Genomic DNA, 57,671 nt, shown 5'->3' on the forward strand with positions numbered 1-57,671 from the left:
CTTATCACTGGAGGTACCAATCTCGCGTTATCAAATCAGTCAGCGTGCTTATCCTGAGACATTGCCTGCAATAGAATATGATGAAGGGCTGGTGGTGAGAAAGGTTCAAATGAATGGACACATCTGTCTCTATGGTAAGAGATATTTGGTCAGCAATGCATTCTGGGGATATCCGGTCCTGGTAAAAGAAACCGCTGATGAGTATGAAAGAGATATCTATTTTACTCACCAGCGTATTGCCAAAATTGACTTACGTAGGCCATTGGATTAGAAATAATGTGTAACCCATGTCTCCGAACACCTGTTACCTATGTCTATAATCCATACACGAACGCCCCCTACACCCCCCGCCTTACGCACCGGAATTTAGGTCGCTGCGCGACTACCCTCCTCTCTCAATAAGGTTTAACGCACCGGCGTAGACCCGCTCCCGGCGGCGCTACGCCTCTCACCGCATCCTTGCGGTTCGTGCTACCTTATTTCCATCGTCGGCTAAATTCAGTGCTCATATGAAAAGATAGGATCAACTGCCATCATGATTTTGACTTTCCCATGTCCTTTAAAACGAGCGCTGAAACCCGCTAACGACTGAACGAGGGTAGCATGAGCAGCAGGGATGCTGCGAAAGGGATAGCGCCGTCGGGAGCGGGTCTATCCCGCTGCGTAAGCCCGAATGAAGGAGGAAGGTAGTCGGCCAACGGCGACCTGAATTCCTGCGCGAAGGCGTGGGATTGTAAAGGGCGTACGTCTCAACGTCCTCTACTCGCCGCGTGCACAATGCTCAAATTATACGGTGAACTAGTGGCGGCGAAACCACCACCAATCCAATTTTAAATATTACTTCTCGTGCGGAAACACCAAATTCAACACAATAGCGGTAATCCCGCCGGCGGCGATACCTGAAGAAAGCAGGGTTTTTAACCACTCAGGGGCAAACTGTAAAATCTGTGGTTGTTGGGAAACACCAAGGCCAACTGCCAAAGACAGCGCCATAATCATGATGGCTCGGCGATTTAGGGTTTCACGAGAAACGATACGCACGCCGGAAGCGGCAATCGTACCAAACATCACAATAGTTGCACCGCCCAGCACCGGTTCAGGGATACTGAGCACAAAGCTACTGACTACCGGGAACAGACCCAATACCACCAGCATCAATGCAACAACATAACCCACATAGCGGCTGGCTACGCCCGTTAGCTGAATAACGCCGTTATTTTGCCCGAAGCAGGAGTTAGGGAAGGTATTAAATACCGCAGACAGCATGGAGTTCAGACCGTTAGCCAGCACGCCACCTTTCAGGCGTTTCATATAGACTGGCCCAGCCACAGGCTGCTCAGATACGTCAGACGTGGCGGTAATATCACCGATGGTTTCCAGCGAGGTAATCATAAACACCAGCATCAGAGGGATCAGCAATGTCCAGTCAATCCCCAGACCATAATAGAGAGGGGTTGGTATCATGATCAGTTCGTTATCGACCTTGGCCGGTTCCGGCAGCATATCTAACGCCCAGGCCAGAAAATAACCGATAGCCATAGCAATCACCAGAGATGAAACTCGTAGGTAAGGATTACGTTGGCGGTTAAGTAGAATAATGGTTGCCAGCACAACTCCAGCCAATAGCAGGTTGCTCGGTGAGCCAAAGGTATTATTGGTTTCAGACATGGCGCTGTAGCCACCACCAATTGAAATTAGCCCAACCTGAATCAGCGACAGACCAATAATCATCACCACAATGCCGGAAACCAGCGGAGTGATGACCCGTTGTGCCAGATGTAGAACCCGCGACAGAAAGATTTCCGTACAGGATGCCAGCATTAGCGTACCAAACAACGTAGCCATCATGGTTGGCACATCGGCCCCGCCGTTCTTGAGTGCAGTACCGCCCATAATCAGCGGTGCAACAAAGTTAAAGCTAGTGCCCTGAATCGACAAAAGTCCGGAGCCAACCGGCCCCCAGGTACGAATTTGCAGTAGCGATGCCAGACCGGAAGCAAACAGCGACATGCTAATCACATGTTGGGTATCTTGGGCTGGTAGGCCGAGCGCCTGACAAATTAGCATTGCCGGGGTGATAACGGCCACGAACATGGCCAACAGATGCTGTAACGCAGCAAATAGGGTTTGTGGTAGCGGAGGGCGATCTTCAAGATGATAAATCAGTTCACTGCTGGATTTTTTATCGCCGATTTTGGGGGTACTGACCGCATCAGAAGCGGGATGTGAGCTGCTAGCCATAATTAAAATACAAAACCTCTAAAGCCACAAAGAGCGCATTTTAATGATATTTCTCTCGATAGCAATCGTTTGCTTGTTTTATTTTTTTCTACTCCTGCCGATTTATAGCTGAAATCAACCGCTAGCGTATTTACGCGGTTTGTCCGTTTTCTTTTCTCCTCATTCTGTGATCTGTTGCTCAAATGTAATCATAATTTTGCAGTTGTTACGATTCAGTTAAATTTGAGCTTGACGAATTATTAACCACTCCTATAGTTTGAGTATTAAATAAGAAACAGAGTTTCGTATATGAAACAACTTATTAGAGGAATTGAGCAATGAGTTGGATAGATGTATGTGAACCGTCTCAGGTTAAAGAAGATTTCCCGTTTTCCGCAAAGATCGATGACAAAGAAATCGGTGTTTATTTGGTCGATGGCGAATATTACGCGCTGGAAGATGTTTGCCCTCACGCCTATGCCTTATTGAGTCAGGGATTTGTTGAAGATGGGTTGGTTGAATGCCCGTTACACGCCGCGGTTTTTAACATTAAAACCGGTCGCTGCGAAGGTGGACCCGGGCAGGATATCCATAAATATCCCGTGCGCATATTTGAAAACAAGATCCAAATAACTTTTCTCTCGGAGGAATAAGTATGGAACAGATTAAGGACTTCAACCCCTCGCTCCCGGATACCAAGCAAGTCATTCCTACTAAAGAAGGCGGCAACGGACAGATTCATGTGCCGGGCCGATATCAAAACGTTATTTGGCAAAACCGTTCACGGGTGCCGGATAACTTTGAAATAGCGTTAGTTGCTGCATTAGAAGAGATATTCGATCGAGGGACTGAAGAGCTTGGGCAGATTATTGCTCAGCTTAACGAACGACGCCTGTTCGATCGCAGCGGTGATGTATGGACAGAAAAAACGTTCTGTCATTTTCTTAAGGTAAACGGTTTCTGATCGGAGCGAGGATAAATAATGACTGACAATACTCAAGACTCAGCTAAGCAGATACAAAATTATTTAGATCGGGGCGTCCGGGGCGTTTGGTATCCGGTTCTCGCCAGTTGGGAAGTGGCCAGCAATCCGGTTGGCATCACCCGTTTGGAACAACAAATTGTGTTATGGCGTGACGCTAAGGGCGAAATTAACGCGCTGGAAGATCGCTGTCCCCACCGTGGCGCTCGCCTCTCAATGGGGTGGAATTTGGGCGATCGTATCGCTTGTTGGTATCACGGTGTCGAGGTTGGCGGTGATGGCGAAGTAAAAGATGTACCGGCTATCGATCGTTGTCCGTTGGTGGGGCAAAAATGCCTGAAAAGTTACCCGGCCAAAGAAGCCTATGGCGCGATTTTTCTTTATTTCGCGGTAGCAGACGAAGCGCCACCAGAATTGACGTTTCCTAAAGAACTGGCCGACGCCGAGTCCTATAGCAATTTCTTGTGTACTGCCAGTTGGAACTGTAACTACCAGTACGCATTAGAAAACGTCATGGATCCTATGCATGGCACTTACCTGCACTCCTCATCCCACTCAATGGCTGAGGGTGATCGCAAAGCCGATATGGTTCTTGAGCCAACGGACAGCGGTTTTATCTTTAAAAAGAGCGGGCAGAGCGGTGTGAATTTCGACTGGGTAGAGTTTGCCGAAACGGGATCTTTCTGGATGCGTCTTTCTATTCCTTATAAGCGTCGTTTTGGACCGGGCGGTCACTTCTGGATTATCGGTATGGTGGTTCCGGAAGATAAAGATCACTGTCGCGTCTTTTTCTGGCGTATTCGTCAGGTTAAAGACTGGCAGCGTGACATCTGGCGCTTTATGTACCGTAACCGTCTGGAGCAACTGCATTGGGACGTACTGGAACAAGATCGCATCGTCTTAGAGAACATGGCACCCAATGCCCGCGATCAGGAATACCTCTATCAGCACGATGTTGGCGTTTCCCGCTTGCGTCGTATCTTACAAAGGCAGGCCAAAAAGCACCTGGATATTCTGACCAAAGCTACAGAGGCCTCAGCATGAATACGCTATTGAAAGGTCAGCGAGTGGTGGTCACCGGTGCTGCCCGTGGGTTAGGAAAAAGCTTTGCCGCCTCCATTGCTCAGGCCGGTGCCAGCGTGGTGATGTGTGACGTACTTGAACAGGAACTGATGGCAAGTGCCGACGAGCTGAAACAAACCGGAGCAACGGTAGAGGCGCTGACCATCGACTTGTCATCACCAACATCCATTGAACATACCTTCAAGCAAATAGCTAAAGGTGGCTCGATTGATGGACTGGTGAATAACGCGGCAATGGCTACCGGCGTGGGTGGCAAGACCATGATGGAGTATGACATTGACCTTTGGGATCGGGTGATGTCGGTTAACGTACGCGGAACATGGTTGGTCAGTCAGGCTGCCGTGCCGCTGCTGAAACCGAACGGCCACGGCAAAATCGTTAATGTGGCTTCAGATACTGCTCTTTGGGGCGCTCCACGTCTGATGGCTTACGTCGCCAGTAAGGGCGCGATTATCTCGATGACCCGTTCAATGGCGCGTGAACTGGGCGTTGACGGAATTTGTGTCAATGCCATTGCGCCGGGACTAACTCGAGTGGAAGCCACGGAATATGTACCAGCGGAGCGCCATCAGTTGTATGAGCAAGGCCGTGCTTTGCCTGGTGCTCAACATCCGGATGACGTGACCGGCAGCGTGTTATATCTGCTGTCACCGCTGGCTAACTTCGTTACCGGACAGCTGATTCCGATTAACGGTGGCTTTGTTTTTAACTAATAGACGGTCCCGATACCAACAACACCCCCGGAGGGTTAGACGATGCCAAGCGATCAAGAAAGTAAATATTTGGTGCCCGGACTGGTGAAGGGGTTGGAAGTTTTGTTGGTATTGGGTCAACAGAACAAAGAACTAACTTTTACGGAATTGCACCGGTTGGCAAAAATGCCAAAGGCAACGGCTTACCGTGCAGTTCAGACGCTGGAGCATATGGGATTCATCATCCGTAACTCCCGTACCAATACTTTTTCTATTGGTAGCAAAGTGCTATTGCTCGGTTTTCAGTATATCGCCTCTCTGGACGTGGCCCAGATTGGTCAGCCGATTATCGAAAAGCTGCGGGATACCAGTCTCTGCAATAGCCATCTGGCGATTCGTGACGGTCTGGACGTGATCTATATTGCTCGGGTGAGTTCACCGACATCACAGATTAACCACGTCACGGTGGGAACCCGGCTGCCGGTTCATCGTACGTCTCTTGGCCGGATGCTGTTAACCAGCAGTACCCGGGAGGAGTTCGAACAGCTTTTTCCACATAGCGCATTACCCGATAACTCACCGGGCTCACCGAGCGATCGCGAACAACTATGGCAAATGATCCAACAGGATAAAGCCCGCGGCTATGTTATTGGCGAGTCCTATTTCAGATATGGCATCTCCTCCATTGTTTATCCGGTATTCAATCATGAAAAACGGGTCAAAGCGGTGGTCAGCATTATGGTGCCTTCCCATGAAATACCTAAAGGCGATCGTCAGCGTTTACAGGATGTCGTCCGTGAGGCCGCCGAGGAAATGTCCGATTTGTTAGGGGCGCTGCCCGCACGTTAATACCAGAGCGAAGCACCGAGGTATTGGTTACTACTTAATTCTTGTGAGGCAAAATAATGAGCGTAATTGGCATAGAAAAGATGGAGTTTGGCGTAGAAGATCTGTCAACCTGTGAAAAATTCATGACTGATTTTGGTCTGACACCCGCCGGGCAGGATAGCCTTCATCATACCCGCACCTTTAACACTCTCAGCGGAGCAAACGTGGTGCTCCATCCTCACGATAGCGCTGAATTACCCGCGGCTTTTGAAAGTGGCTCGACGCTGCGTCGTATGACTTGGGGCGTAAAGTCAAAGGTTGAACTGGCGGAACTGCGTCAAAAACTGGCGGGCACGCCCGGATTTAAAGCTATCAGCGATGGTGAAATTGAATGCCGGGATCCTAATGGCATGACGCTGCGCTTTATTGAACAACAGCAGAAGAAAGTGGTTTTACCGATCTCGCCGATAAATCAGTGGGGAGATGTCCGTCGGGTCGATGAGGCCAGTCCGGTCTACGACAAGGCAAGCCCGATTAATATCGGTCACGTAGTATTTTTTGTGCAGGAACTGGAAGCCACCGAGCGCTTCTATTGTGAGGTGCTAGGATTTCAAGTTTCTGACCGCTATACCGGCCGGGCAGTATTTCTGCGGGCTGAGGTTCGCGGGGTGCATCACAATTTGTTTCTACTGAAAATTCCTAATCGCAAGCCGGGCCTCAACCACGTCGCGTTTACCGTACGTGATATTCATGAGGTGATTGGCGGTGGTCTGGCAATGAACCGTCACCATTGGAGCACGTTTATTGGCCCGGGTCGCCACCCGATCTCTTCCGCCTATTTCTGGTACGTCAATAGTCCAACCGGCGGTGCATTTGAGTATTACACCAATGATGATTATCTGACTGAAAACTGGCGACCGCGTGAAATGGAACATTCGGTTACCACTTTTACTGAATGGGCAGTTGAAGGCGGAATTGATTATGACACCCGGCGCCAGATTAAAAAGTCGGAGACAGTATGAGCCAGAATCAGAATCAACAAAATGATGCCGGCATTGTCATCATCGGCGGTGGACAGGCCGGTGGATGGGCAGCCAAAACCCTGAGGGATAGTGGCTATAACGGTAAATTATCGGTGATCAGCGATGAACCTCACGACTTTTATGAGCGGCCACCGCTGTCTAAAGCGGTATTGCTTGATCAGGACGGCCAGCTTGGTCTGACTCGTCTGTTCACTGAAGAGGCAGTGGCGGCGCTGGATATTGATTGGCACCGTCCGCTTAGAGCCGAAGCTATTTTGCCAGCAGACAAAACGGTCGTGCTGAATAACGGTGAAACGCTGCCGTATCGTCAACTATTGATTGCCACCGGGGGGCGTCCGCGTCGTCCTGAAGGCTTATGGCAAAGCCACCCTAAAGTTTTAACGCTGCGTTCGTGGAACGATGCGGTTCAGTTAAGAACCCAGTTGGCACAGGCTAAAACGCTGGCAATCGTGGGTGGTGGATGGATAGGTCTGGAAATCGCTGCCTCAGCGCGCAAGATGGGCGTTGCCGTCACAGTATTCGAACGCCAGAGCGCTTTGTGCTTGCGCAGTATCGGTGCTGAAGTATCTCAGGCTTTACTTGAGTTACATCAGAATCAGGGCGTCGAGGTGATCTGTGGCTGCGGTGAGATAACGTTGAATGATGATAACGGACGCCCGCAGCTGAAAAGCGAACTGACCGAAAGCCAAACTTTCGATCTGGTAGTGGTCGGCATTGGCGTGATACTCAATCTGGAGCTGGCCGAGCAGGCCGGGCTGACAGTACGCAACGGTGGCATTGTAGTGGACGATCAGGGCCGCACCAGCGATCCATCGATCTTTGCCGTGGGCGATGTGGCGTTACATTCACAGCTAGGCGTTTGTTTACAGTCCTGGGCTTATGCTCAGAATCAAGCGGTGACAACCGCCCGTAGCATGCTTGATGCCGGTCAACCGGGTTATCAGGAAGACGCATGGCTATGGTCAGATCAATATTCAGAGAATATTCAGATATTGGGTATTCCTGCCAGCGGTTCACATTGCATTACCCGAGAAGATGACCACTCGAAGGTCTACTTTTACCTTAATGCTGACAACCAATTGGTACAGATGGTGGCCTTTAATGACGCCCGTACCATTAAGCTGGGTAAGCGTTGGTTAGCCGCTCAAAGGGTACTTGACCCGGCGCAGTTATCCGATCCCTCTTTTTCATTGATGGCGCTGAAATAGCGGGCTTTGGCTCCGGCTATTTTCGGGTAACGCTCCGGCATAGGGTATCACTATGACAACGCAACAGATTGAAACTGCAAACTCACAGGCTTATATCCCAGCTGCTTCGGTAGAGGATGAGATGCCGGTTCGCTGGTCGATTCCACTGGCACTGTTTGCCTGCGTACTGCTGGCTTTTTTCGACAAGATCAGCATTGCTGCACTATTTTCAGACACGCAATTTCAGCAAGCATTAGGCCTGTCGTTCGATCCAACGCTGTTAGGCTTATTAATGACCGCCTTCCTGCTTTCGTACGGTGTCTCATCCATTTTCTTAAGCAGCATTGGCGATTTTATTGAACCTAAAAAACTGCTGATATGGATGATGTGCATATGGTCGGTGCTGATGTTTTGTATGGGGTTTGCTAACTCTTACAACAGCATGATGGTTCTCCGAATCATGCTGGGTATTGCGGAAGGCCCACTGTTTTCGCTGGCTTTTGCCATCGTGCGGCACTCCTTTCCTCAGCGGCTACAGGCCAGAGCGACCATGCTGTGGCTGTTAGGGACGCCGATTGGTGCGGCGATAGGTTTTCCTGCGACGCTGTTTATTCTGCATCACTTCGGTTGGAGCTGGACCTTCTTCGCCATGTCGGCGCTGACCATTCCAGTGATTTTCTTCGTCATCTATGGCTTGCGCCATGTCAATGTAACGCCGGCGCTCAAAGCGGCTCAGTTAGCCAAGTCAACGCCGGCTAATCCGGTGCTGACTCGCAAGCAGGAGCGTAAAGAGCTGTATAGAAGCTGGCAGTTTTGGCTGATCTGTATTTTTAACATCGCTTTTCTGACTTACCTGTGGGGCATCAATGGCTGGCTACCAAGCTACCTGATTAAGGGCAAAGGCATTGATTTGCAACAGGCTGGTTACCTCTCTTCCTTGCCGTTTATTGCCATGCTGCTGGGGGAAGGTATTGGTGCCTATGTATCAGACCGTTTAGACCGCCGGGCCATGTCATGTTTTATCTCGCTGCTCGGTGCCAGTGCCGGCCTATCGATGGTGCTCTACGTTCAGGGAACCTATCCGGTGATCGCGGCCATGGCATTCAGCACGTTTATGTGGGGTATCGGTGCACCTAACGTCTTTGCTCTGTTGGCCAAAGTCACCAGTAGTCGGGTGAGTGCCACTGCCGGCGGCATTTTCAACGGCCTGGGTAACTTTGCTGGTGCTTTAGCGCCGGTCGTCATGGGCGTCCTGATTGCCGCATCAGGCAATATGGACGTTGGTTTACTGTTTTTAGTAATCGTCGCTGTTACCGGGTGTGTGGTTCTGCTACCGCTGGTGAAGCGCTATTGATCGATTAAATAGACCTGAGGAAGGAGTTATACCATGTCACAAGCTCAAGTTTCACCAAACAACAATGGCATTAAACCTGAAGGCATTTCGATGGCAGATTGGCTGGAATCACGGATTGCCCGTTTTGAAGGTCGTAAGTATGACTGGGATGCGCTGAAGTTTCAGGCTGATTTTGACCCTAAATACCGTCGAGCCCAAATGCGCTATATCGGTACCGGCGCCACTGGCGTTGCCAACGATGTAAATACCGTACCGGCGGAGAATTTCACTTTTTCTACCATGGTGCTACCGGCTAAGTGTGAGGGCCCACTGCATCTACATTCTGACGTGGAAGAAGTGTTCTTTATGCTTAAAGGCTGCATCACGTTATTTATCCGCGACGGCGATCAGGAACATCAAACCATTCTGCGCGAACGGGATCTGATTTCAGTACCGGCCGGAATCTACCGTGGCCTGTTAAATCACGGTGAAGAGGAAGCGCTAATGTGCGTCATGTTGGGCACGCCAAAACCGGCTATCCCGACTTATCCATCAGATCACCCGCTGTCTAAAGTGAAGCGTGGCTAACCCTCAGCTTAACCATATAAAGGAACCGTTATGAATGCCGTGATGTTATCTGATGAGCATACCCGTCCCGTAGAACAATGCGCCGAGTTATCCGGTCATCGTCTGAGTTGGAGAACCGCCGGAACGGGGCAGCCGGTGATACTGCTTCACGGCATCAGTTCCGGTTCTCTGTCATGGGGTAAGCAACTGACCTGTAGCAAACTGACTCAACACAGTCATTTGTTAGCCTGGGATGCGCCGGGGTATGGCAACAGTGAGCGTTTAGAGGCCAGTGAGCCAACTGCGGCGCTTTATGCTGACCGGTTAATGCAGTTGATTGACCAGCAACAGCTGGAACGTCCAGTGCTGGTCGGCCATTCGTTAGGGGCGCTGATCGCCAGCGCGTTTGCTGCGAAGTATCCGCAACATTTATCTGGATTGGTTTTAGCTAATCCGGCACAGGGATACGCCAGCGCACCGTATGAAAAACGGCAGCAGATGTTCACACAGCGGAAAACCATGATTGATACTCTGGGCGTCGATGGCTATGCCGAACAGCGTGGTGCGGCGTTACTTCGCCCTGGTGCATCACCAGAAGACATTCAGCGAGTGCAGCAAAATATGCGTCGCCTACATCCTGAGGGGTTTCTGCAAGCCGCATGGATGCTGGCCAACGATGATATTTACGTTTATCTGGAGCGCTATAGCGGATCGGTTGAGGTGTGGTGCGGAGATTGCGACACCATTACGCCGCCAGCGGGTGCCGAAGCGCTGGCACAGCGGATCGGTGCCGCTTACCGGTCGATCGCCGATGCCGGTCATGCCAGCTATATCGATGCACCAGAACAATTTAATCAACTGTTAAGCCAGTTTGTCGCCCTTCAGGGGGCATCAGCGAAAGGCGAGGCTGCGATATGAATTTACAGATTGAAGGACGAGTCGCGGTAGTGACCGGTGGTTCATCAGGTATTGGTTTTGAAACGCTGCGTTTACTGTTGGCTGAAGGGGCTAATGTGGCGTTTTGCGGACGCAGTGCCGAGAAGTTGTCCGCCGCTGAAGCCACGCTGAAACAGGATTTTCCGTCAGAACGGATACTGGCTCACCGCTGCGACGTGCTGAAACCTGAGCAGGTCGCTGATTTTGCCCGTGAGGTTGAACAGCGGTTTGGGGCGGTAGATATGTTAATTAATAATGCCGGTCAGGGATTTGTCGCCCATTTTGATGAAACCCCTCAGGAGGCTTGGTTAAACGAAGCCCAACTGAAACTGTTCGGCGTTATCAATCCGCTTCAGGCTTTTTTACCGATGTTGGAGCGCTCGGATATTGCCTCTGTTACCTGCGTTAACTCACTGCTGGCGCTACAGCCTGAAGAACATATGATCGCCACTTCTGCTGCCCGCGCTGCGCTGCTCAATATGACGCTAACGCTGTCAAAACAGCTGATTGATAAAGGTATCCGGGTGAACTCCATTTTGCTAGGTATGGTGGAATCCGGCCAGTGGCGTCGCCGCTTTGCTGAGCGCAGCGATACCAGCCAAAGTTGGGAGCAGTGGACCGGTGCGATTGCTGAGCACCGCGGCATTCCAATGAAGCGTTTGGGTAAACCGCAGGAACCGGCTCAAGCGCTACTGTTTTTAGCTTCGCCGTTGGCATCATTTACTACCGGCGCAGCACTGGACGTTTCTGGCGGCTTTAACCGCCATCTGTAATGGTTTTAGGTTCGACAAGAGAAGAAGAACATGAAAAAAATTATGATGATCGGTTTTGGTGCAATGGCGAAGGAAGTGATCAAACGGTTACCTGAAGGCGTTTCCGTCGGCTGGGTCGTGGCGCGACCGCCACATCATCAAGATATTCAGCAGACGCTGGGTAACGAGGTTCAGGCGATTGAACATCCATCGCTTGCTCAGGGGAGTCCAGATTTAGTGCTGGAATGTGCCAGTCAGAAAGCGGTGCATGAATTTGGGGAATGGGTTTTAAATCGCGGTTGGAAGCTGGCGTTGATATCCACCGGCGCGTTAGCGGATGAATCATTGTTCAGTCGTTTACAGCAGGCGGAGCGCACCCATCAGGGTGAACTGATTGTCCTCTCTGGGGCGGTCGCCGGTATGGATGGATTGGCCTCAGCCCGAGAAGGAGGGCTGGACAGCGTGACTTATACCTCGAATAAAAGCCCAGCCAGTTGGCGCGGCAGCCCGGCTGAGAAGCTGGTGGATTTAAACAACATTACTCAACCGGTGGTCTTTTTCGAAGGCTCCGCCCGGGATGCAGCGCAGCAGTTTCCGGCCAATGCCAATGTGGCTGCTACCGTTGCCCTGATGGGAATTGGTATGGATAACACCACGGTTAAACTGCGGGTTGACCCTAATACCAGCCGCAATACTCACACTATTCATGCGGCGGGAACCTTCGGCGAGTTTCATATTGAATTGAATGGCAATCCTCTGCCGACTAATCCTAAAACTTCAACCTTAGCTGCGCTGAGTGCGGTGCAGGTATGTCGTCGCTTAGTTGACGGCGGCTTAGTGGCTTAATTTGCGGGAGCACCTGATGGATACGTTAAAAATCTATTTTGCCGGTCAGTGGCGTGAAGGGCGTGGAGAAGAGCTGGTTTCTTATTACCCTGCCGATGGTAGCGTCAATGCGCGTATGCATGCTGCTAGTCTGGAAGATGTTGAGGAAGCAGTAGAAGCTGCCGAACGCGCATGGCGCGCACCCAGCTGGCGCGGCCTTATGCCTCATCAACGGGCAGCGATTCTTTATCGGGTCAGTGAATTAATTCTTGAGCGTCATGAAGAACTGGCTCAGCTACAGACGCGTGATAACGGTAAACCGTTAGCCGAAACCCGTGGTTTGGTGGCTAGCGCCGCGGCAACCGCGCGCTATTTTGCGGCGGCTTGTGAAGTGCTGGAAGGAGAACTGCCAACCCAGCGTAATGCCGATGCGATGACCATCAGCACTTATGAACCTCTGGGCGTGATAGCGGCAATTACTCCATGGAACTCTCCGATTGCCAGTGAGATGCAGAAAATCGCCCCGGCTCTGGCGGCTGGTAATTCGGTGATTCTTAAACCCGCCGAAGCGACACCGCTCACTGCGCTTAAACTGGCGGAACTGTTTGAAGAAGCCGGTTTACCGCCGGGCGTTTTCAGCGTACTGCCCGGTAAAGGATCGGTGATTGGGGAAGCGTTGGCACGCCATCGCCATACCAGAAAAATTTCATTTACCGGTGGAACAACTACCGGTAAGCATCTGGCGCATATCGCTGCGGATAAGCTGATTGCCACCTCTTTAGAACTGGGCGGTAAATCACCGACTATTGTGCTGGACGATGCGGATCTTGAGCAGGCGGCCAGAGGCATCACCTACGGTATTTTTAGCTCTGCCGGGCAAGCCTGTATTGCCGGAGCCCGGTTGTTTATTCACTCCTCTCTCTATCAGCCGCTGCTGGCGCGAATCGTGGAACTGACCAAAGGATTACGGATTGGTCTACCGACTGAGCCAGGTATCCATATGGGGCCCTTGATCAACAATAAACATCGCGATTCAGTGCAGCAGTACGTTGAGCTGGCGAAGTCTGAAGGCGGTCGGGTGATTGTGGGGGGCACCGCGCCATCCGATCCGGCGCTGGCGAAGGGCAGTTATTTTCTGCCAACCATTATTGAAGGTCTGTCTAATCAGGCTGAGGTGTGTCAGGAAGAGATTTTTGGTCCGGTATTGGTGGTACTGCCTTTTGATAATGAAGAGGATTTAGTCGCTCAGGCGAATGACTCGATTTATGGCTTAGCCGCGGGTATCTGGAGTGGTGACTTCTGTCGTTCCATGGCGCTGGCATCACGTCTGGAGACTGGAACCGTGTGGATGAATACCTACAAAGTTTTCTCTATCTCAACGCCGTTCGGTGGTTTTAAGCAGAGTGGCCTTGGGCGAGAGAAGGGGCTGAACGGAATTAAAGCCTATATGCAACAAAAGAGCCTGTATCTCGCCCTGAATCACAATCCTAACCTGTGGAGTGATTAGTCAGTTGGCTACATTGATGACGTTATCCAGTGAAGAAAATTCACTGGATATAACCAAATTTAGATAAATAAGGCAGATCATGAGCGATAAAATAACGGTTGGCGAGGCGATAGCCCGCACTCTGGAGCAATATAAGGTATCGGCCATTTATGGCATTATCTCGATTCACAATCTGCCCATTGCCGATGCGATTGGCCAACGTAATCAGATTCATTTTGTTCCGGCTCGGGGAGAGGCGGGAGCCGTGACCATGGCCGATGCCCATAGTCGTTTTGCTGGTCTGGGCGTGACGTTAACCAGTACCGGTGCCGGTGCAGGAAATGCGGTTGGTTCGATGATTGAAGCCCTGAACGCCGGTTCGCCGATGTTGCATATTACCGGTCAGGTCGAAAAAGCCTATTTGGATGCCGATGCCGGATTTATTCATGAAACCAAAGATCAGTTAGGATTTTTGCGGGCCTGTTCTAAGCGGGCATACCGGGTGAATTCCCCTGAGCAGGCGATTCCGATTTTACATCGGGCCATTCAGGAAGCGCAGACGCCACCTTGTGGACCGGTTGCCATCGAGATCCCCATCGATATTCAAAACACATTAGTTCCGCTTTCGGTGTTGAGTAATACCGTTGAACCTGCCGTTTATCCGGTGGTGGCAGACCAAGTGATTGAAAAATTGTATCAGCGTTTATCTGCGGCCAAACGTCCAACCATGTGGATTGGCGGTGGAGCCTTGGCATGCAGCAAAGCGGTGCGCCAACTGGCGGATGCCGGGGTGGCGGTGATATCCAGTACCCACGGTCGGGGAATTTTACCGGACAGCCATCCGCGTAGCCTGCGGGCTTTCCATAACTCCCCGTCGATTGAAGCCATCCTTGAGCAAAGTGATTTGATGCTGGTGGTTGGTTCTCGTTTACGCAGCAATGAAACCCGTACCTGGTCTTTAAAACTGCCGCATCCGCTGATTCAGATTGATATCGATCCGTCGGCCATTAACCGTAACTATGTGGCGGATGAAGTGGTTATCGGCGACAGTCAGGATATCTTGCAGGCACTGGCGGATAAGTTTTCCGGTAGCAAAAAGTCGGATCCCCTGTGGGATGTCCAGATTGCCGAGGCAGTAAAACAGGCCGATGCTGGTTTACGTCAGCAATCCGGCAAATATGCCGGATTAAATGATGCGCTGGAGAAAGCGTTACCGGCTAACGGGCTGTTTGTACGGGACATCACCGTATCTGGCAGCGTTTGGGGTAGCCGCTTGTTCCGTGCTCATGCTCCACTGGAGAATATTCACTCGCTGGCCGGTGCCATTGGTTTGGGGCTGGCGATGTCTATCGGCACTGCGGTGGCGAATCCCAAACGTAAGGTGGTGGGACTGGTCGGCGACGGCGGTTTGGCCTTAGGTATTGGTGAACTGGCCACCATGGCACAGGAAAAGCTAAACCTGACGTTGTTGGTGATGAATGACGGTGGTTACGGGGTTATGCGCGGGATTCAGGATAAATACTTTGACGGCCGACAGTATTATAACCAGCTCCACACGCCATCATTTACCATGGTGGCTGAAGCGATGGGGCTGAAGTCATGGCTTATCGACAGCGCCGATCGTTTTGAAAGCGTATTGGCCGAAGCGATTAGCTATCCGGGGCCATCGGTAGTGGAAGTGGATATGAAGAGCATCGGCACGTTAACGTTTGCCGGGCCACCGCAGAAGTTGTATTGATGGTAAGCAGGGCTGAGGGAATCGTATCTTTCAGCCCTTTTAGTTTAGCAATTAGTTAGCTGGTTCGATGAACCCATGCATTTGTCATCTATTAGGAAGTAAGAGTTGTAACCAATCAAAAGGCAGATTTTGTATCTGCCTTTTGATTAAGGACACACTAGCGTATTTCGTAGGTGGTTTATTATTTTTTGATATTTTCGGCAAAGATTCGTGAATAATAACTTTATGCCCTGATAGCTTTAATACCATTTTCCTTGTTTAATACGTCTCTGAACTTTTTCTTTATATTTATCTGGAGGTAGAATTTTTTTTGCTTTGTGGCGCGTGTGGTTACAGAACTGACAGGCTGCAACAATATTTGAAGCAATATCTCTACCTTTCTTGCTCTTGGGAATTAAATGTTCAGCAGTGCATTGTTGTAATCGGTTCATTTTAGAGGGTTGTGAAATAGAATATTCCCACATCACAGTATTGCAATAATAACAACGAAACGATTGTTTAATCGCTGCTTTAACTCTGAGTTTTACGTATTTTGATGGCATGGATAAATTCCTGACATTTATTAATGTGAGTAGGAATAGTCCATCGAGATAATAAATAGGAAACGACAGACTATTATCATAGTCCCGTTCCAATATTGTAATTATTGAGATGATTAACATAAACGGGGACTGAGATAGACGTATAACCTATTCAGCCACTACACTTCATTAGCCAGTAATAAAAGCAAAATTATCATTCCATAATGATATATAACAGTCAATATATTTTTATTGGATTCATTCTTAACCTCCACTGAGGTTAGTAAATTTACGGGCTTAATACACATGTTGAAATTTATTAGTGATAATGAAGATTTATATTAACTTGCTGTTTTTATTATAAGTATTAGTTTAAATGATAGGGGGTTTTATTTTAAAGAGTTATTGCTAACCATGGTTGTATTGATTTTTGGTTCGATATTAATTAACTACTTCGTCAGAAGTGAATATGTGTCTTAGTATGGATGTTACTCATGGAGGGGAAGTATTGTTTATGAAAGTTGGATACCAGATTATAGTGTATGGTCATGTAACTGAACATCGATATGTGTATAAAAATGGAAAGATAATAATTATAGATTGGGAGCTTTAAAAGGAATTTGAAATAATGACAGGTTTTTATTTTTCTTTCTAGAAATGGTACAACGTTATTGTTTTTGTGGTTGGGCTAGATTTTTTGTTGCCTTATAAGTATTGATAGAGCAATTTCTTGATTATATCGACCATACTAGCCATCACCGTATTCAGTGGTGTCTGGGAGAGTCGCCTATTCCACGTTCATACATTGCTGGAAAATATCCACTCACTGGCCGAAGAGAGTCGCTCTCAGAGATTGTAGGTATAGAAGTGGATATGAAGAGCATCGGCACGTTAACGTTTGCCGGACCACCGCAGAAGTTGTATTGATGGTAAGCAGGGCTGAGAGGAGGATGTTTCTCAGCTTTTTCCTTTCTTCCGAGCTCTCGTTGAAAAATGGGAGCTCGTCATTGACCTTAGTTTTGCTCTTCTGGTCAGAACATAGAAATCGTGCAAGCGTAAAGCAACCGAGCGTCTATCCCTCATCAAGCGTGAGTATATCTGGAACTCTCCGGTAACCAGCGCTCAATTAACGCGCGCGCCAGCTCTGGGTGGCGTTGGTGGATATAGCGTGCAGTGCGTTGAACTTCGGGGATCATGCTTTGATCGCGCAGTAAATCAGCGACTTTAAACTCGGTGATACCGGTCTGGCGTGTGCCCAGTAATTCACCTGGGCCGCGAATCTCTAAATCTTTTTGGGCAATAACAAAGCCGTCATTGCTATCACGCAGTACCTGTAGGCGTTTTTGCGCCGTTTTACTCAGCGGTGCTTTATACAACAATACGCAGTGCGAAGCCACGGCGCCTCGCCCGACCCGACCGCGCAACTGGTGAAGTTGCGCTAACCCCAGACGTTCCGGGTTTTCAATAATCATCAGGCTGGCATTAGGGACGTCAACGCCTACTTCAATTACCGTGGTGGCAACCAATAGCTGGATATCGCCCTGCTTGAAGGACTGCATGATGTCCTGTTTTTCCTGCGCTTTCATTCGACCGTGAACCAGACCGATTTTCAGTTCCGGCAGGGCGATTTTTAGCTCTTCAGTGGTGGCTTCTGCGGCTTGAGCTTCCAATACTTCAGATTCTTCAATCAGGGTACAGACCCAGTAGGCTTGACGATTTTCCTGCTTACAGGCATCGCGCACCCGATTAATAATGTCGTTACGCCGTGAATCTGCGATGGCAACAGTGGTTACCGGTGTGCGGCCCGGAGGCAGTTCATCAATAACGGAGGTATCCATATCGGCGTAGGCGGTCATGGCCAGCGTACGCGGTATCGGTGTCGCCGTCATGACCAACTGATGAGGGTGGAATCCCTGTTCTTGGCCTTTTTCCCACAGCGCTAGCCGTTGATGAACACCAAAGCGGTGTTGTTCATCGATAATCACCAATGCTAAACCGGAAAATTTAACCTGTTCCTGAAAAATGGCATGGGTACCGACCACCATAGAAACTTCGCCGGATGCAACGGCGGCCATCTGTTCCTGACGGGCTTTACCTTTCTGTTTGCCGGCAAGCCAGCCAATTTTAATACCGAGCGGTTCAAACCACTGGCGGAAATTGTTGGCGTGTTGCTCGGCCAGCAACTCAGTTGGCGCCATTAACGCCACCTGTTTGCCATTTTCAATCGCAATTAATGCAGCCAGCGCGGCAACTAGCGTTTTGCCTGACCCTACATCGCCCTGAACCAGACGCATCATGGGAATATTTTTTGCCATATCCTGTTCGATATCGCCGACCACCCGAGTTTGGGCTCCGGTGGGTTTAAACGGCAGATTGGACAACATTTGCCCCTTCAGGGTGCCATTGTCTTTCAACGGCCAGGCGTTATAGCTCTGCGCTCCGGCGCGGGCGGACAGCATGCTTAAATTATGGGCCAGCAGTTCTTCGAGAATCAGCCGACGTTGGGCAGGGTGTCGCCCCTGCTCCAGATCGGCTAACTGAGTATCTGGTGGCGGTCGATGCAGCGTTTTGAGCGCCTGCGGCAAGCTGATGAGGTTACCGCTGAGTTCTACGGGCAATAATTCGCTGATAGCACAGGTATCCAGTAGCTTAAGCGCTTGGTCGGTAAGCTTACGTAGGGTCGCCTGCCGTATGCCTTCCGTGGTGGAATAAACCGGGGTCAGGGTTTCTTCCAACCGAATGGCGCTGTGATCCCCTTGAATTTGGTATTCCGGATGGATAATTTCAGCGTTATGGGTTCCGCGTTTGACTTCGCCATAGGCCTTTACCCGTTTACCGGCAGACAGGCTGTTTTTCATGGCCGCATTAAAATTAAAGAAGCGCAGGGTCAGCACCCCGGTACCATCGGTAATCTGGCAGGTTAGCATTCTGCGGCGGCCAAAAGCGATATCACTGCGGATCACTTCACCTTCAACGGTGACGTGCAGGCCGGGCAGGAGATCGCCAATAGGATAAAGTTTGGTGCGATCTTCGTAACGCAGCGGGAGGTGAAACAGCAGGTCCTGAATATTATTCAGGCCTATTTTAGCCAGTTTAGCCGCTTGACTGGCGCCGACTCCCGAAAGAGTATTCAGCGAAACGGCATCCAGCAGGCGACCTTTCATCTTAGACCACGCTACTCTTTGGTTTCAGAGCCTGCATGGCTGTCCACCAAGCGTCATCGGCAACAATTTCACCGTTATCGTCAATATGTGGGCGCGGTAGGTTTTTACGTTGAGCAACGTTAGCCAGTACCGGGTAACCGCCTTCAAACAGAAAGCGCTGCTGCTCTTCATAACTTAGTGGACTGGCTTCTCGCTGATACATGCCCGCGGCCTGACGTTGACGCTGAGCTTCATACAGAATCAGCGCTGAGGCAACGGACACATTTAAAGATTGCACCATACCGATCATCGGAATAATGATATCGCTGTCGGCCAGCGCCAGCGCTTCTGGTGTGATACCGGTTTTTTCCTGACCGAGCAAAATGCAGGTTGGCTTGGTGTAGTCTATTTCCCTAAAATCCACCGCTTTTTCTGACAGATTGGTTGCCAGAATTTGCATACCTTGCTGTTTCATATGACTGACGGCGGAGTGGATATTTTGATGAGTTTTGACCTGCACCCAACTGTTGCTGCCGGCGGCGCTGGCGACTTGAGTGCGCATGCGCTCATGAGGCCAAACGGCGTGCACTTCATGAACGCCAACGGCGTCCGCGGTGCGAATAATGGCAGAAACGTTGTGAGGCTTGTGTACTTGCTCAAGACAGACCGTTAAATCCAGCTGTCTTGTGGCAAGCATATGGCGTATCCGGGCGTAACGTTCGGGCGACATAAGAATTAATTTCGGTTGCGGGTGACTTTAATCACATCCGGCATAATGCGAATTTTGCGCATTATATTAGCCAGATGAACGCGGTTGTGCGTGGTTAGGCGAATATAGGCGATATAAACCCGGCCATCTTTCTCTTCCGTATTCAGGCTTTGAATATTGGATTTGGCTGAGTTAATTTCCGCGGTCAAATTGGCCAGAACACCCTGATGGTTAAACATCTCGACTTTAATTTCCGCGATAAACTCTTGCTCGGTATCCTCGGCCCATTCTACCGCCATGAATTTTTCAGGTTCTTTCTGATAACCGCGAATATTGCGACAGGACTCATGGTGGATAACTAAACCTTTACCCGGACTAACGTGAGCAATGATCGGGTCACCGGGAATCGGACGGCAGCATTTGGCGAAGGTCAGTAAAATACCATCGGCTCCGCGAATGGCGAGCTTACGGCCATTAACCGCCGGTTCTTCATCGGGGTTACTGTCATCACTGAGTAAGTTTTTGGCAATCATAACGCTCATGACATTGCCTAAACCGACTTCTGCCAGTAAATCTTCGAGGGTAGCCAGCTTCAGACGCTTCAATTCACGGCTAAGATTCTTCGCATCGATATCCGTTACTTTACGACCCTGCCCAAGGGCATGGTTAAGCAGGCGGCGACCTAAACCGATAGAATCATCGCGCTTAAGGTTTTTCAGCATTTGACGGATTTTGGTGCGCGCTTTAGAACTGACCACAAAGTTTAACCAGGCCGCGTTTGGACGCGCGCCCGGTGCGGTAATAATTTCCACCGTCTGTCCGTTATGCAACTCTTGCGACAGAGGGTAAGGCTGGCGATCGACGCGAGCACCGACGCAGGCATGACCAATATCAGTATGCACCGCATAGGCGAAATCCACCGGCGTAGCACCGGCCTGCAGTTCTACGATACGGCCTTTTGGCGTAAAGACATAGATTTCATCAGGAAACAGGTCGGATTTAACGCTTTCGATAAATTCAAATGAACTACCGGCGCTCTGCTGGAGTTCAAGCAGGCTTTGCATCCAACGCTGGGCGCGGATTTGTGCGGCAGTGCCGGACTCGCCCTGCTCTTTATAAGCCCAGTGTGCTGCTACCCCCATTTCGGCCATTTGATCCATGTCTTCAGTACGGATCTGAACTTCAACCGGTACACCGTGTGGGCCAATCAGTGAAGTATGCAACGACTGATAGCCGTTGGCTTTAGGGATAGCAATGTAATCTTTTACTCTACCCGGACGAGGTTTATACAGGCTGTGAGCCTGCCCCAATGCGCGATAGCAGGTATCCACTTCACTGACGATGATGCGAAACGCATAGATGTCCATGATGGAGTGAAAGCGCTGCTCTTTGTGGTGCATTTTCCGGTAGATGGAATAGAGGTGTTTTTCGCGACCGCTGACTCGACAGGGAATACCTGCTTCTTTCAAGCGACCGTCAATTTCCGACAAAATCTTCTGAATCATTTCCTTACGGTTACCGCGGGCGGCTTTAACCACCTCTTTCAGGACGCGATAACGGTTAGGATAAAGGGCTTCAAAACCCAGCTCTTCCAACTCGATCTTTAGGTGATGAATTCCTAAACGGTGGGCGAGTGGACTGTAGATTTCCAGCGTTTCTCGGGCGATGCGTCGGCGTTTGTCCGGGCGTAGTGCACCCAGCGTACGCATATTATGGGTACGGTCCGCCAGCTTGATCAGAATGACGCGGATATCCTGCACCATTGCCATGATCATTTTGCGGAAGTTTTCTGCCTGAGCCTCTTTTTTGTCACGGAACTTAAGCTTATCCAGTTTGGATACGCCGTCGACCAGTTCAGCAACACTCTTGCCAAAACGCTGTTCTACATCCTGATAGGTCACCGAGGTGTCTTCGATAACGTCATGCAGCAGGGCTGCGGTGAGCGTTTCGTAGTCCAGCCGCATGCCTGCCAGAATGCAGGCCACAGCAACAGGATGAGTGATGTAAGGTTCACCACTGGAACGGGATTGCCCTTCATGAGCATCGCGAGCAACAACGTATGCCTGTTTGAGGCACTCAATTTGCTCATCCGGCAAGTATTGTTTAGCCAGTATGTTAAGGCTTTCAAACAGGTACAAGGTAATATTCAGCCCTGAATTAACGGCGACCTTCAGCAATCGCGGTGACGGCTTGCATTTCTGCGGCATCCTGCTCTTGCTGTTCTTGACGGGCGTGTGAGTCGAGGATCTGAGCGTTGATCAGACCTTCTTCAATTTCACGCAGCGCAATAACGGTATACTTGTCGTTCTCTTCCGGAACGAGAGGGTCTTTACCCTGAATTTGAATTTGACGAGCTCGGCGAGCCGCGACCAAAACCAGGTCAAAGCGGTTACCAATTTTTTCTACAGCGTCTTGTACGGTTACGCGTGCCATAAGAGTGCAACTCCACAGATAAAGAAAGGACTGGGCATGATACTTAAACTGGCCTCAGTCTGCCAATAATTTGCTGATTAAAGCTTCATTTCGCAGTTTTTGACGGTCTAAACGCAAACGTTCGCTACGAATAATTGCTTTTAGATCGTGCAGTGCTAAATCAAAGTCGTCATTAATAATCAGATAATCATATTCATCATAGTGTGAAATTTCCTGTACCGCTTCATCCATGCGGCCAGCGATAACTTCATCACTATCTTGTCCACGACCTTGCAGGCGGCGAACTAACTCATCTTTCGATGGGGGTAAAATAAAAATACTGCGGCTTTGCGGCATTTTTTCACGAATCTGGCGGGCTCCTTGCCAGTCGATATCAAGAAAAACGTCAATACCTTGCGAAAGTACCCGCTCGATTTTAGGGCGGGATGTACCGTAATAGTTACCAAAAACTTCGGCGTATTCTAAAAAGGTATCGACTTCGATCAAACGCTTAAACTCATCAACCGAGACGTAATAATAGTGTTCTCCTTCAACCTCCCCCGGGCGTTGAGCTCTGGTGGTATGGGAGATGGATACCTGCATGTCGTAAGCCGGCTGCGTTTTCAGTAAGGCCTGAATAAGACTGGACTTTCCGGCGCCGCTGGGTGCAGAAATAATATAAAGTGTACCTTTAACCATTGTTATGTCTGTTTGCTGTCGTTGAATTATCAGAAAAGAAGAAGCGTATAGAATTCCTTGCATAGTATACACTGCTGCGCCTCAGCGTACATCCTCGTCACACGATAACGGATCATTTTTATTTCAATCGCGACAGATTTTTATTCTGTCGATCCCTCTCACGAAATTTATTGAGCATTACATTTCCCGCCATTTTTTATTCTTACTCTCTTCCAGATTGATTTTTTGCCACTACTCATCCACCGAAATTCGGCTTGAAATAGCGATTCTTTGTCAGGAGATGATCATCATGTTGCTATTTATCAAACTGTTAATTGGTTGGTTGTTGCTCTATTTGAGCGGGGGAACGGCCTGGGCACAAGGGGTGGCGGATTGCCCGGTCTGGAATAAAACTCAAGCGGTACGTGAGATCGGTGCATTGGATGCTCAGCTTGCCCGTTGGGATGAAGCGTATTATTTCCGCGGTGTGTCGCAAATTGATGATGGCATTTACGATAGCTTGCTTCAACAGCGGCAGAACTGGTATGCCTGCTTTGCCGAGTTTGTGGTCGATATGATTCCGGTTAAAAAAGATATTCCCCTGCTTCCGTTGCTTCATCCGGTGATGCATACCGGATTGATTAAGCTGGCGGACATTCAGTCGGTTATGCGTTGGATGGCGCAACGGCAGGACTTATGGATACAGCCCAAAATTGATGGTGTTGCGGCTACGCTGGTGTATCAACAGGGGCATCTGGTGTCGGCAATGAGTCGAGGCGATGGTGTAAAAGGTGAAGACTGGACAGCCCATGCCTTGAAGATTAAGGGGATACCGCAGCGGCTACCAACCGAACGCCAGCGTTTGGTGGTGCAAGGGGAGCTGTTCTGGCGTTTGGATGGACATGTTCAACGGAGGGATGGTGGTCAGAATGCCCGGTCTAAGGTGGCCGGTGCCATGATGAGTAAAACGCTGTCGCCACAAGCTATTGAGCATATTGAGTTTTGGGTCTGGGATTGGCCTGATGGCCCGGAAGATATGCCTTCACGTTTGAATGAGCTAAATCAGATGGGCTTTCGGTATGGAACAGATAATACGCATTCTGTGGATTCATTTGAGAAAGCGCAGCACTGGTATCAGCATTGGTTTGATACGGCGCTGCCCTTTGCCCGAGACGGTGTGGTTATCCGTCAGGGAAACAGACCATTAGGCATTAATTGGATCGCGAAACCCCCAACATGGGCGGCCGCATGGAAATATCCAGCGGAAAACGTTATTGCTGAGGTTCAATCGATTAGCTTTAATGTGGGAAGAACCGGTCGTATTTCGACGATAGTCAACGTTAAGCCGATTAAGTTGGATGATAAGTGGATTCGTAAGATATCCATTGGCTCATCCGCGCGTTGGAAAACGTTGGACATTCGCCCCGGCGATCGCGTTGTATTGACGCTGGCTGGGCAGGGAATCCCGCATATTACTCAGGTAGCTTGGCGTTTGGCTGAGCGAGCAGTGGTGAATGTACCCGATGAAACACAATATCACCCACTAAGTTGCTGGACGTTAACCCGCGACTGCGAACAGCAGTTTATCTCCCGGCTGGTCTGGCTCAGCGGTAAGCAGGGATTACATCTGAAAGGGCTTAGCTATAAAACATGGCAACAGTTGGTCGCTTTAGGCTGGGTGAAGGATATGACTTCTTGGCTTTCCCTGTCGGAAGCAGAGCTTATTGCAATGACTGGGGTAGGCAAAAAGGTAGGTAAACAAATGCCTCAGCAATTTATGCAATATATCAATGCAGCCCGGCAACGTGACGCCGCACAATGGTTAAGAGGATTAGGGCTGAATTTCATCTCAACGGAAAAGATTCGTCATATTGGTTGGCATCAGTTAACCAATATGAGCATAGCGGACTGGCAAAAAGAGCCTGAAATTGGTGCGAAGGGCGCCCAACAGGCATATGAATTTATACGGCATCCACAGGTTCAGACTGCGGTTGAACACTTAAAAGCCGCAGGCATTCAAGGATTCTAAACCCCCATTGTGCGTTTAGACTGTCATTTCCTGATACATATAACAGGCACCTTCACCATAGGCGGCGAGTTTTTCGGTCAGTTGTGGCGTATTGTCGACGGCAATATAGCCTTGATTAAGCCAGTAATGCGTGGCCTGAGCCAGTGAAACTAAGCTACTGTGTCGAAAGCCTTGCTCAATGGCACTGTTGCGGGCTGTGATAAACAGTGCTTTGCCAACGCCTAATCCCTGTGTGCTGGGTGAAATGGCACAATCGTGAACAAACCAGCTATCCGCGTGTTCCGGTAGGGTAGCTAATACCTCTCCCAGCGCCGGTGGAAAAGTACGGATCCACGGATAGGAAATGAGATACCCCAGCAATTGATTCTTTTCTGTTGTGGCGACCCAGCAGGTATTGGCCGACAGTTGTAGGCGGTTTTCATAGAATGCTTGGCTTTCTAACAGGTCAGAATGGTAAACCGAAGCCTGAATATCAAAGATGGCGTCTAAATCAGCCAGTTTCATCGGACGGATGTGGTACTGCATGGGTAAGCCTTTGGTTATTTTTTATCGCGTTCGTCAATAATTGACCCAGTATAAGATGATCTCATTATTTTACTACCGTATTAACAATGGATTTATCCTTATTAAAAATATGGTTATTTGACGTTATTGAAAGAGCGTTATTGTGCTTACTGATATGGCTGGCGCTAAAACTGAGATATTGGTCAATGGCATTTTCTTCATAAAATCAATCTTATATTTTTAATTTATTTACCTTCCTTAATTTTCTTTTTATTTTACGTGCTAAATTTTAAAATGTTGCCTTGTTTTTTCTGATATTTAATTTGAATTAAATTAAATATAAATATGTTTGTTTTTTATTGAATTTTTATTCGTTTGTTTTTTTTGATTTAATTATCCATTTTTTTAAATCAGTTGCTTTTTCTTTGCTTTGTTTGGTGATCGTGTGTTTTTTTGGTATGATCAAATGAGTTTTTGTTGGAATTTATATTGACGAAGTAATGGACTTTGTATTAAATCTAAGGAAAGTTAAGTAAAATGAAACGGATAAAGAAAACCAATCTAAAGAAAAGCTATGTGTGTTTAGCCGTTGTTGCAGCTCTTGGGCTAACACTATCCTCACCGCTATCCTACGCCAGAGATATCACCGTAACAACCGATCTTTCTGATAAAACATATTCCGTTGCCAAGAGTGATATCGTTAATGTGAATGCCGGTGGTGTTATTGGCAATGGTAGCAATAGTGCGGTATTTATTAATGGCGGACAATTAAATATCAATAAGCAAGGTGAAATACGTGGGATGGTTACCATGTATCGGAAAGGTATTCCGGCGGCGCTGAATATTAATGAGGGGGTAGTAAAAGGGAGTATTTATATTCATGAGGAAGATATAGCTCTTGCCCCAATAAAACACCTTACAATAAATAAATCGACAATTATCGATAATTCTGGTCAGCTTATTACGGTAAGGCGCGGCTATCTTAATATTAGCGGCTCTGAGATTATTAATGAGCAGGTTGGCGGTTTGGGTATCGAACTTCAAGGTAATTGGCCTGCCAGCGTTGGGGCAGGGATTATGAACCATATTACTGACTCAAAAGTATCAGTGAAAGGCAATACCGCTATTTTTAATGGTTACAATAATTTATCCATTAGCGGCACTGAAATTAACGTATCTGGCAGTGGTCAGTTTGCCATAGGTCTATCTGCAGGAGCTGGTATAGCAGAAGTGGATGCCAATACATTCTTGAACAAGAGCAAGATAAATTCAGACGGCATTGGAGCCAGGTTTGCTGGTGGTAAGGCTTATATTTCGGGATCGGAAATTAATGCTAAGGGTGATTCCGGTATTACTACGGTTGGCGGGAGCCTCAAGCTTAGTGAAAAATCGGTGGTTAATGCTAACAGTGATGCCATAGGTTTATATGTTAGTTATATCGATAATAATATTATTATCGATAATTCAACGATCAATGCTGAAAATAATGCCTCTATTGTTGTTGCCAAAGATGCCGTGGCGGATATCCAATTACAGAACGATGCTAGCCTGACTAGTGGAACCAATACCATTCTGAACGTGATGGATAATGCTACGGTGAATTTTGGCGTAGATAATAGCGCTATTTCTGGTGGTATTGCTGCAACAGAGAACGCATCTTTAAACGTTACTTTGCAGAATAATTCCTCATTTAGTGGTCATACGGAAAATGTGAAAAGCATCACTATCGATGAACAAAGCCGCTGGAGTGTAGAGAAAGATTCCTCTGCCAGCAATGTGAACAATAATGGTCAGATCGTTTTCTCCTCCTTAACCAGTACTCAACGCTCGTTGCCATTCTCTCGTTTAGACATGGAAAATTTATCCGGTAACGGTAGTTTTGCGATGAGAGTCGAAGGCGCTAGCGGTGACTTTCTGAATGTCACGGAAACCACTCAAGGCAAACATACCGTTTACCTATCGGGTAGCGGTTCGGAAGGAAGTGATGGATATCATCTTATTCATGCCAAAGGTGGCGTAGCAGATTCATTTGCTCTGTCTAACGGTGTGGTAGAGCTGGGAACCTATCAATATAGCCTTAAACAATCAAACGACGATTGGTATCTGACGTTAGGTAATGATCCAAAACCGGATCCAACGCCGGATCCCACTGAGCCTAATTCAAAACCTCGCACCAGTACCTCAACAGATGCGGTGTTAAGTATGGCGGCAGCGAATCAGTTTATTTTTGACGGTGAAATGCAGGGCTTGGGCAAAGGCGGACTGAATACCCATAAGGGTAACAACGGTAATGTGTGGGGACGCTATCTCACCAATAATACCCGGATCCATACCTCCGGCAATGCGGCGTTTAAATTGCAGCAGGATGGTCTTCAGATTGGTGGAGATAAAACCTTTGAGCTTTCTTCCGGTGCATTGTTAGCCGGGGTCTTTACCTCTTATACGGATAACACCGTTAAGCATGCTCGTGGTGGCCGCAGTAATATCGATAGCTATGCTTTAGGCGTCTATTTAACCTACTTTGACAATATCGGTTATTACATTGATAGCGTGATTAAAGGCAACCGCTTTAATAATGACATGAAGGCTCGGATGGTTAACGGTGACTATGCCACCGCTGACTATCACCAAAATGCCATTGGTGGCGCACTGGAAGCGGGATACCATTATGATATTACCGACGCCTGGTTTACTGAACCGTATGTGCGCGGCAGCTACTTTACCGCTGAAAGCAAAGATATTGAGCTTAACAATGGCATGAAAGCGAATACCGGGAATAACCGTTCCGCTCGCGGAGAACTGGGGGCGATCGTTGGTACTAAATTCTCTCTGCAAAACGGCAGCGAAATCAGGCCTTATGCCCGACTGGCGATTGAGCGTGAATTTATTAAACATAATACGGTGACTATTAATGACACCAATGATTTCAACAATAACCTATCCGGAAATAGCGGAAAATATGGGGCAGGCGTTGATATCAATATTAACGATAATACCTCGGTTTACGCTGAAGCCAATTATCGCCAAGGTGGGCATGTAGAATCGCCAATTATGGGAAATGTTGGTTTCCGCATCGCCTTCTGATTTAAACACACTCCATGTTGTATGCCACTCCTTTATGGAGTGGCACCTGTCTGAATAATTCATTGATATTAATGACTGTTATGGTCATTGAGATTACAAAAAGGTTCTCCCTGTCTTTCATCCGATCGGTTAAGAAAATGTGAGGTATTTATCTTTGGTCCTTTCTATTGAGCGCTGGAATTCAGCCGACAACAGAGAGAGGGAGCACGACCATCAGGGATAATGGGCGAGGCGCTGCTTTGCCGGGAGCATATCAGCGCCGGTGCGTTAACCCGAGCGAAGGCGGAGGGGAGCCGCCGATAGGCGGCCTGAATTAGGGGGCGAAGGCGAGGGAGTGCAGAGGGCGTTCGCCCAACGCCCTTTGCTCGGCCACGTGCTCCTTCGTTGATTTATTCTCTACACTGATAGTGGACGAAACTTTCGCTGTTATTAAACTTAACTGAACAGCATCCCCCCATCTCGCGCTTTAACCCCAATTTATTTATCGACTACCGGTTTATCCAGCACCTGCATAATTTTGTAGGCAGTTTCGATCCGCTCATCATTCGGGAACCATTTATTGGCTAAGATAATAATGGCGATTTTATGGGAAGGCACAAACACCGCATAGGTAGAGAAACCGCCGGTGGATCCGGTTTTGTTATACCAAGCGTCTGACATGGCCGCTTGAGGTGGTGTTATTGTTGTGGCTTTGCTGCCGTTCATGATCATTCCGGCATCATTGCCAGACAGTAATTCTTCTAACTTAGGTGGATAAGCATAGCTTTCCCACATGAGATTTTGAGTAAATGGACCCGCTTTATAATAGCCAATATGGGTATCATTAATTGCTTGTTGCCACTTTTCATCGACCTGAGCCACCTGCATATTGGCATCCAGATAGTGAATCAGATCGACAGTGCTTGATTTGATTCCATAAGATTCAGCATCAAGGGGGCCGGGCGTTACTCTGACCGGTTGGTCCTGCTTATTGTAGCCTTGAGCGTAGTCTGCCATTTGGCTGGATGGAACCTTGATATAGGTGTGTTTCATCTCTAATGCCGACAGCATTTTCGTTTCCATGGCATCAGCGAAAGATTGATGATAGCTATTGGCGGTAATCATGCCCAGCATCCCAATACCCAGATTTGAATAGACCCGATAAGAACCCACCTCATGTTCAGGTTTCCAATGCTGATAGTAATCCATCAACTGTGCGTTATTGGTGACTTCATCCGGAACGAATAAGGGAAGACCAGAAGTATGGGTAGCCAGATTTAACAGGCTAACGTTATCAAACGATGTGTTTTTTAAGGTTGGCAAATAGTGGCTGGCGGAGTCGGAGAATGACAGCTTACCTTCGTTCTGCGCATAGGAAGCCAGCGTAGCGGTAAAGGTTTTACTTAATGAGCCAATTTCAAATAGGGTGGTATTGGTTATCGGCTGCTGAGTTTGTTTTGACGCTACACCATAATTATAAAATTGATGTTCACCATCAACGGATATGGCAATAGCCATACCGGGAATCGAATATTTCTGTATTAATGGCTGAACAATATTATCGATCTCTGATTTATCTGCGGCATAGCCAACAGGCGTGATTAACGCGCTGAGTAGGGGAAGTAACAGGGCGTTGAAAAAAGGTGTTTTTATCATAGTAACAATCTCATCGTATTAACGTCGGTTGCGGATCGAAAGAAAAGAGAAATGGATATGCTGCAAGGATTTCTTATGCATTATCGCCATGGCTCATATAATATTAGCCTATATATTTCTCTATAATTCCAATATCCCGCCAGGGATGGTTGAGCAGGTAGATGAATATCCATTTTTATTGGTGTTTTGACAAACGATAATAATTTCAATCAGCATAAAGAAAAACTTATGGCTATCCCGATGCGTAACTGGCTTCCCTTTAATGCACTCCGTGCTTTTGAATCCTCAGCTCGTCACCTTAATTTTACCCGTGCCGGGCAGGAGCTGAATGTAACCCAGGCGGCCGTTAGCCAGCAGGTAAGAATGCTGGAGGAGCGTTTGGGTATTGTGTTGTTTAAGCGTTTACCTCGTGGGCTCGATCTGACGGAGGAGGGGCGGGCACTATTCCCAGTATTAACCTCGGCTTTTGACAGCATAGAATCGGTCTTGCAGAAATTTGAGGATGGTCACTTTCATGAAGTTTTAACGATTGCGGTGGTAGGAACATTCGCCGTCGGCTGGCTGATTCCTCGGTTGGCATCATTTAGAAAGGCATATCCTTTTATCGATCTTAGACTTTTAACTAACAATAATGTGGTTAATCTATCGGCAGAAGGCATGGATTTTGCTATTCGCTTTGGCGAGGGGCTGTGGCCGTCAACGCATAATGTGAAGCTGTTTACCGCGCCGTTAACGGTATTATGTCCGCCGGATGTGGCGGAATCGCTGAATTCTCCTGAAGATCTGAAAAACCATATGTTGATGCGTTCCTATCGTCAGGATGAATGGGAACACTGGTTTCAGGCGGCTCAGGTTATTCCCTGGCGAATTAACGGCCCAATATTCGATTCTTCACGCTTGATGGTTGAAAGCGCTATTCAGTGTGGTGGCGTTGCGCTGGCTCCCGCCAGTATGTTTACGCGTGAACTGCGGGAAAAAAAACTGGTTCGCCCATTTGATGCAGAAGTCGATATGGGGGCTTATTGGTTAACCTGTCTAAAATCGCGCACCATGACGTCGACCATGAAGATCTTTGAACAGTGGATTTTGCAAGAAATAGCCAACTCGGCGCAGGAACATAGCGCTTAAGTTAGCGCCAGAACTGCAATAACCCATCTATTATTGTTCAGATTGGGGGATGACAGTTCTGTTTATCGCTTGATTATGGCTTCCTCTGTTATTCAACAGATTGATGTGACTTGCCGGGAAATCTTTTGCGTACCAGCACAAAGAATACCGGTACAAAGAAGATTGCCAGGAAGGTTGCCGTCATCATTCCGCCGAGCACCCCGGTACCTACCGCGTGCTGGCTGCTGGAACCGGCACCATTGCTGATAGCCATCGGCAACACGCCAAAGATAAAGGCCAGTGACGTCATTAAGATTGGGCGTAGACGATAGCGGCAGGCTTCAAGCGTCGCAGAGATTAAATCCTTACCGTTACGGTGCAGGTCATTGGCAAATTCGACGATCAAGATGGTGTTTTTGGCCGACAGACCGATGATGGTTAACATCCCCACCTGAAAATAAACGTCATTTTCCAGTCCGCGCATCCAAGTGGCACAGATCGCTCCCAGCACACCTAATGGAACCACTAACATCACGGAGAAGGGAATCGACCAGCTTTCATACAGAGCCGCCAGACAGAGGAAGACCACCAGTAGCGAAACGGCATACAGCGCAGGAGCCTGTGAGCCGGAGAGTTTTTCCTGAAAAGACATCCCGGTCCATTCTTGCCCAATTCCTTCAGGAAGCTGGGCAACCAGTTTTTCCATGGTGTCCATGGCGGCACCGGTACTGACGCCGGGTGCTGCTTCACCGACAATTTCCAACGATGCATTGCCATTATAGCGCTCTAAACGCGGTGAACCGGATGTCCACACGGTAGAAGCGAATGCTGAAAACGGCACCATATCGCCGTTTTTATTGGTGACGTACCAACGGTTAATATCATCTGGTTGCATCCGATAAGGCGCATCACTCTGAACATAGACCTTTTTTACTCGCCCGCGATCGATAAAGTCATTCACATAGGTAGAGCCCCATGCGGTTCTTAAGGTGCTATTAATATCATCAATTTTTACCCCCAACGCCTGCGCTTTACGCTGGTCGGTATTTACCTGTAGCTGTGGAGTGTCATCCAGACCATTATGGCGAACTCGGGTTAGGGATGATTCCTTACTGGCCATTTGTAGTAAGCTATCTCGCGCTTTAAGCAATGCCTCATGGCCGAGGCCAGCATGATCCTGCAATTGCATGTTAAACCCGGCAGAACTGCCCAGTCCGGAAATCGCCGGTGGACTGCTGGCAAATACTCTGGCTTCAGTAATGTTGCTAAACGCTTGAGTAGCGCGTTCAATAATGGCGAATGAGCTATCTTCGGCGGCTGTACGTGCTTTCCAGTCTTGTAGACGAACGAACATTCTTGCGACGTTTTGACCATTACCTCCGGGGCCTGCCCCAACGATTGAAAACACCGAACGGACATTCTTCTTTTCCGCTTCCATAAGGTATTTTTCAACTTTCTCCACGACCTTCAGAGTTTGCTGTTGGGTTGAACCGACCGGTAACTGGATTTGGGTCATAAAGACGCCGCGATCTTCCAGCGGTAGAAAGGACGTTGGCAATTTCATAAATAGCCATGCCATCCCGCCAATAATCAGAATATAAACCAGCAGAGTGCGGCTACTACGGTGGATAATTTTCGCGACGCCCTGTTCATAGCGGTGGGCACTTCGCTCAAAGGTACGGTTAAACCAGCCAAAGAAACCCTTTCTGGTATGTAGCTGGCCCTGTGGAATGGGTTTTAGCATGGTGGCGCATAGCGCAGGCGTCAGAATCAGCGCGACCAATACTGACAGAACCATGGCGGAAACAATGGTAATGGAAAACTGGCGATAAATGGCGCCGGTGGTGCCACCGAGAAATGCCATGGGAATAAATACCGCGCAGAGTACCAGCGCGATACCCACCAGTGCACTTTGGATTTGCCCCATAGATTTGCGGGTCGCTTCTCGCGGCGATAGCCCTTCGATGGCCATCACTCGCTCCACGTTTTCGACCACTACGATGGCATCATCAACCAGTAGCCCGATAGCCAGCACAATGGCAAACATGGTGAGGGTGTTAACGCTGAATCCGCAGGCGTATAGGATGGCAAAGGTGCCGAGTAATACCACAGGAACGGCAATGGTTGGGATTAACGTAGCCCGGAAGTTTTGCAGGAACAGATACATCACCAGAAACACTAATAAAATGGCTTCAAACAGTGTTTTGACCACATCGTTTATCGATGCCTGAACAAAGGGGGTGGTTTCATAGGCATATTCGGCTTTTAACCCATGAGGGAAATAGGGTGCCAGCTCTGCTAATTTAGCTTTAACTAACTTATCCGTTTCTAATTCGTTGGCACCGGAAGCCAATTTAATACCCATACCGGAAGCTGGCATGCCGTTATAGCGGCTAAGGTAATCATACTTTTCTGCACCCAATTCGACGGTGGCAACATCGCCCAATGTGACCACTGAACCATCCTGATTAACGCGTAACGTGATATCACGGAACTGCTGCGGGGTTTGCAGCTGTGCCTGAGCATTCATGGTGGCATTGAGGGTTTGGCCTTCTACCGATGGTGTTCCGCCCACCTGACCAACGGCGATTTGTTTATTCTGGGATGAAATCGCCTCGACGACATTCTGCGTGGTCAGACGATAGTTGATCAGTTTGTTTGGATCGAGCCAGATACGCATCGCATATTGCGAGCCATAGGCATCAACGCTACCGACACCGTTAATTCGACTGAGGGGATCTTGCAGGTTACTGGCGACATAGTCGGAAATATCCTGACGATCCATACTGTGGTCGGTTGAAACGAAAGCCACGGTCATCAGACTGCTGTCGCCGGATTTAGAGACCGTGACGCCCTGCTGTTGAACATCCTGAGGTAGCTTTCGAGTGGCGCTTTGTAGCTTGTTCTGTACCTGCTGCATGGCTTCGTTGGGGTCGGTACCCGCCTGAAACGTTAAGGTAACAGAGGCACTGCCAGTACTGCTGCTTTGCGAGGACATATACAGCAAATTATCCAGCCCGGTCATACTCTGTTCAATAATCTGAGTCACCGAGTTTTCCAGGGTTTGTGCTGACGCGCCGGGGTAGTTGGCAGAAATTCTAACGGTGGGCGGGGCAAGATTAGGGTATTGCTCCACCGGTAATGCATTAAGGGCAAGAAGTCCTGACAGGCTGATAATAATGGCAATAACCCAAGCGAAAATCGGGCGATCGATGAAAAAATTAGCCATGGACGGTGAACCTCATAATATCTTCGTTGTTATTTTTATAGACTGACGATATCGCAAAATGGCGATAATACTAACGTATTCTAACGGGTCTGTAGGAGGGAAACGTGGAGAAAAAATGAAGTTACTGTAAAGAAATGTGGATAGCAGGAAAGAAGCCCCCCTTTCACCGGGCAGGTTCTCTCCTGAATGTGTTAAAACGCGCTTAACGCTGGTAGTAAGCAGTGATGGACGTTTTTGCTAATAGGTTCTGATGAATCATATAACCAACCATGGCTGAGGATGAATTTCCATCCAATGGAATGTGGTCAGTACTGAGCGCATATACCGTAAAGATATAGGGATGTGGTTTATCACCTTCTGGCGGACAGGGCCCGCCATAATTGGTCTGGCCAAAGTCGTTACTCGCCTGAATCGCACCCGATGGTAATGTTTGATTCGATGCCGAAATACCTCTTATTAACTGGTTAGTTTGGGCTGGAATATTGAAGACCATCCAGTGCCACCATCCGCTGCCAGTTGGTGCAGCAGGGTCATAAACGGAAACTGCAAAACTTTTTGTTCCGGCCGGTGGATTTTCCCAGTTTAACTCTGGGGAAAGATTACCGCCGTGACAGCCAAAATCCCCATAGACTTGCTCATTGTGCAAGGTTTGTCCTGATTTAAACTGCGGGCTGGTGACGGCGAATTCCGCTGCATTGACGTTGAAGACGGACAAAACCAGTAAGAGGGCTGTGGTGGTGATGCTTTTCATTGTGAACTTCCTTATATCGACCATAATGGCCACTATCATGCCGTAATCCATGGCGAGTTTTCGCGCCCGTAACGTTCAGATTATGCTCTGATACGTTTAATTTTATTATCGAGTTTTACGCAGCTCGCTTGGGGTGGTACCAAACTGTTTTTCAAAGCGAGAGGCAAATTTGGAAGGCGAGCTATAGCCAATATTCAGCGCAATTTGTTGAATATTATCGGCGCTGGTCATCAGTAAATGAGCGGCATAGCTCATACGCATATCGTGCAATATCTGGGTAAAACTGGTGTGTTCCTTATGTAACTTTCTTCTTAGTGTTGATTCACTCATATTCAAATTTTTTGCTAACTGCTCAAGTTGCCATGAATGGCCAAGATCCGCCTGTATCAACGTTCTGATGGTATTCGCCAGACTGTTTTCCGGGTGGGTATACAGAGTCTGACCGACGTGTTCAAAAGCCATAGTGAGTAATACTTGTTGCCAGGCGTGTTCAGCTCTGGTCATGGCAAGTTCTGATATCTCAGCGGTTTTAATCAGATGAATGAAATTCTCCAACTGTTGGCTAAGGGTGTCTGAGGGACTAAATACCGGATGTTGCTGATGATGGGAGGGAAGCTGGCTGCCGTACTGTTGCAGAAAGCGAATTGTCCAGGCTTCAGGGACGACGATGCAATGGGCAGAATACGGGCCTTGAGCCAACGGCATGTTTTCTACGCCAAATTGATACGGGGCGGGTAGCACCAGACATTCCCCCTGATGGCACCGGTAGTCGCTGTTTTCGGTGATTATCCGTTTTTGTCCACGCTGTACCCAAACTAAAAGGGGAGATGAGACGAGTAGTTGGCGCAGAACCTGTGGTTTTCTTGCTTGATAGAGAGAATAGATATTATTCATAAATTTCAGCCCAATATAATAGGGGACTTACTTTTATTGATGAAGTCCGTGATAGCATTCCTGCACAGAGGCTAGCATGGATTAAGAAAGCGTACTTCTTACTTTTCAGTCGGGAAGTCTCTGAACGTGTTGGTCGGTCAGTTATCGTGTTCTGATGAACCGTTTGTTGCTGTGCAGTGATGTTGTGTTACGGACTTGGGATAGGTATCTGTCGGGAAATAATCTGGGGAAAGTTGCGAGAATTTCAATATGAAAAACTGCATTTCTATTTTTTGAATAACGTTAAGGTTTACATCAGTGAGATGGTTATAAACGCTTCTGTTTTGCGATGATTCTGGCGATGGAACATCTATAACAATAGTGATTCAGAATAAAAAACGTATTAAAAAATAAGATGTTATTGAGATTGTCGTCTTTAACTTCAGTGATGATTTAATGACCTAATGGATTTATTGGTTGAAAAAGTCACCATGATATAAAACAGGGTGAACGAAGAAAATTAATTTTAAATACATTGTGAGTAGAGTTGATTGAATTTTTAATAAAATAAAAAACTCATTTTTTATTTTGATGGCTACATATTTGAATTTATTTTAATTGTTAATTTGTCCATAATTTATCTTTTGTTTTAAATTTACTTCATGATTTGTTTTGATGTATTTTTAGTTATTTAATTGCAATATTAACCCGTTTCATTTTATTTTTATGATCCAATTAAGATTAGATGTGTTATTCAATTCCTGTTCTGCTATTTGAATGAAATATTATTATACTAACCGTTTCTGATTGATTTAATTTGAATCAATACTGTCATATTAGTGTGGGGTTTTAGACCGAAAAAATGTTATTTTTTATTGATTATCAGTTTGTTGGGTTTTGATTTTGTGCTGTTTCATCGGTTTTTTTGCGGTGTTCTATAATTATCAATGTGAGGTGAGGTTATTGCCGGTCACGAAAATAATGTACTTTTAATCAGATAATTAATGCACAAATAAGGAAAGAATCAATGAAAAGCACTATGTTAAGCAAAGCGATGATGGTAGCGGTTTTAGGTTCTGTTCTGGTAGGTGGTAGCGTATTCGCTCAGGAAACGATAATGGACAAAGCCAAGGCGACCGCTGATGAGGCCGGAACTAAAATCGATTCCTCAATGAAAAAAGTTGATAACTACATGGATGACAGCGGCATAACGGCGAAGATCAAGACTAAGTTGTTGGAGGCCAAAGACATCAAGAGTACCGGTGTTTCGGTGAAAACTACGGATGGGGTGGTTTACCTGACGGGTCATGTTGCCAGCCAAGCTGAGTCTGAACACATTGTTAAGGTTGTTGGCGCGGTAGAAGGCGTTAAAAGTGTCAAAAATGACTTAGTGGTTAAGCCTTAATTGATAAATTGACGGATAAATAATGGACTATTTATCCTATTAAACCTACTCTGTCTCCCTTGATTGACGGAATATCATCAATTAGTTTAAGTTTTCTAGGGAGGTGCCCGCTATGTTCTGTTGGGCATCTTCTTTCTGGGTGTTACTGTGATGATTGTGCTGTATTAGGTTTTGATAGCCTGATAAGCATAGCTACGGTAACAACAGGCATATAGATAGTTTTTATCAGATTATCTTGTTTATTATCAGTTTTTTTACCGGAAAAAAAACGGTTTCAGAGGCAATGTTTGTTTTATTATTCTGATTGATTAAGATAAAAAGCCGATAGAGATGCGGGCTTTTTGTAAGGTATTATTTAATTAAATAAGATATAACCCATAAAATAATAAGTTGAGCTTGTTAATTGGTACGATAATGTTATTTAATTCACTATAGTGGTGACTGTTAGGAGTTTATTTTCTACCGATGACAGTTAGGGAAAAACATATTCATCATGTAGAAGAGAGGGACGGGATGAAGTTTAATTTTAAATACGGTTTTTTTTTGCTCTGATTTTACCCCTGATAACATCGGCTACCGATAGTGAACTATCGGAGAAAGATATTATTGGTGTCAGAGTTCAGGAAAGAAATGCAACGCCAAGAAAAAATGAACGCCCCGTTTCTCAACACTCTTTTGAACAGAAACAATCGGTTATAAGTGAAAAAAATAAAAAGCCGTTAAAAGCTATTCAGAAAACTGCGTCATCAGACGTTGATAAAATTAAATCTGAATTTAATCAAACCATCAGAAATAAAGATGCGGACATTGCTGAATTGCGGCGCCGTATTCTTTCCCTTGAAGCCAATCCCGCCAAGTCCGATAAACTCCAGCAGCAACTGAGCGAAGTGAAAGCAAAGCTGATTGCTGAGAAAGCCCGAGCCGATCGGTTAGCGAAACAACATAGCGATGCGGAGCAGCAGCGAAAAGCTCTGGAGGCGCAGCAGAAGGATAATGCAGCAAAACAAAACACCACCGCCGCCAAACAACTGCTGGAGCTGAAGGCACAACTGACGGCTGAGAAAACTCGAACTGAGCAGCAACTTGCCCGAGCCGATCGGTTAGCGAAACAACATAGCGATGCGGAGCAGCAGCTAAAGGCTTTGGAGGCGCAGCAGAAGGATAATGCGGCAAAACAAAACACCACCGCTGCCAAACAACTGCTGGAACTGAAGGCGCAACTGGCGGCTGAGAAAACTCGAACTGAGCAGCAACTTGCCCGAGCCGATCGATTAGCGAAACAGCATAGCGATGCGGAGCAACAGCTAAAGGCTTTGGAGGCGCAGCAGAAGGATAATGCGGCAAAACAAAACACCACAGCTGCCAAACAACTGCTGGAACTGAAGGCACAACTGGCGGCTGAGAAAACTCTCAGTGAACAGCAGCAAAGCCGTATTGATAAGTTAGCTAAACAACATAGTGATGCCGTACAGCAGCAGGTAGATCTGAAGGCTCAATTGGCTATTGAGAAAACTCGCATTGGGCAGCAGCAAAGCCGGGCTGATAAGTTAGCTAAGCAACATAGCGATGCAGAGCAGCAGTTAAAAGCTTTGGAAACACAGAACAAGGAACAGGCGGCACAACAACATGCCGCGGCAGCCAAACAATTGGCAGAGCTGAATACACAGCTGACGGCGGAGAAAGCCCGTAGTGAGCAACAGCAAAGCCGAGCTAATCAGTTAGCCAAACAACATAGCGATGCAGAACAACAGCGGATCACGCTGGCGCAGCAGTTAAAAACTTTAGAGACGAAGCAAAAAGAACAGTCGTCGCAACAAAATGCCGCCGCAGCCAAACAACTGGCGGAGCTAAATACGCAGCTGACGGCTGAAAAAGCCCGTGCTGAGCAACTAGCTAAACGACACAATGATGCAAATCAACAGTTAAAAGTTTTAGAAGCGAAGCAAAAAGAACAGGCCGTACAACAACATGCCGCAGCAGCCAAGCAGTTGGCAGAGTTGAATACACAGCTGACCGCTGAAAAAGCGCGAGCTGAGCAGTTGGCTAAACAGAATGGTGATGCTGAGCAGCAGCGGATCACGCTGGCACAGCAGCTAACAGCTTTAGAGATGAAGCAAAAAGAACAGTCGGCACAACAACATGCCGCAGCAGCTAAGCAACTGGCGGAGCTAAATACACAACTGACGGCCGAGAAAGCCCGCGCTGAGCAGTTAGCCAAGCAAAAAGAACAGTCGTCGCAACAAAATACCGCAGCAGCCAAACAGCTGGCAGAATTGAATACACAGCTGACCGCTGAAAAAGCGCGAGCTGAACAGTTAGCCAAGCAGAATAGTGATGCCGAACAGCAGCGGGTCACGCTGGCGCAGCAGTTAAAAGCCTTAGAGGCGAAGCAAAAAGAACAAGCGGCACAACAAAATGCCGCGACAGCCAAGCAGCTGGCAGAATTGAATACACAGCTGACCGCTGAAAAAGCGCGAGCTGAACAGTTAGCTAAGCAGAATAGTGATGCCGAACAGCAGCGGGTCACGCTGGCGCAGCAGTTAAAAGCCTTAGAGGCGAAGCAAAAAGAACAAGCGGCACAACAAAATGCCGTAGCAGCCAAACAGCTGGCAGAATTGAATACACAACTGACCGCCGAGAAAGCGCGAGCTGAACAGTTAGCCAAGCAGAATAGTGATGCCGAACAGCAGCAGGTCACGCTGGCGCAGCAGTTAAAAGCCTTAGAGGCGAAGCAAAAAGAACAAGCGGCACAACAAAATGCCGTAGCAGCCAAACAGCTGGCAGAATTGAATACACAACTGACCGCCGAGAAAGCGCGAGCTGAACAGTTAGCCAAGCAGAATAGTGATGCCGAACAGCAGCAGGTCACGCTGGCGCAGCAGTTAAAAGCCTTAGAGGCGAAGCAAAAAGAACAGGCCGCACAACAAAATGCCGCCGTCACCAAACAACTGGCAGAGCTAAATACGCAACTGACAGCCGAGAAAGCGCGAGCTGAACAGTTAGCCAAGCAGAGTAGCGATGCAAATCAACAGTTAAAAGCCTTAGAGGCGAAGCAAAAAGAACAGTCGGCACAACAACATGCCGCAGCAGCTAAGCAACTGGCGGAGCTAAATACACAGCTGACGGCCGAGAAAGCCCGCGCTGAGCAGTTAGCCAAGCAAAAAGAACAGTCGCCGCAACAAAATACCGCAGCAGCCAAACAACTGGCAGAGCTGAATACCCAGCTGACGGCTGAAAAAGCCCGAGCTGAACAGTTAGCCAAGCAGAATAGTGATGCCGAACAGCAGCGGGTCACGCTGGCACAGCAGTTAAAAGCCTTAGAGGCGAAGCAAAAAGAACAAGCGGCACAACAAAATGCCGCCGCCACCAAACAACTGGCAGAGCTGAATACCCAGCTGACGGCTGAAAAAGCCCGAGCTGAACAGTTAGCCAAGCAGAATAGTGATGCCGAACAGCAGCGGGTCACGCTGGCACAGCAGTTAAAAGCCTTAGAGGCGAAGCAAAAAGAACAAGCGGCACAACAAAATGCCGCCGCCACCAAACAACTGGCAGAGCTGAATACCCAGCTGACGGCTGAAAAAGCCCGCGCTGAGCAGTTAGCTAAGCAGAATAGTGATGCCGAACAGCAGCGGGTCACGCTGGCACAGCAGTTAAAAGCCTTAGAGACGAAGCAAAAAGAGCAGGCGGCACAACAAAATACCGCAGCAGCCAAACAGCTGGCAGAATTGAATACACAACTGACCGCCGAGAAAGCGCGAGCTGAACAGTTAGCCAAACAACACAGCGATGCAAATCAACAGCTAAAAGCTTTAGAGGCGAAGCAAAAAGAACAAGCGGCACAACAAAATGCCGCCGCCACCAAACAACTGGCAGAGCTAAATACGCAACTGACAGCCGAGAAAGCGCGAGCTGAACAGTTAGCCAAGCAGAGTAGCGATGCAAATCAACGGTTAAAAGCTTTAGAAACGCAGCAAAAAGAGCAGGCGGCACAACAAAATGCCACAGCAGCCAAGCAACTGGCGGAGCTGAATACCCAGCTGACGGCTGAAAAAGCGCGAGCTGAGCAGTTAGCCAAACAACACAGCGATGCAAATCAACAGCTAAAAGCTTTAGAGGCGAAGCAAAAAGAACAAGCGGCACAACAAAATGCCGCGACAGCCAAGCAACTGGCGGAGCTGAATACCCAGCTGACGGCTGAAAAAGCGCGAGCTGAGCAGTTAGCCAAACAACACAGCGATGCAAATCAACAGCTAAAAGCTTTAGAGACGAAGCAAAAAGAGCAGGCAACACAACAAAATGCCACAGCAGCCAAGCAGCTGGCAGAGCTAAATACACAGCTGACGGCCGAGAAAGCTCGCGCCGAGCAGTTAGCCAAGCAATATGGTGATGCCGAACAGCAGCGAGTTACGCTGGCACAGCAATTAAAAGCTTTAGAAGTGAAGGAAAAAGAACAGGCGACACAACAAAATACCGTGGCAGCTAAACAACTGGCGGAGCTGAATACACAGCTGACGGCGGAGAAAGAGCGCGCCGAGCAGCTAGCTAAACAGCGTAGCGATGTGGAGCAGCAACTAAAAGCTTTAGCAGAGAAGCAAAAAGAACAGGCGACACAACAACATAACGCAGCAGCCAAGCAACTGGCAGAGCTAAATACACAGCTAACGGCTGAGAAAGCCCGCGCTGAGCAGTTAGCCAAGCAACATAGCGATGCAGAACAACAGCGTAGTGAGCTGGCGCAGCAGCTAAAAGCCTTGGAAACTCAACACAGGGAGCAGTTGGCACGACACAATGCCGCCGCAGCCAAACAACGGGCGGAGTTGAATACACAATTGACGGCCGAGAAAGCCCAAGCCGTTTGGTTAACGGCTCGCACTGAGAAGTTATCTCAACAACATGGCGATACAGAGCAACAGCGAGGAGCGTTAGCACAGCAGATAAAAGCTTTGGAAACGCAGTACAAGGAGCAGACGGCACAACAACAGGCTGAGGCAGCTAAACAACAGGCGGAGCTGAATACACAACTGACAGCAGAGAAAGCCCGAGCTGAGGAGTTAGCCAAGCAGCATAACGATGCAGAGCAGCAGCGGATCGCGCTGGCGCAGCAGTTAAAAACTATGGAGATGCAGCAAAAGGAGCAGGCGGCGCAACAACAGGCTGCGGTAGAGAAAAAAATTACCGATCTGGAAAAGCAGTTAGCTGAGGAAAAAAACAGCAGACAGCAGGAGCAATCACGAGCAGATGGCTTGGTTAAACGACAGGCTGAACGTGAACATCAGATAGATAAACTGGCTGAGCAACTTGAAGAAACTCAACAACAGTTGAAAACGACGGATGAACAATTAACCAAGTTGGAGAAAACCAAGGCTCAGTCTGGTGCAGTAGCCTCGGATCTTTCGATCGCTAAAGTACCGCACAAGGCTGTTGAAATTCGTGACTATGCCATTGGCACCCAGTTGGGTGAAAAAGTGCAGGCTAGTCTGTTAGAAAACCAATCTTTTGGCGTGCGTAGTGAATCAGAATGGGTATTGAGGGGTATTCACGATAGCGTTATGCAATCGTTGCAGGTTGAACGAGAAGTGTTACTCAAAAAATTGTATGAGACTTACTCCGAATTGCATCAGAAATCACAGAAGTTAAAAAGTGAAGCAGAGGCCGCCGGTAAACGTTATCAAATCGCGTTTTCCCGTAAGCCAGAAGTAAAGAAAGATCCGATGGGTTTCTATTACCAGGTAGATTATCAAGGTGATAATGCGATTGCTGAAAATAGCGACGTTATTCTTTCAGTAAAAGAGAGTTTGATAGATGGTACTGTCATTGATGATACGGATGTTTCGGGTCATTTTATTACTCAGCCATTAGCCAGTTATCCACCGGTATTTAAAGCGGCTCTGGCTAATTTGAAGAATCATGGCAGTATCACGCTGGTGGTACCACCAGCCTTGGCTTATGGTGAGCAAGGAAGACTGCCGGATATTTTACCGGGTTCAACCATTATTTATCATATCCGCGTTGTTGATGCCGTTACTCGGAATTAATCACCATTCAGCGTAGTTCCCTTTAGATAGCGAGAAATCCTTATGGGTTTCTCGCTATTATTGGCCGGAATTTAAAGCATCCCTTAGTCGGTTTAAATATCGGTGTGGATTCCTAATCTGAGACGGATTCAGCCGATATCGCTCATTGGATTATCTTAATATCAACGTTATGATGCCCTTAATCATGATTGAGCAACGGGTATGCTATGTTACTGAAAACGGTTTATGTCACTACCAGAGATCGGGTTCGATTAAAGGAAATAGGGCAGGTGTTGTTGAGCTACGGCCTGCAAGACTTAATTCGTATTTTGGGACTAAGCACTTTACTGGGCAACCCGCTTAATCCACAAAAGCCGGTTGAAAATCAGCCTCAGCAGTTGCGTAGAGCGCTGGAATCGTTAGGGCCGACGTTTGTAAAACTAGGACAGATTCTGGCTACGCGCGCCGATCTTTTAGATGAACGCTGGACCAGCGAGCTTGAAAAGTTGCATAGCAATGTGGCAACTCTACCGTGGCAGGATATTTGCCAGCGGGTTTCCGATTCCCTTGGCGCATCTCCCGATGAAGTATTCGCAGAATTTTGCACTACGCCGTTGGCGGCGGCATCAATGGCGCAGGTTTATCGTGCCCGGTTACATAGCGGCGAAGAGGTGGTGATCAAAGTTCTGCGCCCCGGGCTGGAGAAAACCATCAATGCCGATTTGCGTTTATTAGCTTGGCTGGCGGAGGTTATTGAACAGCAGAGTCCAGAGTTGGCGCGCTTTCATCCATTACAGCTGGTACGGCAGCTCTCTACCGCGTTGCATCATGAGTTGGATCTCAATCACGAAGCTTCTAATACCCAATATTTTGCCCAGAATTTTGAGCAGCGTCCGAATATTGTCATTCCACGCATTTGGCCTGAATACTCTTCTTCCTGCCTATTGGTTCAGGAATATATTCCCGGTATCAAACCGAGCAGTGCTGAACAGTTGGCTCAGTCTGGTTTTGACGGCCCGCTTTTGGCTAAGCGAGGTGCTGAGGCGTTTATGCAGATGGTGTTTGAAGATAGGCTGTACCACGCCGATCCTCATGCCGGTAATCTGATGGCTATTGGGGATAACCAAGTTGCTTTTATTGATTTTGGTATGGTGGGGCAGCTGTCTGCCCGCCGGCGTAATCAACTGCTGATGATGTTACGGGCGCTGGCTGAACGCGAGAGTGAAGGATTGGTGAGTACGCTGATTGGCTGGAGTGATGAAGGCGTACCGGATGCGGCCGTGCTGGAACTGGCGGCTCAGGACTTTTTTGATCGGCTCGGCCCCGGTGAGCTGCAACTGGGGAAAGCGCTGCTGACTATGTTGTCCACAGCTCGAGAGTATCAGCTGAATCTGCCGCCGGATTTAGTGTTGTTGTTTAAAGCGTTGATTACCGCTGATGGCGTGCTGCATCGCCTCGACCCAGACTTCGATATTATTCAGACGCTGGAACCGTTTTTGCGTAAAGAGATGGTGAAACATTACGGTTTAAAAGCTTCCCGTCAGCGAATGCGTAAAATCGGTCTGGGAATGATTGATGCTAGCGAAGACTTCCCTCAAACCTTAAGTTTACTGCTGCGTCGTTTACGACACGGTAAACCAAACGTTGATATTAACGTGAGTAATTTGCAGAGTTTGGCAAACTCGCTGGAGCGTAGTGCGATAACGTTAGCGATAGCCGTGGTGACGGGCGCTTTTGCGCTGGGAATTTCTCCGTGGCTGATTAGTTCATCGTGGACTATTTTTGGTATTCCGATATTTCAAACCGTGAGTATGCTGCTGGTGGCGGCGGGTATTTTTCTGCTGGTATTGAGGCTGCGGAAGTAGCATACCGATAACGGCATTTACCGTTATCGGTTAGTTTAATTAATCCACCAGAATGCGCTGATTGGTAGCGCCCCAAAGTATCGACATTTCGGTAAATAGTGCACCGCTAATGTCTTCGACTTCGGTCGCGGTGATTTCCGCTTGGTTCTGCTTGCCAAAAAATACCACTTCATCACCGGGCTGGACATTTTTTAGATCGGTAACATCAACCATAACGGTATTCATCGAGGTTTTACCGACAACGGGTACCCGCTGGCCCTGAATAAGCACATGGCCTGCATTGCTAAAGACGCGGCGATAGCCATCGGCATAGCCAACCGGGATATTCGCTAACATAGAATCACGCTTTAGGGTGTAAGTGCGATCGTAGCCAACGGTATTTCCTTTAGGGTAGTGATTCAGGGCGGCGATGTTGGACTTAAAGGTCATCACGCGCAGATAGTCGGTACTGGCAATAGTGTCACCATAGAACACCCCGCCGACGCGCACCGCATCAAGCCAGGATTCTGGCACAGTTAAAGTAGCAAACGTGTTAGCGACGTGTAGCGTCACGTCATTACGTTTAAGGCCGGTAATATCCAGAACCTGTTGCGCCTGAACCTTGAAGCGAGCGAGATCTTTACGCACTGCGGCCGGATCTTCCTCAGGATAATGCGACATAATACCGACAATTTTCAAATGGCTTAACTGTGAGATAGTTCGGGATTCATTAAGTCCATTGGCGTTGCCGACCTCTAGTCCATTACGTGACATACCGCCGGAGTTAAGTGCCAAGTGAATGCGCAGCGTTTTGCCCTGTTGGGCGGCGATGGCATCCAGACGTTTCGCCATATCCAGATTGCCGATCAGTTCTTCTACATCGTAGCTTGTCGCCTGCTTCATTTCTTCTTCGGTGGCAATTCTAACGCGCATCAGACGGCCGGTGAAACCCAGATCGCGTACGGTTTTCAGCTCCTGATTGCTCGCTACCCCAATACACTGCACATTGTTTTTCAGCATAATTGGCGTGACCAGTGAAATATCGTGTCCGTAGGCATCCCCTTTCAGAATGGCACACAGGGTCGATTTATTGCCCAGTAACTTTTGTACTTTCTGGATGTTGTATTCCAAAGCGCGCTGTGAAATTTCAATTCTGGCATTACTCACGACGGTGGATGAGTCTTGAGTGCTTGCTGAAGATAACTGAGTGGGTGTGACGCTGGTGGTCTGATGACAGGCAACCAGCGTTAATAGCGGTATTAACGCTAAATGGCGTAAACGCAACGACATGCTAACTCCTTAGCAAAGATAAAAGTGGAACCAATAGTATTTTGAATCTCATTATTCAGTTTGGACTGATGATAGATGCTTGCGCCGACGGATGTTGTCGTGACGTTTTCATATGTCAGCGCCATTCAATAAATGATAAATGGATCGCATTGTCAATCAGCCGATAGTAATAATCGTGAGAGGGGATAACTTGCTGAATTGAGAGGATTCACCTTAGTTAATATCTTTATGCTGCGGCTTGAGATAACCGGCTCGGGCTTATGCTACCGGCCGGAAGAATCTCAGAAGATTACAGGGTTACCCCTGATTTAAAGATGGCGAGTTCACGGATATTATTTACTTCATTGCGAGCCGGTTCACCTTGTGCAATTCGACTCAGCAATAAGAAAAATGCCGCAACTTGTTGGTCCATGGTGACGTCTTGCTGCAATATTTTACCGGCATCAAAGTCAATCCAGTGTTTTTTTCTGCTTGCCAGATCGCTGTTGGTGGCAATTTTTACCGTTGGCACAAATCCACCGTAGGGTGTTCCTCTACCGGTGGTAAACAGAACCATATGGCAGCCGGCGCCGGCCAAGGCACTGGTTGCAACTGCGTCATTCCCCGGTGCACTAAGAAGGTTTAATCCTTTTTTAGTTAAGCGTGCACCGTATGGTAAAACGTCGACCACCTGACTTTGACCCGCCTTTTGAGTACACCCTAACGATTTTTCCTCTAATGTGGTAATTCCGCCGACCTTATTTCCCGGTGAAGGGTTTTCATAGATAGGCTGGTTATGGGCAATAAAATATTGTTTGAACTGATTAATCATGGCGACGGTTTTATCAAAGGTCTGTTCATCCCGGCAGTGGCTCATTAATATTTGTTCCGCGCCAAACATTTCCGGGACTTCCGTTAATACCGTGGTTCCACCGTGCTTGATGATTTGATCTGAAAATACGCCCAGCAGAGGATTCGCCGTAATACCGGAAAAACCATCGGAGCCGCCACATTCCAGACCAAAGCGTAATTCACTTAACTTTCCTGAGGTTCTTTTATCATGGCGCATCGCTTCATACAATTGGTGTAATAGCCTGACGCCTTCTTCAATTTCATCATCGAATTTCTGGCTAATCATAAAGGCAACCCGCTGGGGATCGTAATCTCCTAGCGTTGCCTGAAATTCTTCCACCTGATTATTTTCACAGCCGAGCCCAATCACCAAGACCGCGCCCGCGTGGGGATGATGTACCATATTTTGCAGCAGTGTGCGGGTGTTTTGGTGGTCTTGTCCTAACTGAGAGCAGCCGTAAGGGTGGGTAAAAAGGTGTACGCCATCAATATCCGTCGCGCCGTGACTTTCCTGTAAAAAACGCTGCAATATTTGTTGGGCGATGCCGTTGACGCATCCTACCGTGGGTAAAATCCAGAGTTCATTACGGATAGCAACGTCTCCATTCTCCCGTCGATAAAGCGTTATGGCGTAGTCATCTGAGCGCTGAGGAATTTCAGACACGTTTGGCTGATATTGATAGTTATCGATTTCACCAAGGCCGGTAACCAGATTATGGCTATGGACGTGTTCTCCCGGATGGATTGTCTGGCGCGCATGTCCAATTGGGTGACCATATTTGAATACCGTATCGCCTTCGGCAAGTTCTTGCAGGGCAAATTTGTGACCAAGGGAAATCGCCTGTTTTAAGATCAGGTTGTTACCGTCTATCTCCAATTGCTCCCCTTCTGCCAGATTGCACAGTGCGACAGCAACGCTGTCCTGCCGATGAATTTTCATAAAACGCTGCATATTCACTTTATTATTCCTTGATTATCAATAATACATCTGGTCATGACAGGTCGGCGCTACGGTTCCTATTTGATACGTTTTTTGCTTATGTTGTTATACCAATTAGGTAAGTTTAGATCATGTGTACGGTGCTGGCAATGGCGTATATAACCTGTTTCTTTTTCTGTTAATGTCTTGGTATCAGCCTCTTCTTTGGTTATTAACGTCATTTTTATATTATTTCCATATCGAGAATTATATTGTGAGGTATGTCAACTTTATTATTGGTATGACAAGTTATGATGATTTTTCCGTTTAATGGTCGATGACTTTTTCATGGCAAGGGGAAAAGCGCGCTCATTGGTTAGGAACGGGACACCACATTCATTCTGAATCTGTTTCAGCACAAGAAATGTCACCAATAGGGCGCTGTCCTACCTTTGAGGGAAGAGAAGATGGTAAGAAAAAAAAAGAGTAAGGTTCGGTTTCATATCGCCATCCTGATGTTAATGGCGACGGTAGTAAATTATCTGGATCGTACCGTTATGTCTGCCGCCGCTCCGGTTATTGAAAAAGATTTACAGCTCAGCGCTGAAGCGATGGGGTGGATTATGTCCGCTTTCTTTTTCAGCTACGCCTTGTTCCAGATTCCGTCTGGTTTTCTGGCAGACCGTATTGGACAAAGAAAAACGCTGGCGGCATCCGTTGTCTGGTGGTCACTGGCAACCATGGCAACAGGATTAGCCAGAACGCCGTTTGCGTTTATTTCCGCTCGAATTTTTATGGGGATTGGTGAAGCAGGTGCTTATCCTTGTAACAGCGGGATTACGGCTAAGTGGTTTCCCGATCGGGAGCGAGGCCGCGTTACGGCGCTGTTTGATAGTGGCTCCAAATTTGGTACCGCGTTCGCGATGCCGATCGTTGTCTGGGCTATCGCCACTTGGGGTTGGCATGCCGCTTTTTACATTTGTGGCGGATTGGGACTACTGTGGACCGTTTGGTGGTTAGCGGTATACCGTGAGCCGGAAGACCATCCGACCATTAGCGAGGAAGAACTTAACTATATTCGTGACGGTCAGGCGAAGAAAGAGGGTATCGATAAGAGTATGCCAATGAAGTGGTATAAGCTGTTCGGCTACCGCAACGTTATTGCAATGTGCTCCGGTTTCTTTATGTTGAACTACGCCATCTTCTTTTTCATCACTTGGTTCCCGAGCTATTTGATGAACGAAAGAGGGATGAGTCTGTCAGAAATGGGATTTGCCGCGATGTTACCGCCGTTGGCCGGTATTTTCGGTCAATATCTGGGTGGATGGTTTACCGATTTCGTGTACAACAAAACCAATAATCTCAACATGGCACGTAAAATTAATCTGGTCGGCGGAATGCTGTTAGCCACCAGTATTTCTTTTGCCGGTTTGGTTGAGTCCACCTCGGTCATGCTAGGGTTGCTGTGCCTTTCTTATGCGGCATTGGCGTTCGCTGCATCAGCACTTTGGTGCCTGCCTGGTGATGTTGCTCCTCGTAATATGACTTCTCTGCTGGGTGGAATGCAAAATGCGGTCGCTAACTGCGGTGGTATTCTGGGGCCGATTGTGACCGGTTATATTATCTCCAGTACCGGTTCTTTTGTTCCTGCTCTGGTGGTGTCTGGCGGTGCTTGTTTATTGGGTGCCTTGATCTATCTCTTCGTCCTCAAAGACATTAAGCCTATCGTGGTTGAAGAGTAAACTTGCTGGGCAAAGTGGCTGCTCGCTGGAAAGAAGCCGCCACTTTTGCCACTGACCCGCCTTTTATTCCATCATTCCTTTGCCTAATGACCGTTAATTGTTTAATCATCAATACTATTTATTTTTACTGTAACGTTCGGAAAACAGATATACTCCAGCTGTTTGTGTACCGTTTTAATTGGCGGTATATGTCATCTGTATGGAGAGTTGTTGGTGGAAGTCAATGAGTCGCCCCGTCTGTATCAGCAAATTGCTGCGGAGTTAAAAAAGCGTCTGGAGCACGGAATTTATCACATTGGCGATAAGTTACCCGCAGAGCGCCTGCTTTCTGAAGAGATGAACGTCAGCAGAACCGTGGTTCGGGAAGCGCTCATTATGCTGGAAGTGGAAGGCTATGTGGATGTACGTAAAGGATCGGGCATTCATGTTATTGCTAATCAGCCGAAAAAGGTGCTTGAATCCGCCTCTCCTCTGGAATTTGCCCGTTTTGGCCCATTTGAACTGTTGCAGGCTCGTCAACTGATTGAGAGCAATATTGCCGAGTTTGCCGCTACTCAAGTGACTCGTCAGGACATTGTGGATTTAGTCGAAATACAGCAACAGGCACAGAAAGAAGATCGCTTTCGTGATTCTGAGTGGGATTTTCAGTTTCACGTCAGAATTGCCAGGATTACCCACAATAATGCCTTGATCAGTATTGTTGAAAGGATGTGGAGTCAGCGCTTACAGAATCCCTATTGGTTAAAACTCCATGAGCATGTTCAGGTTGATGCAATCAACAGCTGGTGTGAAGACCATGAAAAAATTTTGCAGGCGTTAATCAATCAAAATCCGGCAGAATGTAAGCTGGCCATGTGGCAACATTTGGAAAATACCAAGCAGATGTTGTTTGATGCCACGGCAAATGATTTTGAGTTTAATGTCGATCGCTTTATGTTTGCTGAAAACCCAGTGGTTTATCGAGATTTTTCCCCGCTGAAAAAATAAGCGATACTTTCTCACTGTACTCGTACAGAGTCTGAAAACGTTGCGTTTAACTCATTGGCGTTAACTGAGTGGCTAATGCCAATAGCTTCCGTACCAGAAATCTAAGGAATTATTTGCGCCAGCTTGCGTATGCCTTCCACTAACTCTGATGGTGGATGAGCAGCAAAACCTAACAGGATAGCCTGTTTTATACTGTCAGTTTGGCAGTAGCGGGAAAGCGGCTGTACCCCGAGTCCAATTTCACGGCATTTGGCGACAATATCCGATTCTGTTAAATGCTCAGCTAACCAGCAGACAATATGGATTCCTGAATCAGACGGTTCAATCTGAAAACTGTCGGGAAGATATAATTGAATGGCCTCTATTAATGCGCTTTGACGTTCGTAGCAGGCTTTTCTGACCCGCCTGACATGTCGTGCATAGTGGCCATCAGAGATAAAGGCGGCAAGTGTCACTTGTTCTAAATATGATGTCCGCGTGTCGGCATAATATTTGGCCAGTTTGAAGGGTTCAATCAAACTCTTGGGTATAACCAGAAACCCTAAGCGAAATTCAGGAAACATCATTTTTGAAAATGTTCCGGCATAGATAACACGCTCTCGCTGATCTAACCCTTGAAGTGCTTGTATCGGTTGTGCGGCATACCTGAATTCACTATTGTAATCATCTTCAAAAATCCAGACGTTATTTTCGGCAGCCCAGTCAAGTAAGGCTATTCGCCTTGATAAGCTTAGCGTTCCACCAAGAGGAAATTGATGGGATGGCGCGGTAAAAATCATTTTTGCATTTGGCCAGTGTCTGATGCCGTAGGCAATATCCATGCCGTATTTATCACTAACGACGGGGCGGATTTTGGCACCGTTGGCGGTAAAGGCTCCTAAAGCACCGTCATATCCAGGCTCATCCAGCCAAATCTCATCACCTTGTTGCAAAAGAACGTGTGCCGTCAAATTCATTGCCTGTTGAGTACCATTGACAATCAGAATTTGATCTTCAGTACAATTTAACCCTCGGGTAGTTTTAACATAGTCAGATATCGCTTGCCTTAAGGGCCTAAACCCGAAAGGTTCATTGACCTGTCCAATCAATCTGCGAAATTGCCGCCAGCTTCGTCCGAGCAGCCTTCCCCAAAGATCATGGGGAAATAAATCGGTGCATCCGACGCCAATGCTAAAGATTCGATTCTGTTCCACATGGGGTAAGGCTTTATGCCAAATGGAGAACATTTCCTTGATCTGCGGGTTAATATTCAAGTCTGAAAGCTGTTCTTCCGTATGCTGATGTTGAGAGGTTGCCTGTATATGAATCATTTCATCAGGAATGTTGTGTGAAACATAGGTTCCGGAGCCTTTTTTAGCAATTAGATAGCCTTCATCAATCAGGCGCTCTAGGCCGGCGATAACTGAATTTCTGGAAATAGACATCAGTTCAGAAAAGGCTCTGCTGGAGGGAAGTTTAGCACCCGCTTTTAATTGCCCATTGAGGATGACTTCCTTGAGAGCATCATGAAACCGATCTTTAATTTTTCCTTTTTTAAGTAATAAATGAGGAAAATGAGCATCGTGTTTTTTCATTATAAAAGTGGCACCTTTAAATATCTGTAAAGTGTATCTTATATAGGTACCACTGTGGGGGCTATGATTCAACCTCTTGGCGTTTATCCATAAATGTAAGAGGTTAATATGAGTGATAACCAGCTGATTATTTCAGTGAATTTAGTGCAAGAAGATGATTACCCGCAGTGGTTGCCCTATTGGTTAAGCTATCAGAAATTTTATCAAGTTCAGCTGCCAGAAGAGACAACATTAGCAGCATGGAAGCGTTTCTTTGATGCGGATATCCCGATGTATTGCGCCGTCGCTAAAGAAGGCCAAAAAATCTTAGGTTTTGTCCACTATGTTTTTCACGGTTCCACTTGGGCGGTTAATGACTTCTGTTATCTGGAAGACCTGTTTGTTGCCCCGGAGGCCAGAGGTAAGCATATTGGTAAGCGTTTGATTGAGTATGTGAAACAGCAGGCCCTAGCCCGTCAATGTGCCCGTTTATATTGGCACACTCAGGAAAGCAATTTAAACGCACATCGGTTGTATGACTGGGTTGGAGAAAAACCGGGCGTTATTGAATACAGAATGCCTCTTTAAATTCCATGAGTATTTAAAGATAACGTGTTGAAGTAACATAGAAATATTGGCTGCTCTAAACCCGTATTGTACGGATTGCTAGTGCGGGATTAGGGCATCTATTTTTAGATCAGCTTTTTGACCTAAAAATATGCACGGGGTTAACGTGGGTTTATTACCTTTAACGCAGGTCAATCATCGTTTGAATTGCGTTAGTAGGCTTCCCGCTATATTTCAGTCACACATCACCTATATTCTTTTATGATGTCGAATGATCTCATTAAATATCCATGTATTATAACCATTTATGGTGTATTCAAGATAATCCTCATCGGTTTTATATTTGCTAAATATTTTCCCTTGCATGTAGATATTGACATTAAAACTGAATATTTTGGTTTTAATCGGATTATTGATTTTATTGATAATATTGGTTATCTCAATGGATTCATTAGAGTTAAACCAGCAGGTTGATATGATTTTACTCTGTAGTTTTTCCAGCGTGATGCGGCCATCATAGAGGGTACGCGATCGCGGTAGCTCTATTTTTTGTAAATTCAGGTTATCAATAAAAAACTCAATAAGGGGGAGATTACGCCATTGGTCACTGATCAGCGTTAATTCTATATTTGTTTCTCTTTCCGGTGATTTTATAATAAATGTTCGATCAGATTGTAGGTACTGAGTAAACATACTGGACGGCGTATCTTGGCTATTCGGACCAGACCGTTTTTGGTGGATGATATGTTCATCGCTAGCCAGTTCTATGACATTTGAGTGTCGCAGAGAGACTTGAGCATGCTCAAAGTCTCTATAACCTGATTGTTGGGCTGCTTTATCTAATGCGTCATATTGTGGAGTATGACAATCGGTTTCGATGGTTTGGGCCAAGCGCTGAATGCCGGCCAATGTCGTCAGTTTGCTGGATATCATAGTTTTTTCCTTTACTTTAACGAATATCAGCTTTCTTTAATCCTAAATATGTACTGGTATCACAATGGGCTGTCGGGTTAGTGCATTCATGCTTGGCGATGTAAATGTTGGGTTAACTGTTCATGTTCATACGAGAAAAGCCCTCATCTAAGTCTTTTTTCAGATCCTCCATATCTTCTAATCCAATTTGCAGACGTAGGCTAAAGCCCTCAGGTTTCCATTGAGTGACTGTTCGATAATCTGTGCAGTTAAATGGAATAATTAAACTTTCATATCCACCCCACGAGAATCCCATGCTGAAAACGGACATGTTATCTAACATGTTAGCGACATCTGATTTAGTGAACTGCTCGTTGAGGATGATGGAAAATAGGCCGGAGGAGCCAAGAAAATCCCGTTTCCAGTTCTCATGTCCTGGGCAATCGTCAAAGGCTGGGTGGAGTACCTTTTGGACTTCTGGTCGTGCTTTCAGCCAGGCAGCCATTTCAAGGCCGCGTCTCTCCGCTTCTTTTAAACGCAGGTGCATGGTGCGCAGGCCGCGCAGAGCGAGAATACAGTCGTCAGCGCCGGGTAACATCGCCATATAATCATAGGTGGCGCGTAACTCTGGCCAGCACGCCTCATTAGCGGAAACCATGCCTAATAGAATGTCAGAATGTCCACCGAGATATTTTGTGCCGGCTTCCACTGAGAGGTCGATACCGTGTTCGTGTGCCCTGAAGAAGATAGGCGTTGCCCAGGTATTATCAATAATGGTTTTAATACCATGTTTTTTAGCAACTTTTACAATAGCGGGCACATCCTGTACTTCAAAACTTTGTGAGCCGGGGGCTTCCAGAAAGATAGTACTGGTATTTGGCTTAATCAGTTTTTCAATATCGCCGCCAATCATTGGGTCGTAGTAGGTTGTTTCGACACCATATTTTGCCAGCAGGTTGTTACAAAAATTACGAGTTGGCCGATAGGTGCAGTCAGGCATCAGCAAATGATCCCCGGCTTTGGTGGTGGTAAATATCGCGAGAGTGATGGCTCCAAGCCCTGACGGTGACATTACGGTGCCCGCTGCGCCTGCCAGTTGAGTCCAGGCGCTTTCCAGATTGGCAATCGTTGGCGAACCCGTGGTGCCATAAGAAAAACGGGCTCGTTTCTGTTCAATGTCTTCCAACGTATTATAAATAATGGTTGAGCCTTTATAGAGCGGAGCATTGACGAACCCATATTGCTCAGCGGGATCTCTCCCTAGCTGAGTCAGTTGGGTGCTGATGTTAAACTTAGAAATATCCTTATTAGATGTCATGATCTTCTCCACACACTCTGGGTTATTGTTACATTCGAGCTAAACTTTTTCGGGATAACATTGGGCTATCTCGTACTTTCTATTACCTGCTGACACTATTCGAAAAATTTAAAGAACGGAGATGCGCACAGCATTAAACCGATCAATATGATGTAGTAGATACCAAGACCTTTGTATTTTCGTAGAGCAGGTACCCGGTACACCAAGTAACATGGAATAAGGCAAGATACGATGCCGTATACCGGTGCGCCAATCTGCTGGAGCAGTAAAATTGGGAAGCGGGTCGACACCCAAGCCCATAGCAGCAGAATGATAAAGACGGATACGCCGATGGTCAGAACCTTTGCATTAATCTTTTCTTTCGCAATAAAGCGGGTTGCAATATTGACGATAATGCCTTTGATGGCTTCCTGAAAGCCGAGGAAAATGCCAAAAAATGCGGTCAGAATGGCAAAAATGTTAAGTACAGCGGTCATGATTTTGACCACGTTGCCAGGAATGACCTGAGCAGCAATCGCCATTGCAGAAATATTATTACGTGCCGCTTCAACGGCCTGTTCATGGCTCAGAGCGAAAGTGAATGAAAAAGCAAAAAAGATCACCGATACGGCTAAAATGATGTAGGCAATTCGATTGGTACGAATGGCGCGATAGGTGGCTCGTCGTGGGTCAGATTCCACCTTACGATAAGCAATATTCATTGGGCTCAGTATCTGAACAAACAAAATAGAGAACAGGGTAAATGGTAGCGTGAGTACCGCATCTCTGAGTAGTGGCAATATGTCAGGGAAAGCCCCAATATTGTTAAAGTCCCAATAGGGGATCATGACAAATCCAAGCAGCACAACAATGGCAAGCTTAACGATGACCATTGGCCCTGAGATTCTAAACAGCAGCTTTTCGCCTTGTGAAGCGATAATCACCAAGATGGTGAGTACCAGGAGTCCATACCAAAGGTAGTCTGATAGCAGTATGGAGCTTAAACCATAGGTGTGAAAGTAGGATGCGCTGTCAAAGGTGACCGCCAGCGAATAGGTCAGCATCCCTTTCAATAACATAATGAAGTAAGCAATACCGAGAAATACTCCCCAGTTGGCACCTAAATATTGTGTAATAACGCTTGAATAATCTTCACATTCAGGACTTTCAGATAATGTTTTTAAATATAATTCTTGTAGTAAATAAATTGCGGGATAAGCAAGAATTAGCGATAAGGTAAATACCCAAATTCCTTTCAGGCCAATTTGTACAGGTAAAAAAACAATTCCTCCACCTATAGCCATGCCAATACATAAAATAACCCATCCCATATCATATTTAGTGAATGGAATAGCACGAAAATTATTATTATGTTGTTCCTGCCCTGTAATATTTTTATCCATGATTCATCCCTAATTTTACAGCTAAGATTTATCTTATAGTTGTATTGAAATCGCGATAGTTTCTATATTGCTTGGGTTATTAATAGAATAATATGAATATTTTAATCATGATGTATGACGTAATTCACAAAAGCAGCGAAAATTGCGCTGCTTTATAGTGATAGTATCTATTTTACTTTGATTACAACGTGATCTCTATGCATTGCCAAAGGATATTTATTAAAAACAGTTGTGAGGGAAAGTAAAATATGAATCCGAATATTTCTTTAAAGCAGCTGCAAATTTTCACCAAGGTGGTCTATTACGGTGGAATATCTGAAGCGGCGGTGAAAATGAATTTGTCGGCTTCCGCCGTCAGTAAAAGCCTGAGCTTGCTGGAGGCTAATCTGGGCGTACAGTTAATACAGAGAACCACCAGAAATACTTGTACCACAAAGGTTGGTGATGATTTTTATGCCAAAATAGTAAAAATACTGTCAGATTTGGAAGATTCAGTCGACACCGTGAGTTACGACAATAATGAACCTCGCGGTGAGATAAGGGTAACGTGTTCTTTGGCG

General features: G+C 47.3%; 42 protein-coding genes and 1 pseudogene (1 of these 43 running past the window's edge). 25 read left to right on the forward strand and 18 right to left on the reverse strand.

The genetic code is table 11. The annotated features are described in order from the left end of the window. A pseudogene (locus tag BMZ28_RS17510) lies at positions 1–271 on the forward strand (hypothetical protein); the annotation flags it as partial. Between the two features lie 566 nt (positions 272–837). Here BMZ28_RS17510 and BMZ28_RS12855 read toward each other — a convergent pair. Further along, positions 838–2,241, reverse strand: a complete 1,404-nt coding sequence (locus BMZ28_RS12855; RefSeq protein ID WP_083399690.1) for a uracil-xanthine permease family protein — start codon at positions 2,239–2,241, stop codon at positions 838–840. A gap of 317 nt (positions 2,242–2,558) precedes the next feature. Here BMZ28_RS12855 and BMZ28_RS12860 point away from each other — a divergent pair, with 317 nt between their 5' ends. The 14 genes from BMZ28_RS12860 (at position 2,559) to BMZ28_RS12925 (ending at position 15,672) form a co-directional block, all read left to right on the forward strand. Further along, positions 2,559–2,873, forward strand: a complete 315-nt coding sequence (locus BMZ28_RS12860) for a Rieske (2Fe-2S) protein (protein ID WP_047779532.1) — start codon at positions 2,559–2,561, stop codon at positions 2,871–2,873. Between the two features lie 2 nt (positions 2,874–2,875). After that, positions 2,876–3,184, forward strand: coding sequence for a recombinase-like helix-turn-helix domain-containing protein (locus tag BMZ28_RS12865; RefSeq protein WP_047779533.1), 309 nt, complete (start codon positions 2,876–2,878; stop codon positions 3,182–3,184). Between the two features lie 18 nt (positions 3,185–3,202). Then, on the forward strand, positions 3,203–4,246 hold the full coding sequence (locus BMZ28_RS12870) for a Rieske 2Fe-2S domain-containing protein (protein ID WP_047779534.1): 1,044 nt from the start codon (positions 3,203–3,205) through the stop codon (positions 4,244–4,246). Further along, positions 4,243–4,998, forward strand: a complete 756-nt coding sequence (locus BMZ28_RS12875; RefSeq protein WP_074823753.1) for an SDR family oxidoreductase — start codon at positions 4,243–4,245, stop codon at positions 4,996–4,998. Before BMZ28_RS12870 ends, BMZ28_RS12875 begins: the two co-directional genes overlap by 4 nt. A 42-nt stretch (positions 4,999–5,040) precedes the next feature. After that, positions 5,041–5,826, forward strand: coding sequence for an IclR family transcriptional regulator (locus BMZ28_RS12880; RefSeq protein ID WP_047779536.1), 786 nt, complete (start codon positions 5,041–5,043; stop codon positions 5,824–5,826). 56 nt (positions 5,827–5,882) lie between these two features. After that, positions 5,883–6,827 carry a VOC family protein gene (locus BMZ28_RS12885; RefSeq protein ID WP_074823756.1) on the forward strand — a complete coding sequence of 315 codons (945 nt, stop codon included), beginning with the start codon at positions 5,883–5,885 and terminating at the stop codon, positions 6,825–6,827. Then, positions 6,824–8,056 carry an NAD(P)/FAD-dependent oxidoreductase gene (locus tag BMZ28_RS12890; protein ID WP_074823759.1) on the forward strand — a complete coding sequence of 411 codons (1,233 nt, stop codon included), beginning with the start codon at positions 6,824–6,826 and terminating at the stop codon, positions 8,054–8,056. Before BMZ28_RS12885 ends, BMZ28_RS12890 begins: the two co-directional genes overlap by 4 nt. A 121-nt stretch (positions 8,057–8,177) precedes the next feature. Next, the gene (locus BMZ28_RS12895; RefSeq protein WP_428480390.1) at positions 8,178–9,389 is read left to right on the forward strand and encodes an MFS transporter; all 1,212 of its coding nucleotides are present in this window, start codon (positions 8,178–8,180) and stop codon (positions 9,387–9,389) included. Positions 9,390–9,479: 90 nt separating this feature from the next. Then, positions 9,480–9,956, forward strand: coding sequence for a cupin domain-containing protein (locus tag BMZ28_RS12900; RefSeq protein ID WP_373876087.1), 477 nt, complete (start codon positions 9,480–9,482; stop codon positions 9,954–9,956). 42 nt (positions 9,957–9,998) lie between these two features. Further along, the gene (locus BMZ28_RS12905) at positions 9,999–10,853 is read left to right on the forward strand and encodes an alpha/beta fold hydrolase (protein ID WP_136655882.1); all 855 of its coding nucleotides are present in this window, start codon (positions 9,999–10,001) and stop codon (positions 10,851–10,853) included. Further along, positions 10,850–11,644 (forward strand): SDR family oxidoreductase, encoded by a 795-nt coding sequence (locus tag BMZ28_RS12910; protein WP_074823766.1) that lies wholly within the window; start codon positions 10,850–10,852, stop codon positions 11,642–11,644. Before BMZ28_RS12905 ends, BMZ28_RS12910 begins: the two co-directional genes overlap by 4 nt. Positions 11,645–11,674: 30 nt before the next feature. Then, positions 11,675–12,469: an aspartate dehydrogenase gene (locus BMZ28_RS12915; RefSeq protein ID WP_074823769.1), complete on the forward strand. Its 795-nt coding sequence runs from the start codon at positions 11,675–11,677 to the stop codon at positions 12,467–12,469. A 16-nt stretch (positions 12,470–12,485) separates the two neighbouring features. After that, positions 12,486–13,955 carry an aldehyde dehydrogenase gene (locus BMZ28_RS12920; protein ID WP_047779543.1) on the forward strand — a complete coding sequence of 490 codons (1,470 nt, stop codon included), beginning with the start codon at positions 12,486–12,488 and terminating at the stop codon, positions 13,953–13,955. A 79-nt stretch (positions 13,956–14,034) separates the two neighbouring features. After that, on the forward strand, positions 14,035–15,672 hold the full coding sequence (locus BMZ28_RS12925) for a thiamine pyrophosphate-binding protein (RefSeq protein ID WP_074823772.1): 1,638 nt from the start codon (positions 14,035–14,037) through the stop codon (positions 15,670–15,672). Between the two features lie 239 nt (positions 15,673–15,911). Here the strand turns inward: BMZ28_RS12925 and BMZ28_RS12930 are convergent, their stop codons facing one another. From BMZ28_RS12930 to gmk, 6 genes are all read right to left on the reverse strand, one after another. Then, positions 15,912–16,214 carry an HNH endonuclease gene (locus BMZ28_RS12930; RefSeq protein WP_074823774.1) on the reverse strand — a complete coding sequence of 101 codons (303 nt, stop codon included), beginning with the start codon at positions 16,212–16,214 and terminating at the stop codon, positions 15,912–15,914. Positions 16,215–17,275: 1,061 nt separating this feature from the next. Continuing rightward, the gene (gene recG / locus BMZ28_RS12935) at positions 17,276–19,357 is read right to left on the reverse strand and encodes an ATP-dependent DNA helicase RecG (protein ID WP_074823777.1); all 2,082 of its coding nucleotides are present in this window, start codon (positions 19,355–19,357) and stop codon (positions 17,276–17,278) included. 1 nt (position 19,358) lies between these two features. Further along, on the reverse strand, positions 19,359–20,066 hold the full coding sequence (trmH, locus tag BMZ28_RS12940) for a tRNA (guanosine(18)-2'-O)-methyltransferase TrmH (RefSeq protein WP_074823780.1): 708 nt from the start codon (positions 20,064–20,066) through the stop codon (positions 19,359–19,361). Positions 20,067–20,071: 5 nt separating this feature from the next. Beyond that, positions 20,072–22,183, reverse strand: a complete 2,112-nt coding sequence (spoT, locus tag BMZ28_RS12945; RefSeq protein ID WP_074823943.1) for a bifunctional GTP diphosphokinase/guanosine-3',5'-bis pyrophosphate 3'-pyrophosphohydrolase — start codon at positions 22,181–22,183, stop codon at positions 20,072–20,074. Between the two features lie 19 nt (positions 22,184–22,202). Then, positions 22,203–22,478 carry a DNA-directed RNA polymerase subunit omega gene (gene rpoZ, locus BMZ28_RS12950; protein ID WP_047779547.1) on the reverse strand — a complete coding sequence of 92 codons (276 nt, stop codon included), beginning with the start codon at positions 22,476–22,478 and terminating at the stop codon, positions 22,203–22,205. Between the two features lie 54 nt (positions 22,479–22,532). After that, positions 22,533–23,156 (reverse strand): guanylate kinase, encoded by a 624-nt coding sequence (gene gmk, locus BMZ28_RS12955; protein WP_047779548.1) that lies wholly within the window; start codon positions 23,154–23,156, stop codon positions 22,533–22,535. Between the two features lie 289 nt (positions 23,157–23,445). Between gmk and ligB the strand changes: the two genes are divergently transcribed. Next, positions 23,446–25,164 carry an NAD-dependent DNA ligase LigB gene (gene ligB, locus BMZ28_RS12960; RefSeq protein WP_074823784.1) on the forward strand — a complete coding sequence of 573 codons (1,719 nt, stop codon included), beginning with the start codon at positions 23,446–23,448 and terminating at the stop codon, positions 25,162–25,164. 15 nt (positions 25,165–25,179) lie between these two features. On the opposite strand, the gene BMZ28_RS12965 is transcribed toward ligB, so the two are convergent. After that, positions 25,180–25,689: a GNAT family N-acetyltransferase gene (locus tag BMZ28_RS12965; protein ID WP_197723512.1), complete on the reverse strand. Its 510-nt coding sequence runs from the start codon at positions 25,687–25,689 to the stop codon at positions 25,180–25,182. Between the two features lie 516 nt (positions 25,690–26,205). On the opposite strand from BMZ28_RS12965, the gene BMZ28_RS17515 reads away from it, so the two are divergent. Further along, entirely contained in the window at positions 26,206–28,752 is a 2,547-nt protein-coding gene (locus tag BMZ28_RS17515; RefSeq protein ID WP_074823787.1) for an autotransporter outer membrane beta-barrel domain-containing protein, read from the forward strand. Positions 28,753–29,229: 477 nt separating this feature from the next. Here the strand turns inward: BMZ28_RS17515 and ampC are convergent, their stop codons facing one another. After that, the gene (gene ampC, locus BMZ28_RS12975) at positions 29,230–30,387 is read right to left on the reverse strand and encodes a class C beta-lactamase (RefSeq protein WP_047779550.1); all 1,158 of its coding nucleotides are present in this window, start codon (positions 30,385–30,387) and stop codon (positions 29,230–29,232) included. A 240-nt stretch (positions 30,388–30,627) separates the two neighbouring features. Between ampC and BMZ28_RS12980 the strand changes: the two genes are divergently transcribed. Beyond that, a complete protein-coding gene (locus tag BMZ28_RS12980) occupies positions 30,628–31,515 on the forward strand; it encodes a LysR family transcriptional regulator (protein WP_074823951.1) in 888 nt (295 codons plus the stop codon). Between the two features lie 88 nt (positions 31,516–31,603). Here the strand turns inward: BMZ28_RS12980 and acrD are convergent, their stop codons facing one another. From acrD to BMZ28_RS12995, 3 genes are all read right to left on the reverse strand, one after another. Next, positions 31,604–34,723 carry a multidrug efflux RND transporter permease AcrD gene (acrD, locus tag BMZ28_RS12985; RefSeq protein WP_074823790.1) on the reverse strand — a complete coding sequence of 1,040 codons (3,120 nt, stop codon included), beginning with the start codon at positions 34,721–34,723 and terminating at the stop codon, positions 31,604–31,606. A 202-nt stretch (positions 34,724–34,925) separates the two neighbouring features. After that, a complete protein-coding gene (locus BMZ28_RS12990) occupies positions 34,926–35,474 on the reverse strand; it encodes a YbhB/YbcL family Raf kinase inhibitor-like protein (RefSeq protein WP_074823793.1) in 549 nt (182 codons plus the stop codon). Positions 35,475–35,579: 105 nt separating this feature from the next. Continuing rightward, on the reverse strand, positions 35,580–36,368 hold the full coding sequence (locus BMZ28_RS12995; protein WP_074823796.1) for a helix-turn-helix transcriptional regulator: 789 nt from the start codon (positions 36,366–36,368) through the stop codon (positions 35,580–35,582). A 1,006-nt stretch (positions 36,369–37,374) separates the two neighbouring features. On the opposite strand from BMZ28_RS12995, the gene BMZ28_RS13000 reads away from it, so the two are divergent. The 3 genes from BMZ28_RS13000 (at position 37,375) to BMZ28_RS13010 (ending at position 45,631) form a co-directional block, all read left to right on the forward strand. Next, the gene (locus BMZ28_RS13000) at positions 37,375–37,752 is read left to right on the forward strand and encodes a BON domain-containing protein (protein WP_074823799.1); all 378 of its coding nucleotides are present in this window, start codon (positions 37,375–37,377) and stop codon (positions 37,750–37,752) included. 815 nt (positions 37,753–38,567) lie between these two features. After that, positions 38,568–43,787, forward strand: a complete 5,220-nt coding sequence (locus tag BMZ28_RS13005; RefSeq protein WP_074823801.1) for an FKBP-type peptidyl-prolyl cis-trans isomerase N-terminal domain-containing protein — start codon at positions 38,568–38,570, stop codon at positions 43,785–43,787. A gap of 206 nt (positions 43,788–43,993) precedes the next feature. Further along, the gene (locus tag BMZ28_RS13010; protein ID WP_047779554.1) at positions 43,994–45,631 is read left to right on the forward strand and encodes an ABC1 kinase family protein; all 1,638 of its coding nucleotides are present in this window, start codon (positions 43,994–43,996) and stop codon (positions 45,629–45,631) included. A 39-nt stretch (positions 45,632–45,670) separates the two neighbouring features. Here the strand turns inward: BMZ28_RS13010 and alr are convergent, their stop codons facing one another. Together alr and BMZ28_RS13020 are read right to left on the reverse strand one after the other, a co-directional pair. Next, on the reverse strand, positions 45,671–46,900 hold the full coding sequence (gene alr, locus BMZ28_RS13015) for an alanine racemase (RefSeq protein WP_074823804.1): 1,230 nt from the start codon (positions 46,898–46,900) through the stop codon (positions 45,671–45,673). A gap of 289 nt (positions 46,901–47,189) precedes the next feature. Next, positions 47,190–48,683, reverse strand: a complete 1,494-nt coding sequence (locus BMZ28_RS13020; protein WP_074823808.1) for a UxaA family hydrolase — start codon at positions 48,681–48,683, stop codon at positions 47,190–47,192. A gap of 434 nt (positions 48,684–49,117) precedes the next feature. On the opposite strand from BMZ28_RS13020, the gene BMZ28_RS13025 reads away from it, so the two are divergent. Both BMZ28_RS13025 and exuR read left to right on the forward strand, forming a co-directional pair. Next, the gene (locus BMZ28_RS13025; protein WP_047779557.1) at positions 49,118–50,392 is read left to right on the forward strand and encodes an MFS transporter; all 1,275 of its coding nucleotides are present in this window, start codon (positions 49,118–49,120) and stop codon (positions 50,390–50,392) included. 213 nt (positions 50,393–50,605) lie between these two features. Further along, on the forward strand, positions 50,606–51,379 hold the full coding sequence (gene exuR, locus BMZ28_RS13030; RefSeq protein ID WP_074823811.1) for a transcriptional regulator ExuR: 774 nt from the start codon (positions 50,606–50,608) through the stop codon (positions 51,377–51,379). 101 nt (positions 51,380–51,480) lie between these two features. Here exuR and pdxR read toward each other — a convergent pair whose 3' ends face one another. Next, entirely contained in the window at positions 51,481–52,953 is a 1,473-nt protein-coding gene (pdxR, locus tag BMZ28_RS13035; RefSeq protein WP_074823814.1) for a MocR-like pyridoxine biosynthesis transcription factor PdxR, read from the reverse strand. A 108-nt stretch (positions 52,954–53,061) separates the two neighbouring features. Here pdxR and BMZ28_RS13040 point away from each other — a divergent pair, with 108 nt between their 5' ends. Next, complete coding sequence (locus BMZ28_RS13040; protein WP_074823817.1) at positions 53,062–53,520, forward strand: GNAT family N-acetyltransferase; 459 nt, start codon at positions 53,062–53,064, stop codon at positions 53,518–53,520. A gap of 228 nt (positions 53,521–53,748) precedes the next feature. Here the strand turns inward: BMZ28_RS13040 and BMZ28_RS13045 are convergent, their stop codons facing one another. The 3 genes from BMZ28_RS13045 to BMZ28_RS13055 all read right to left on the reverse strand — a co-directional run bounded on the left by BMZ28_RS13045 (position 53,749) and on the right by BMZ28_RS13055 (position 57,012). Further along, positions 53,749–54,432: a hypothetical protein gene (locus BMZ28_RS13045; protein ID WP_074823820.1), complete on the reverse strand. Its 684-nt coding sequence runs from the start codon at positions 54,430–54,432 to the stop codon at positions 53,749–53,751. Positions 54,433–54,544: 112 nt separating this feature from the next. Continuing rightward, positions 54,545–55,729 carry a cystathionine beta-lyase gene (gene metC, locus BMZ28_RS13050; protein WP_074823823.1) on the reverse strand — a complete coding sequence of 395 codons (1,185 nt, stop codon included), beginning with the start codon at positions 55,727–55,729 and terminating at the stop codon, positions 54,545–54,547. 95 nt (positions 55,730–55,824) lie between these two features. Continuing rightward, positions 55,825–57,012: an amino acid permease gene (locus BMZ28_RS13055; protein WP_235432646.1), complete on the reverse strand. Its 1,188-nt coding sequence runs from the start codon at positions 57,010–57,012 to the stop codon at positions 55,825–55,827. A 347-nt stretch (positions 57,013–57,359) separates the two neighbouring features. Between BMZ28_RS13055 and BMZ28_RS13060 the strand changes: the two genes are divergently transcribed. Continuing rightward, positions 57,360–57,671, forward strand: the beginning of a protein-coding gene (locus BMZ28_RS13060; protein ID WP_047779564.1) for a LysR family transcriptional regulator. Its footprint extends 621 nt past the window's final position; 312 of the gene's 933 nt are visible here — the first part of the coding sequence; its start codon is at positions 57,360–57,362; its stop codon lies off the right edge, out of view.

The sequence above is a fragment of the Pragia fontium DSM 5563 = ATCC 49100 genome, assembly GCF_900112475.1.
GTDB classification, from domain to species: domain Bacteria; phylum Pseudomonadota; class Gammaproteobacteria; order Enterobacterales; family Enterobacteriaceae; genus Pragia; species Pragia fontium.

What these genes read in the sequence shown, in the direction of transcription:
- BMZ28_RS12855 (WP_083399690.1), bottom strand. Translation starts at nt 2,241, where the DNA reads ATGGCTAGCAGCTCACATCCCGCTTCTGATGCGGTCAGTACCCCCAAA.
- BMZ28_RS12860 (WP_047779532.1), top strand. Translation starts at nt 2,559, where the DNA reads ATGAGTTGGATAGATGTATGTGAACCGTCTCAGGTTAAAGAAGATTTC.
- BMZ28_RS12865 (WP_047779533.1), top strand. Translation starts at nt 2,876, where the DNA reads ATGGAACAGATTAAGGACTTCAACCCCTCGCTCCCGGATACCAAGCAA.
- BMZ28_RS12870 (WP_047779534.1), top strand. Translation starts at nt 3,203, where the DNA reads ATGACTGACAATACTCAAGACTCAGCTAAGCAGATACAAAATTATTTA.
- BMZ28_RS12875 (WP_074823753.1), top strand. Translation starts at nt 4,243, where the DNA reads ATGAATACGCTATTGAAAGGTCAGCGAGTGGTGGTCACCGGTGCTGCC.
- BMZ28_RS12880 (WP_047779536.1), top strand. Translation starts at nt 5,041, where the DNA reads ATGCCAAGCGATCAAGAAAGTAAATATTTGGTGCCCGGACTGGTGAAG.
- BMZ28_RS12885 (WP_074823756.1), top strand. Translation starts at nt 5,883, where the DNA reads ATGAGCGTAATTGGCATAGAAAAGATGGAGTTTGGCGTAGAAGATCTG.
- BMZ28_RS12890 (WP_074823759.1), top strand. Translation starts at nt 6,824, where the DNA reads ATGAGCCAGAATCAGAATCAACAAAATGATGCCGGCATTGTCATCATC.
- BMZ28_RS12895 (WP_428480390.1), top strand. Translation starts at nt 8,178, where the DNA reads ATGCCGGTTCGCTGGTCGATTCCACTGGCACTGTTTGCCTGCGTACTG.
- BMZ28_RS12900 (WP_373876087.1), top strand. Translation starts at nt 9,480, where the DNA reads ATGGCAGATTGGCTGGAATCACGGATTGCCCGTTTTGAAGGTCGTAAG.
- BMZ28_RS12905 (WP_136655882.1), top strand. Translation starts at nt 9,999, where the DNA reads ATGTTATCTGATGAGCATACCCGTCCCGTAGAACAATGCGCCGAGTTA.
- BMZ28_RS12910 (WP_074823766.1), top strand. Translation starts at nt 10,850, where the DNA reads ATGAATTTACAGATTGAAGGACGAGTCGCGGTAGTGACCGGTGGTTCA.
- BMZ28_RS12915 (WP_074823769.1), top strand. Translation starts at nt 11,675, where the DNA reads ATGAAAAAAATTATGATGATCGGTTTTGGTGCAATGGCGAAGGAAGTG.
- BMZ28_RS12920 (WP_047779543.1), top strand. Translation starts at nt 12,486, where the DNA reads ATGGATACGTTAAAAATCTATTTTGCCGGTCAGTGGCGTGAAGGGCGT.
- BMZ28_RS12925 (WP_074823772.1), top strand. Translation starts at nt 14,035, where the DNA reads ATGAGCGATAAAATAACGGTTGGCGAGGCGATAGCCCGCACTCTGGAG.
- BMZ28_RS12930 (WP_074823774.1), bottom strand. Translation starts at nt 16,214, where the DNA reads ATGCCATCAAAATACGTAAAACTCAGAGTTAAAGCAGCGATTAAACAA.
- recG (WP_074823777.1), bottom strand. Translation starts at nt 19,357, where the DNA reads ATGAAAGGTCGCCTGCTGGATGCCGTTTCGCTGAATACTCTTTCGGGA.
- trmH (WP_074823780.1), bottom strand. Translation starts at nt 20,066, where the DNA reads ATGTCGCCCGAACGTTACGCCCGGATACGCCATATGCTTGCCACAAGA.
- rpoZ (WP_047779547.1), bottom strand. Translation starts at nt 22,478, where the DNA reads ATGGCACGCGTAACCGTACAAGACGCTGTAGAAAAAATTGGTAACCGC.
- gmk (WP_047779548.1), bottom strand. Translation starts at nt 23,156, where the DNA reads ATGGTTAAAGGTACACTTTATATTATTTCTGCACCCAGCGGCGCCGGA.
- ligB (WP_074823784.1), top strand. Translation starts at nt 23,446, where the DNA reads ATGTTGCTATTTATCAAACTGTTAATTGGTTGGTTGTTGCTCTATTTG.
- BMZ28_RS12965 (WP_197723512.1), bottom strand. Translation starts at nt 25,689, where the DNA reads ATGCAGTACCACATCCGTCCGATGAAACTGGCTGATTTAGACGCCATC.
- BMZ28_RS17515 (WP_074823787.1), top strand. Translation starts at nt 26,206, where the DNA reads ATGAAACGGATAAAGAAAACCAATCTAAAGAAAAGCTATGTGTGTTTA.
- ampC (WP_047779550.1), bottom strand. Translation starts at nt 30,387, where the DNA reads ATGATAAAAACACCTTTTTTCAACGCCCTGTTACTTCCCCTACTCAGC.
- BMZ28_RS12980 (WP_074823951.1), top strand. Translation starts at nt 30,628, where the DNA reads ATGCGTAACTGGCTTCCCTTTAATGCACTCCGTGCTTTTGAATCCTCA.
- acrD (WP_074823790.1), bottom strand. Translation starts at nt 34,723, where the DNA reads ATGGCTAATTTTTTCATCGATCGCCCGATTTTCGCTTGGGTTATTGCC.
- BMZ28_RS12990 (WP_074823793.1), bottom strand. Translation starts at nt 35,474, where the DNA reads ATGAAAAGCATCACCACCACAGCCCTCTTACTGGTTTTGTCCGTCTTC.
- BMZ28_RS12995 (WP_074823796.1), bottom strand. Translation starts at nt 36,368, where the DNA reads ATGAATAATATCTATTCTCTCTATCAAGCAAGAAAACCACAGGTTCTG.
- BMZ28_RS13000 (WP_074823799.1), top strand. Translation starts at nt 37,375, where the DNA reads ATGAAAAGCACTATGTTAAGCAAAGCGATGATGGTAGCGGTTTTAGGT.
- BMZ28_RS13010 (WP_047779554.1), top strand. Translation starts at nt 43,994, where the DNA reads ATGTTACTGAAAACGGTTTATGTCACTACCAGAGATCGGGTTCGATTA.
- alr (WP_074823804.1), bottom strand. Translation starts at nt 46,900, where the DNA reads ATGTCGTTGCGTTTACGCCATTTAGCGTTAATACCGCTATTAACGCTG.
- BMZ28_RS13020 (WP_074823808.1), bottom strand. Translation starts at nt 48,683, where the DNA reads ATGCAGCGTTTTATGAAAATTCATCGGCAGGACAGCGTTGCTGTCGCA.
- BMZ28_RS13025 (WP_047779557.1), top strand. Translation starts at nt 49,118, where the DNA reads ATGGTAAGAAAAAAAAAGAGTAAGGTTCGGTTTCATATCGCCATCCTG.
- pdxR (WP_074823814.1), bottom strand. Translation starts at nt 52,953, where the DNA reads ATGAAAAAACACGATGCTCATTTTCCTCATTTATTACTTAAAAAAGGA.
- BMZ28_RS13040 (WP_074823817.1), top strand. Translation starts at nt 53,062, where the DNA reads ATGAGTGATAACCAGCTGATTATTTCAGTGAATTTAGTGCAAGAAGAT.
- BMZ28_RS13045 (WP_074823820.1), bottom strand. Translation starts at nt 54,432, where the DNA reads ATGATATCCAGCAAACTGACGACATTGGCCGGCATTCAGCGCTTGGCC.
- metC (WP_074823823.1), bottom strand. Translation starts at nt 55,729, where the DNA reads ATGACATCTAATAAGGATATTTCTAAGTTTAACATCAGCACCCAACTG.
- BMZ28_RS13055 (WP_235432646.1), bottom strand. Translation starts at nt 57,012, where the DNA reads ATGGCTATAGGTGGAGGAATTGTTTTTTTACCTGTACAAATTGGCCTG.